This window comes from Rhodospirillales bacterium, assembly GCA_023898765.1.
In the GTDB taxonomy this organism is placed as follows: domain Bacteria; phylum Pseudomonadota; class Alphaproteobacteria; order Micavibrionales; family Micavibrionaceae.
The window spans coordinates 229,084-286,754 of sequence record CP060238.1 but is presented as its reverse complement, the minus strand read 5'-3'; the positions used below and the strand labels follow the sequence as shown (position 1 = coordinate 286,754).

The 57,671-nt window shown below is 51.9% G+C and carries 57 protein-coding genes, 2 tRNA genes and 1 pseudogene (2 of these 60 only partly in view); 35 read left to right on the top strand and 25 right to left on the bottom strand.

The genetic code is table 11. The annotated features are described in order from the left end of the window. From H6853_01435 to H6853_01425, 3 genes are all read right to left on the bottom strand, one after another. A protein-coding gene (locus H6853_01435) for a hypothetical protein (protein USO03971.1) crosses the window boundary here: on the bottom strand, positions 1-357 show its 5' portion. The gene continues 639 nt to the left of window position 1, outside the view; only the first 357 of its 996 coding nucleotides appear in the window; its start codon is at positions 355-357; its stop codon lies beyond the left edge, outside the window. Continuing rightward, a complete protein-coding gene (locus H6853_01430; protein ID USO03970.1) occupies positions 358-690 on the bottom strand; it encodes a hypothetical protein in 333 nt (110 codons plus the stop codon). Between the two features lie 231 nt (positions 691-921). Next, positions 922-1,755 (bottom strand): diguanylate cyclase, encoded by an 834-nt coding sequence (locus H6853_01425; protein USO03969.1) that lies wholly within the window; start codon positions 1,753-1,755, stop codon positions 922-924. Positions 1,756-1,929: 174 nt separating this feature from the next. Here H6853_01425 and H6853_01420 point away from each other — a divergent pair. The 8 genes from H6853_01420 (at position 1,930) to rpoN (ending at position 8,140) form a co-directional block, all read left to right on the top strand. Then, positions 1,930-2,016: transfer RNA gene (locus H6853_01420), tRNA-Leu, on the top strand. A 20-nt stretch (positions 2,017-2,036) separates the two neighbouring features. After that, positions 2,037-2,648, top strand: coding sequence for a ribonuclease D (locus tag H6853_01415; GenBank protein USO03968.1), 612 nt, complete (start codon positions 2,037-2,039; stop codon positions 2,646-2,648). A 10-nt stretch (positions 2,649-2,658) separates the two neighbouring features. Beyond that, complete coding sequence (locus H6853_01410; protein USO03967.1) at positions 2,659-3,669, top strand: KpsF/GutQ family sugar-phosphate isomerase; 1,011 nt, start codon at positions 2,659-2,661, stop codon at positions 3,667-3,669. A gap of 11 nt (positions 3,670-3,680) precedes the next feature. After that, positions 3,681-4,376 carry an LPS export ABC transporter periplasmic protein LptC gene (gene lptC, locus H6853_01405; protein USO03966.1) on the top strand — a complete coding sequence of 232 codons (696 nt, stop codon included), beginning with the start codon at positions 3,681-3,683 and terminating at the stop codon, positions 4,374-4,376. After that, positions 4,373-5,251 (top strand): ostA-like family protein, encoded by an 879-nt coding sequence (locus H6853_01400; protein ID USO03965.1) that lies wholly within the window; start codon positions 4,373-4,375, stop codon positions 5,249-5,251. Before lptC ends, H6853_01400 begins: the two co-directional genes overlap by 4 nt. Beyond that, a complete protein-coding gene (locus H6853_01395; protein USO03964.1) occupies positions 5,248-5,892 on the top strand; it encodes a LysE family transporter in 645 nt (214 codons plus the stop codon). The genes H6853_01400 and H6853_01395 overlap by 4 nt, the downstream gene beginning before the upstream one ends. After that, positions 5,889-6,638, top strand: a complete 750-nt coding sequence (gene lptB / locus H6853_01390; GenBank protein ID USO03963.1) for an LPS export ABC transporter ATP-binding protein — start codon at positions 5,889-5,891, stop codon at positions 6,636-6,638. The genes H6853_01395 and lptB overlap by 4 nt, the downstream gene beginning before the upstream one ends. Positions 6,639-6,667: 29 nt before the next feature. After that, on the top strand, positions 6,668-8,140 hold the full coding sequence (rpoN, locus tag H6853_01385) for an RNA polymerase factor sigma-54 (protein ID USO03962.1): 1,473 nt from the start codon (positions 6,668-6,670) through the stop codon (positions 8,138-8,140). Here rpoN and murI read toward each other — a convergent pair. After that, positions 8,125-8,955 (bottom strand): glutamate racemase, encoded by an 831-nt coding sequence (gene murI / locus H6853_01380; protein USO03961.1) that lies wholly within the window; start codon positions 8,953-8,955, stop codon positions 8,125-8,127. The two genes, rpoN and murI, sit on opposite strands and share 16 nt — an antisense overlap. Before the next feature lie 75 nt (positions 8,956-9,030). On the opposite strand from murI, the gene raiA reads away from it, so the two are divergent. Continuing rightward, a complete protein-coding gene (gene raiA, locus H6853_01375) occupies positions 9,031-9,648 on the top strand; it encodes a ribosome-associated translation inhibitor RaiA (GenBank protein USO03960.1) in 618 nt (205 codons plus the stop codon). A 158-nt stretch (positions 9,649-9,806) separates the two neighbouring features. Next, positions 9,807-10,274 carry a PTS sugar transporter subunit IIA gene (locus H6853_01370; protein ID USO03959.1) on the top strand — a complete coding sequence of 156 codons (468 nt, stop codon included), beginning with the start codon at positions 9,807-9,809 and terminating at the stop codon, positions 10,272-10,274. Position 10,275: 1 nt separating this feature from the next. Here H6853_01370 and H6853_01365 read toward each other — a convergent pair whose 3' ends face one another. From H6853_01365 to H6853_01355, 3 genes are all read right to left on the bottom strand, one after another. Then, entirely contained in the window at positions 10,276-10,503 is a 228-nt protein-coding gene (locus H6853_01365) for a DUF1150 family protein (GenBank protein ID USO03958.1), read from the bottom strand. 53 nt (positions 10,504-10,556) lie between these two features. Continuing rightward, on the bottom strand, positions 10,557-11,048 hold the full coding sequence (locus H6853_01360) for an Hsp20 family protein (protein USO03957.1): 492 nt from the start codon (positions 11,046-11,048) through the stop codon (positions 10,557-10,559). 123 nt (positions 11,049-11,171) lie between these two features. Further along, entirely contained in the window at positions 11,172-11,354 is a 183-nt protein-coding gene (locus tag H6853_01355; GenBank protein ID USO03956.1) for a zinc-finger domain-containing protein, read from the bottom strand. A gap of 81 nt (positions 11,355-11,435) precedes the next feature. On the opposite strand from H6853_01355, the gene H6853_01350 reads away from it, so the two are divergent. Next, positions 11,436-11,825, top strand: a complete 390-nt coding sequence (locus H6853_01350; GenBank protein ID USO03955.1) for a hypothetical protein — start codon at positions 11,436-11,438, stop codon at positions 11,823-11,825. A gap of 38 nt (positions 11,826-11,863) precedes the next feature. Continuing rightward, positions 11,864-12,601 carry a hypothetical protein gene (locus H6853_01345; GenBank protein USO03954.1) on the top strand — a complete coding sequence of 246 codons (738 nt, stop codon included), beginning with the start codon at positions 11,864-11,866 and terminating at the stop codon, positions 12,599-12,601. Positions 12,602-12,622: 21 nt separating this feature from the next. Here the strand turns inward: H6853_01345 and H6853_01340 are convergent, their stop codons facing one another. Then, positions 12,623-13,816, bottom strand: a complete 1,194-nt coding sequence (locus tag H6853_01340) for an NAD(P)/FAD-dependent oxidoreductase (protein ID USO03953.1) — start codon at positions 13,814-13,816, stop codon at positions 12,623-12,625. Positions 13,817-14,068: 252 nt separating this feature from the next. Here H6853_01340 and H6853_01335 point away from each other — a divergent pair, with 252 nt between their 5' ends. From H6853_01335 to H6853_01315, 5 genes are all read left to right on the top strand, one after another. Next, positions 14,069-14,557, top strand: a complete 489-nt coding sequence (locus tag H6853_01335) for a histone H1-like repetitive region-containing protein (GenBank protein ID USO03952.1) — start codon at positions 14,069-14,071, stop codon at positions 14,555-14,557. A gap of 134 nt (positions 14,558-14,691) precedes the next feature. Continuing rightward, the gene (locus H6853_01330; GenBank protein USO03951.1) at positions 14,692-16,395 is read left to right on the top strand and encodes a carboxypeptidase M32; all 1,704 of its coding nucleotides are present in this window, start codon (positions 14,692-14,694) and stop codon (positions 16,393-16,395) included. A 39-nt stretch (positions 16,396-16,434) separates the two neighbouring features. Then, a complete protein-coding gene (locus H6853_01325; GenBank protein ID USO04558.1) occupies positions 16,435-17,838 on the top strand; it encodes a threonine synthase in 1,404 nt (467 codons plus the stop codon). 6 nt (positions 17,839-17,844) lie between these two features. Beyond that, the gene (locus H6853_01320; protein ID USO03950.1) at positions 17,845-19,107 is read left to right on the top strand and encodes an insulinase family protein; all 1,263 of its coding nucleotides are present in this window, start codon (positions 17,845-17,847) and stop codon (positions 19,105-19,107) included. 221 nt (positions 19,108-19,328) lie between these two features. Further along, positions 19,329-19,571, top strand: a complete 243-nt coding sequence (locus H6853_01315) for a hypothetical protein (protein ID USO03949.1) — start codon at positions 19,329-19,331, stop codon at positions 19,569-19,571. 12 nt (positions 19,572-19,583) lie between these two features. Here the strand turns inward: H6853_01315 and H6853_01310 are convergent, their stop codons facing one another. The 3 genes from H6853_01310 to guaA form a co-directional block, all read right to left on the bottom strand. Beyond that, complete coding sequence (locus H6853_01310) at positions 19,584-19,790, bottom strand: hypothetical protein (protein USO03948.1); 207 nt, start codon at positions 19,788-19,790, stop codon at positions 19,584-19,586. Positions 19,791-19,873: 83 nt separating this feature from the next. Further along, positions 19,874-20,725, bottom strand: coding sequence for a restriction endonuclease (locus H6853_01305; protein ID USO03947.1), 852 nt, complete (start codon positions 20,723-20,725; stop codon positions 19,874-19,876). A gap of 915 nt (positions 20,726-21,640) precedes the next feature. Beyond that, a complete protein-coding gene (gene guaA, locus H6853_01300) occupies positions 21,641-23,230 on the bottom strand; it encodes a glutamine-hydrolyzing GMP synthase (protein ID USO03946.1) in 1,590 nt (529 codons plus the stop codon). Between the two features lie 105 nt (positions 23,231-23,335). Between guaA and metF the strand changes: the two genes are divergently transcribed. Beyond that, on the top strand, positions 23,336-24,193 hold the full coding sequence (gene metF / locus H6853_01295; protein USO03945.1) for a methylenetetrahydrofolate reductase [NAD(P)H]: 858 nt from the start codon (positions 23,336-23,338) through the stop codon (positions 24,191-24,193). Positions 24,194-24,246: 53 nt separating this feature from the next. Here metF and H6853_01290 read toward each other — a convergent pair. The 6 genes from H6853_01290 to H6853_01265 form a co-directional block, all read right to left on the bottom strand. After that, positions 24,247-24,322 (bottom strand) — tRNA-Ala (locus H6853_01290). A gap of 103 nt (positions 24,323-24,425) precedes the next feature. Continuing rightward, positions 24,426-24,839 (bottom strand): large conductance mechanosensitive channel protein MscL, encoded by a 414-nt coding sequence (mscL, locus tag H6853_01285; protein USO03944.1) that lies wholly within the window; start codon positions 24,837-24,839, stop codon positions 24,426-24,428. Between the two features lie 95 nt (positions 24,840-24,934). Then, complete coding sequence (locus H6853_01280; protein ID USO03943.1) at positions 24,935-26,458, bottom strand: sigma-54-dependent Fis family transcriptional regulator; 1,524 nt, start codon at positions 26,456-26,458, stop codon at positions 24,935-24,937. 184 nt (positions 26,459-26,642) lie between these two features. Next, positions 26,643-27,362: a Bax inhibitor-1/YccA family protein gene (locus H6853_01275; protein USO03942.1), complete on the bottom strand. Its 720-nt coding sequence runs from the start codon at positions 27,360-27,362 to the stop codon at positions 26,643-26,645. Between the two features lie 79 nt (positions 27,363-27,441). Next, on the bottom strand, positions 27,442-28,527 hold the full coding sequence (locus H6853_01270; protein USO03941.1) for a M48 family metallopeptidase: 1,086 nt from the start codon (positions 28,525-28,527) through the stop codon (positions 27,442-27,444). Positions 28,528-28,533: 6 nt separating this feature from the next. Continuing rightward, positions 28,534-29,100: a LemA family protein gene (locus H6853_01265; GenBank protein ID USO03940.1), complete on the bottom strand. Its 567-nt coding sequence runs from the start codon at positions 29,098-29,100 to the stop codon at positions 28,534-28,536. A 72-nt stretch (positions 29,101-29,172) separates the two neighbouring features. Here H6853_01265 and H6853_01260 point away from each other — a divergent pair, with 72 nt between their 5' ends. From H6853_01260 to H6853_01215, 10 genes are all read left to right on the top strand, one after another. Further along, complete coding sequence (locus H6853_01260; GenBank protein ID USO03939.1) at positions 29,173-30,408, top strand: FIST C-terminal domain-containing protein; 1,236 nt, start codon at positions 29,173-29,175, stop codon at positions 30,406-30,408. 96 nt (positions 30,409-30,504) lie between these two features. After that, complete coding sequence (locus tag H6853_01255) at positions 30,505-31,353, top strand: thioredoxin fold domain-containing protein (protein ID USO03938.1); 849 nt, start codon at positions 30,505-30,507, stop codon at positions 31,351-31,353. Positions 31,354-31,379: 26 nt separating this feature from the next. Beyond that, positions 31,380-32,468: a hypothetical protein gene (locus H6853_01250; protein USO03937.1), complete on the top strand. Its 1,089-nt coding sequence runs from the start codon at positions 31,380-31,382 to the stop codon at positions 32,466-32,468. A 44-nt stretch (positions 32,469-32,512) separates the two neighbouring features. Next, entirely contained in the window at positions 32,513-32,932 is a 420-nt protein-coding gene (locus tag H6853_01245) for a lytic transglycosylase domain-containing protein (GenBank protein USO03936.1), read from the top strand. 111 nt (positions 32,933-33,043) lie between these two features. Continuing rightward, positions 33,044-33,571 carry a DotD/TraH family lipoprotein gene (locus H6853_01240; GenBank protein ID USO04557.1) on the top strand — a complete coding sequence of 176 codons (528 nt, stop codon included), beginning with the start codon at positions 33,044-33,046 and terminating at the stop codon, positions 33,569-33,571. A gap of 8 nt (positions 33,572-33,579) precedes the next feature. Continuing rightward, positions 33,580-34,407, top strand: a complete 828-nt coding sequence (locus H6853_01235; GenBank protein ID USO03935.1) for a type IV secretion system DotC family protein — start codon at positions 33,580-33,582, stop codon at positions 34,405-34,407. Beyond that, positions 34,386-35,555, top strand: a complete 1,170-nt coding sequence (tadA, locus tag H6853_01230) for a Flp pilus assembly complex ATPase component TadA (GenBank protein USO03934.1) — start codon at positions 34,386-34,388, stop codon at positions 35,553-35,555. The genes H6853_01235 and tadA overlap by 22 nt, the downstream gene beginning before the upstream one ends. 18 nt (positions 35,556-35,573) lie before the next feature. Beyond that, entirely contained in the window at positions 35,574-35,873 is a 300-nt protein-coding gene (locus tag H6853_01225) for a type IV secretion protein IcmT (protein ID USO03933.1), read from the top strand. A 92-nt stretch (positions 35,874-35,965) separates the two neighbouring features. Next, entirely contained in the window at positions 35,966-37,003 is a 1,038-nt protein-coding gene (locus H6853_01220; GenBank protein USO03932.1) for a hypothetical protein, read from the top strand. Next, a complete protein-coding gene (locus tag H6853_01215; protein USO03931.1) occupies positions 36,996-37,487 on the top strand; it encodes a hypothetical protein in 492 nt (163 codons plus the stop codon). Before H6853_01220 ends, H6853_01215 begins: the two co-directional genes overlap by 8 nt. On the opposite strand, the gene H6853_01210 is transcribed toward H6853_01215, so the two are convergent. From H6853_01210 to H6853_01175, 8 genes are all read right to left on the bottom strand, one after another. Then, positions 37,467-38,591, bottom strand: coding sequence for a hypothetical protein (locus tag H6853_01210; protein USO03930.1), 1,125 nt, complete (start codon positions 38,589-38,591; stop codon positions 37,467-37,469). The genes H6853_01215 and H6853_01210 overlap by 21 nt on opposite strands. Positions 38,592-38,612: 21 nt before the next feature. Beyond that, a complete protein-coding gene (gene flgK / locus H6853_01205; protein ID USO03929.1) occupies positions 38,613-41,066 on the bottom strand; it encodes a flagellar hook-associated protein FlgK in 2,454 nt (817 codons plus the stop codon). A gap of 98 nt (positions 41,067-41,164) precedes the next feature. Next, positions 41,165-42,370, bottom strand: a complete 1,206-nt coding sequence (locus H6853_01200) for a hypothetical protein (GenBank protein ID USO03928.1) — start codon at positions 42,368-42,370, stop codon at positions 41,165-41,167. Beyond that, complete coding sequence (locus H6853_01195) at positions 42,367-42,930, bottom strand: hypothetical protein (protein USO03927.1); 564 nt, start codon at positions 42,928-42,930, stop codon at positions 42,367-42,369. The genes H6853_01200 and H6853_01195 overlap by 4 nt, the downstream gene beginning before the upstream one ends. Positions 42,931-42,956: 26 nt before the next feature. Next, positions 42,957-44,387, bottom strand: a complete 1,431-nt coding sequence (locus tag H6853_01190) for a hypothetical protein (GenBank protein USO03926.1) — start codon at positions 44,385-44,387, stop codon at positions 42,957-42,959. Then, entirely contained in the window at positions 44,384-45,799 is a 1,416-nt protein-coding gene (locus H6853_01185; GenBank protein ID USO03925.1) for a hypothetical protein, read from the bottom strand. Before H6853_01185 ends, H6853_01190 begins: the two co-directional genes overlap by 4 nt. Beyond that, the gene (locus H6853_01180; GenBank protein ID USO03924.1) at positions 45,796-47,133 is read right to left on the bottom strand and encodes a hypothetical protein; all 1,338 of its coding nucleotides are present in this window, start codon (positions 47,131-47,133) and stop codon (positions 45,796-45,798) included. The genes H6853_01185 and H6853_01180 overlap by 4 nt, the downstream gene beginning before the upstream one ends. Next, on the bottom strand, positions 47,108-48,388 hold the full coding sequence (locus H6853_01175) for a hypothetical protein (GenBank protein USO03923.1): 1,281 nt from the start codon (positions 48,386-48,388) through the stop codon (positions 47,108-47,110). The genes H6853_01180 and H6853_01175 overlap by 26 nt, the downstream gene beginning before the upstream one ends. Positions 48,389-48,841: 453 nt before the next feature. Between H6853_01175 and H6853_01170 the strand changes: the two genes are divergently transcribed. The 7 genes and pseudogenes from H6853_01170 to H6853_01140 all read left to right on the top strand — a co-directional run. Continuing rightward, the gene (locus H6853_01170) at positions 48,842-49,597 is read left to right on the top strand and encodes a type IVB secretion system apparatus protein IcmL/DotI (GenBank protein USO03922.1); all 756 of its coding nucleotides are present in this window, start codon (positions 48,842-48,844) and stop codon (positions 49,595-49,597) included. Between the two features lie 263 nt (positions 49,598-49,860). Next, on the top strand, positions 49,861-50,973 hold the full coding sequence (locus tag H6853_01165) for a type IV secretion protein DotH (GenBank protein USO04556.1): 1,113 nt from the start codon (positions 49,861-49,863) through the stop codon (positions 50,971-50,973). After that, complete coding sequence (locus H6853_01160; GenBank protein ID USO03921.1) at positions 50,966-52,429, top strand: DotG/IcmE/VirB10 family protein; 1,464 nt, start codon at positions 50,966-50,968, stop codon at positions 52,427-52,429. The genes H6853_01165 and H6853_01160 overlap by 8 nt, the downstream gene beginning before the upstream one ends. Positions 52,430-52,550: 121 nt before the next feature. Continuing rightward, positions 52,551-54,029, top strand: coding sequence for a hypothetical protein (locus H6853_01155; protein ID USO03920.1), 1,479 nt, complete (start codon positions 52,551-52,553; stop codon positions 54,027-54,029). Between the two features lie 261 nt (positions 54,030-54,290). Next, a complete protein-coding gene (locus H6853_01150) occupies positions 54,291-54,686 on the top strand; it encodes a hypothetical protein (protein ID USO03919.1) in 396 nt (131 codons plus the stop codon). A gap of 16 nt (positions 54,687-54,702) precedes the next feature. Beyond that, positions 54,703-55,389 (top strand): HNH endonuclease, encoded by a 687-nt coding sequence (locus tag H6853_01145; protein USO03918.1) that lies wholly within the window; start codon positions 54,703-54,705, stop codon positions 55,387-55,389. Between the two features lie 227 nt (positions 55,390-55,616). Beyond that, positions 55,617-57,671: pseudogene (locus H6853_01140) on the top strand (type IV secretion protein IcmB) (it continues 894 nt past the right edge of the window).

The window sequence follows — 57,671 nt, the reverse complement described above, 5'->3', positions numbered from 1 at the left end:
CGGATAGGAAGGAAAGAAGCTGTTGATCATGGTCCAGCCGAATAAGAGGACCGCCAGAAAAAAACAGACCAGAATATCCATATGATTCAACCGCCGGGCCCCGGTATTTGCAGCCATTCTTTCCACTTTTTTCAAGGCGGCCAGAAGTCTGGCGGGCAGGGATGTTCTGCGTGGCGGATATTTGTCCGGCTCATCCAGAGTTGAAAAGCGCCAAAATCCAAGCACTCCCATGGCGCCCATCGCCATGCCGGACGACCACAGGCTATCGGGGGAAACCGAAAAAAGAATCCCTGTCAAAAGGACGAAAAGAAGGAAAAAGAAAAAGCTGCCTTGCTCTGTTTCAAGCGTGCGAAACATTTAAAAAGAAAATACGCGCGCCCGCGCCAGCCGGATATCCGAATGCGGTTTATCTTCCGGGCCCTGCCCGCTTAAATGCGCGGCGATCTCTTCGGCCTGGCGGGCGGCATCAAAACGCCCTTCCCGTTCGAAAATTTCCGCCAGGGCGCGCCAGCTCCGGACATCGGAAGCGTTCAGGCGCACAGATCGGAGAAGTGTATTGCGCGCCAGCGAGAGAAGATAGCCTTCCGAAGCGCTTTGCAAATCTTCTGCCTGTGTCTGCTGAAAGTAAGAATGTCCTGCCTGCGCCAGTTTCTCCGCCCGGTTTTGCGGGCTTTGGAAAAGGCACAGCATGAAGCCCGCCCCCGCGCCAAAAAGGCACAGGGCAGATAAAATTTTTGGAAGGGGACAAAGACCTTCCTGACCAAAAATTTTGCCGAAACAATGCCGGGACATAAAAAGAGCTCCGAAAAACCGGTTAAACAAAAAAGAATGACGCTCTTCTTTTGTACGCCAGAAAAGCGCGAAGCTCATAGAAGGAATCAAAAAAGGAGGCTTATCCCTGTGGATATAAATCCGGGAAATTTATTCGCCGGATTCATATTCTTTTTTTACAAGAAGATGCTCGGCTTCAAGCTGCCCTGAAGGCAGGTTGACAAGGCGCACCGATATCTGGACGGATTTGCATTTTGGCGGGGCGATTTCGTCCAGTTCCTCCAGTCCGGCTGCAAAACGCGATGCGGCTTCGATCTGTTCGGTATCGGTGAGCGGGCGCTGGAGCAAAAGAGTGTACTGGTTCTTTCCGGTCTGTCCGATGATATCGCTTTGCCGCCGCATCTGGGCCAGATGAAACGCCATTTTTGAAACCGCATAATCCGCAGCGTATGCCCCAAAATCAATTTTAAGGTCGTCATAGTTTTCGACCGTGATAATCACCACATAAGCCCGTTCTCCGTACCGGCCGGAACGGTCGATGGCAGAGCGGAAAATCTGGTTGAAAGCGGATTTTGAGATGACACCGCCTGCGCTTGGAAAATCTTCGCTGTCGTCTCCCATCCACCGGATTAAAGAACTCATGCGCTCTGCATTATGGGCTTTTTCTTTAGCGTCCGCGTCCCCTATCGGTTTTTGCAGGACGTCATTGCACCCTATTTTAACCGCGTCTTCCCGCGCTGTGTTCTGGGACAGGAGAACAAGATATGTATAGGCGGACAAAATCCGCCGGATTTCCAGCATAAGCGGTCTTGCATCGGTCAGCGGGGCCGGATCAAAGAAAACGGCCTCAAAAGTTTCTTTTTTCATGCGGGCCACCGCTTCGTTTTTCACAGATTCCCGAACGACTTCATAGCCTTCATCCTCCAGCCTGGAACCAAGCATCTGTGCAGAAACTTCATCACGGTCAATGACAAGAATTTTCATAGGTTATGTCTCTTTTCTATTTGCCCTTTTTGTTTGCTCTGGGGGAGCCTAGCTTTTTTCCATTCTGAACGGAAGAGCCTTAAAAATAAACAAAAAGAATTGTGCGCACTAGATTATTTGACATTCCCATGGCCCTACGTTAGATAGTGGAGCTTGTTTTGAGGCCATTGATAAGCCCAGATGGCGGAATTGGTAGACGCGCTAGCTTCAGGTGCTAGTGACCGTATGGTCGTGGAGGTTCGAGTCCTCTTCTGGGCACCATTTTTGAGCGATGTGATAAAATGACCGTTACCCTTCATAAAAATGACCTTCCCGCAGATCTTTCCTTTAAAGAATCCGTTGCCATTGATACCGAGGCGATGGGGCTGAAAACAGAGCGGGACCGTTTATGCCTTGTACAGCTTTCCTCAGGGGACGGGACTGCTCACCTTATCCAGTTTGACAAGGGATGTTACGATGCTCCCAATCTTAAAAAACTGTTGCTGGACGAGAATGTCACGAAACTGTTTCATTTTGCCCGCTTTGATGTGGCCATTTTAAAGGCTTATCTTGGCGTCGAATGTACGCCCATATATTGTACGAAAATTGCTTCAAGGCTTTGCCGTACGTACACGGACCGGCATGGCCTGAAAGACCTTACGCGCCATCTTCTGGACGTGAATTTGGACAAGCAGCAGCAGACATCTGACTGGGGGGCGGAAATCCTGACGGAAGAACAAATTACGTATGCCGCAAGCGATGTCCTTTACCTGCACGCGCTCAGGGAAAAACTGGACGAGATCCTGGAGCGCGAAGGGCGTACGCTCCTGTTTGAGCGTGTATGCGAGGCTCTGAAAGTTCGTGCGGCTCTTGACCTTGAAGGCTGGGGCGACACGGATATTTTTGCACATTAAGGGGTTCAAAATGCGTATGGCTGCTATAAAAAAAGATAATCACACGAATGCCGATCTCAAAATGGCGCAGCGGGTCCTTCAGACGGAAGTTGAGGGGCTGGAAGCCTTGGCGGCGACGCTGGATGAGAATTTTCCGGCAGCCGTTGACGCCATTCATTCTATGAAAAATGAGCGCAGGGGCCGGTTGATCGTTGCCGGAATCGGAAAAAGCGGCCATGTCGCACGCAAAATTGTCGCCACGCTGGCGTCCACCGGAACCCCTTCGCATTTTGTGCATCCCGGTGAAGCCAGCCACGGCGATCTGGGCATGGTCACGGAAGCCGATGTCGTTCTCATGATTTCGAATTCCGGGGAAAATCCGGAACTTTCGGATATGATCGCGTATACGCGCCGTTTTGGCATAACGCTCATCGGCATGACCAGCCGCCCTGAAAGCGCGCTGGCCAGACATTCCGACATATTGCTGTTGCTGCCCCGGTCGCCGGAGGCTTGCCCCAACGGCCTTGCGCCGACCACCTCCACCACCATGATGATGGCGCTGGGGGACGCTTTGGCTGTTGTTTTGCTGGAGCGGATGGGCCTCACGCCGGAGCAGTTTGGCGTTTTTCATCCCGGCGGCAAAATCGGCCAGCGGCTGGTGAGAGTGGCAGAGATTATGCACGGTTTGAAAGACCTGCCGATTGTGCCGGAGAGCGCGACAATGGAAACGGCTCTTCTCGAACTTACCGGCAAAAATCTGGGCTGTACGCTTGTCGTAGATGGACAGGGCGCTCTGAAGGGCATTATCACAGACGGTGACTTAAAACGGCACATGGCGCCGGACCTTCTTCAAAAATCCGTAACAGATGTGATGAGCGCCAATCCCAAAACCATTCGCCATGACGCGCTTGCTGCCGAGGCCCTTAAAATTATGACAGGTGTTTCGGGCCAATACATAACGTCCCTGATTGTTCTGGATGAAAACGGGGCCTTGACGGGTCTTATTCGTTTGCAGGACTGTTTGCAAAAAGGCATTGCATAAAAAGGGACAGTATGGACAGCGCTCAAAATCCAACAGGTTTGAATAAATCCGAACGACTTGAACAGATAGCTGTCCCTTTTAAAAAAACAGAAGTTAACCGGGCTTATACCTCTTTTGTCCGGTGGATGCGGATTCTTTTGCCTCTTTCGGCGCTGGCCCTGATTGCGATTGTGTTTGCCTGGCCCGATATGGAGAAAAAAATCGAGCCTGTCCGGAAAGAAGAAATCCTTCCCAAAGCCATTAAAGCGCAGAATGAACTAATCAAACCGCGTTTCGAAAGTACGGATCGTAAAAAACAACCCTTTACCGTTACGGCTGTCACGGCGCGGCAAAACGAAGAAAATCCCGAACTGGTCTATCTTGAAAAGCCCGTAGCGGATATGCTGTTGAATAATGGTGCACGGGTGTCGGGAAAAGCGGATAAGGGGATTTACGAACAGCAGACGGAAAAGCTTTTTCTGGAAGGGCATGTCAGGCTTCTTCATGACAGCGGCTATGAGCTTGAAGCTGAAGAAATGCGCATCGATATGAAAACGCGGGAGGCTTTTTCAGATAAGGCGGTCTATGTCCACGGGCCTGCCGGAACCGTAAAGGCCGTTGGTTTGAAAGCGCTCGCACAGGAAGAGCTTCTCGTTTTTAACGGGCCGGCGACCCTGACTCTGAAAGCCGGGCAAGACGGGTTCGAACTTGGAAAGGCGCTTCCATGAAAACCAAAAAAATAAGGGACACTATACTGGTTTTTTGTCTGCTTGCCCTGCCCGCCGAAGGGCGTGCACAGCAAAATCCGGCCGGGCCAAACCCCGGAAGCGATGACCCTGTAGAAATTACGGCGGGACAGACGCTCGAATGGCACCGCGGGGCCAAACAGTTCATTGCAAGGGGACAGGTTGTCGCGGCGCAGGGGGATGTTTCCCTTCACTGTGAAACTCTCAGCGCCGATTACCGTGAAAACACGCAATCCTCAATGGAAATCTGGCAATTGACCGCGCAGGAGAATGTACGTATTCAGGATAAAACCACGACGGCTTTCGGGGACCGGGCGGTTTATGACATAGATAAAGGCTATGCGGTGCTGACAGGGAAAAATCTGAAGCTGCAATCGCCGGATCAAACCGTCACGGCGCAGGACCGCCTTGAATACTGGAGCGCCAAAGGCGAAGCGCAGGCCGTCGGGCATGCCAAAGTGGTCCGGGGGAAAGACACGATTTATGCGGACAGGCTTCGGGCTGTTTTTAAAGAAAATGCGCAGGGAAAACAGGAGGTTGAGATTCTGGAAGCTCTTGGAAACGTCGTCATTGTCACGCCGAGTGAAAAACTTTTCGGCGATAAGGGGATCTACCGGGCGGCAAGCAACAAGGCGGAACTTATTGGAAATGTACGTATTGAACGCGGCCCCAACAAACTGGAGGGAAGCCGCGCAGAAGTTGATCTGACAACGGAAGTCAGTAAAATTTTCGGCGCGCCGGAGAGCGGAGGACGCGTACGGGGCGTTTTTTATCCCGGCAGCGAAAAGAAATCCGGACCTTCACCGCTGTTGCAGGTGCCGCAAAACAATTCAGGGACAGGATATAAAGCGCAATGACGGAATTCTGGCTGAACTGGATATTGCTTGCATCTGTCTTCGGCGTTGCCCTGATCTCGCCGGGGCCGGATTTTGTGATGGCGGTGCGTAATTCCATCCTTTACACCCGTAAAACGGGCATTTTCACGGCCGCAGGTTTTGGTTTGGGGGTGGGCGTTCATATTTTTTATACGCTGGTCGGCATTGCGGCCGTCATATCCCAATCCATTTTTTTGTTCAGCCTGATTAAATATGCGGGGGCGGCCTATCTTTTTTATATCGGCTTTAAGGCTCTCAGATCGAAAGGATTTCACGCAAGCGCTGCGGGCGCGTCTTCGAAAAGCCAAAGTCTTTCTCCTGTACAGGCTTTGTGGAGCGGTTTTTTGACCAACCTCCTGAATCCGAAAGCGACCCTGTTTTTTCTGGCTGTTTTTACCCAGTTCATCGGGCCGCACACCCCCCTGGCGGCGCAGATATTTTATGGCTTAACCTGTATGATGATGACGTTTTCCTGGTTCGGCCTTGTGGCGCTTGTTTTGACAAACCCTGCCCTTAAATCTATCTTTCTGGGGGCCTCACGCTGGATTGACCGGATTTGCGGCACATTGATGATCGGGCTGGGGCTTCGGCTGGCCTTTACAAAAGGGAACGCACATTTATGACTTTGGGCCATCTTAGAGCCGTTTCAAAAGGCCTTACCGCCAGGCATCTGTCCAAAAGCTACAGCAAGCGGCCTGTTTTGCATGACGTAAACCTGCATATTGAGCGGGGAGAAGCTGTGGCCCTTTTGGGGCCGAACGGCGCCGGCAAAACGACCAGCTTCTATATTATGACGGGCCTGATTGACGCCGATAGCGGCTCTATCCAGCTGAACGGGCAGGATATTACGGGCCTGCCCATGTATCGCCGGGCAAGGCTGGGGATTGGATACCTGCCGCAGGAAGCCTCCATTTTCCGGGGGCTAAACGTGGAAGACAATCTTCGGGCCGTTATTCAGGCCCAAAATCTCGAACGCGACGAGCAGGAAAAGCTTTTGGAAGAGCTGCTGGCGGAATTTTCAATCGGGCATTTACGCCGCGCACCTTCTATGGCGCTGTCGGGCGGCGAGCGGCGGCGCGTTGAAATCGCCCGGGCTCTGGCCAGCCGTCCCCAGTTTATGTTGCTGGATGAGCCTTTGGCCGGGATTGATCCCATTGCCGTGGGCGATATACGGAATCTGATCGGTTATCTCAAGACCAAGGGAATCGGCGTTCTTATTACCGACCACAATGTGCGCGACTGTCTCGAAATCGTGGATCGGGCGTATATCCTGCATGACGGGCGTGTTTTAATGGAAGGGGTCCCGGAAGATATCGTGGCCCATGAAGACGTCCGAAAAGTCTATCTGGGCGAAGGGTTTTCGCTGTAATCCGCCCGTACTCATGGTAGAATGGTCTTATGAGTAATATTTCCCAGCGCCTCGATCTGCGCCAGTCTCAAAATCTTGTTATGACCCCGCAATTGCAGCAGGCCATCAAGCTGTTGCAATTGAGCAATGTCGAGCTTTCGGAATTTGTGGAAGAAGAGCTGGCCGAAAACCCGCTTTTAGAGAAAAAAGAGTCCGAAGAAACGTCTGAATTGCCGGAAAAAGAATCGGAAGACCTCTCCGATACGCTTCAGGATAAATTTGACGAAAGCTGGACAGGCAATGAGACGGAAGCGGCATCCGAACAGGATTTTAGCAGCGCCGGTTCGTCCATGATGGACACGGGTGCCGGCGGGAGTCAGACCTTCGATACGCTGGACAATGCTTTTGAGAATTCGATTTCCAAACCTGACAGTTTGCGGGAGCATCTTCTGAAACAGCTTCACGTCAGTTTTGAAGATCCGCGTGACCAGATGATTGGCGCTCTTTTGATCGACCTTGTGGACGAAGCCGGGTATTTGCGCGCGGATACGCAGGAACTTTCCGGACGGCTGGATTGTTCCGAAGAGCGTATTACCCATCTGATGGACGAAATGAGAGGCTTTGATCCAACGGGTGTGTTTGCCCGCGACCTGCAGGATTGTCTGGCCCTACAACTTGAAGAACAGGGTAAGCTGGATGGCCCGATGAAAATCCTGCTGGAAAACCTGACCCTGCTGGCCGATCACGACCATACGGCCCTGGCCAAAAAATGCGACGTGAACGAAACGTATTTGCAGGATATGATTGGCGACATTCGCGCCCTGAATCCCAAGCCGGCGGAGAATTTCAGCCACGAGATCGTCCAGACCGTTATCCCGGACGTTTTGATGAAACGTCTGCCCAAACATCTGGGCGGCGGCTGGCGGGTGGAGCTTAACGGCGAAACACTGCCAAAAGTTCTGATTAACAATGAATATTACACGCAGGTTGCCGGTGCGGCTAAAAGCAAGAAGGACAAGGAATATTTGTCGAATCAACTGGCTTCGGCCAGCTGGCTCGTTAAAGCGCTGGATCAACGCGCACAGACAATTGTCAAAGTTGCCGGCGAAATCGTCGAACGGCAGGATGCTTTTTTTAATTACGGAATTGAATTTTTGGTGCCGCTGACCCTGAAGGATATCGCTGAGGTGATAGACATGCATGAAAGTACGGTCAGCCGTGTCACCAGCAACAAATTTATCGGGACGCCGCGCGGCATTTTCGAACTGAAATATTTCTTTACGACGGCTCTGGCCGGCGCAGACGGGGTTTCCCATTCTTCCGAAAGCGTCAGGGCCCGCATTCAAACCCTGATTGCGGAAGAAGATCCGCACAAAGTTCTTTCGGATGACAAGATCGTGGACAGGCTCCGGAAAGACGGCATCGATATTGCCAGACGTACGGTCGCCAAATACCGCGAATCCCTGAACATTCCTTCTTCCGTGCAGCGCCGCCGCCGAAAAAAGAATCAGGAAAAAGGATAAACGGCTTTTTGGGCGGGGGTGTGCTCCTGTCCCATAAATTTATTGATATTTTTCATGAAACCGGAATTCAGGTCTGTCGCCATGATTGAAAAACGGCCGTTTTTGGACAGCTTGTTTTCTATCTCGGGATGACGCGCCAGATAATCTTTCAGTTTCGGAGGGATAATGTCGTCCTGGGAGAGCAAATCGACCTTGTTGTCGGTCAGGCGTCTGATGCGGTCCTTCAGGGCAACGTAATGCGTACATCCCAGAATGAGACAATCGATTTTTTCGGCCAGAAGGTGGACCAGATAATCCTGCAACACCATATCCAGGTATTTCTCTCCGCTATGTTCGATGAGAGGCACGAGAAGAGGCGTCGGCAGTCCAAAAATTCTCGCTTTCGGTGTGATTTTGGAGATTTCCTCTTCGTAAACATTTGAACGGATTGTATATTCCGTCGCAATCAGTCCTATTTTTTTGGAACCGTGTTCTATGGCCACTTCCAGCGTCGGAACGACAACGCTTAAAATCCTCTTCTCCGGATGTTCTTTTGGCAAAAACTCCCGTTGCAATGTCCGGACGGCGGCCACACTTGCCGTGTTACAGGCCACAATAACGATCTCGCAATTACATTTTTCGATAAGATAGCGCATCCCTGCCCGGCTTAAGGCAAGAATGGATTCAGATGAGCGACCGCCATAGGGAACGTTCAGCGTATCGCCTAAATAGACGTAATCATACTCCGGCAGGGCATTCCTGATGGCGCCGGCAATGTAAAGCCCTCCCAGCCCCGAATCAAATATCCCAATTGTCTTCTTGCCGCCGTTTTCCATCTTTGCTATTGCTTTTCTTAAAAGAAAAGCCGAATTCCCGTATTTAAGTATTTTTAAACATAGAAGGTGAATATAATGCAACTGAGCGTACACGGAAAGCAAATGGATGTCGGTGATGCACTGCGCGAGCACGTTACCGGAAAACTGGAAGATATCAGCCAGAAATACTTTAACCACGCGACAGACGCCAATGTGACCTTCTCTCCCGAAGGGCATGGTCACGGGGTTATTAAAACGCATATTTCCATCCGTATTGGCAAAGATATCATGGTTATTGCCAGCGCAGAAGATGCGGATCCTTATGCTTCTTTCGACAAAGCTTCCGATAAAGTTGCCAAGCAGCTTCGTCGGTATAAAAAACGTCTGCGGGACCACCATGAGCGTTTGGAAACTTCTGCGATCCTCGAGGCACGGGAACATGTCATCTCTGCCGAATCGGAAGATGAGGACGAAGATGAAAAAGCGCATGATGCTGCGCCGCTTGTTGTTGCCGAAATGGCAACCAACATCCAGACCATGGCTGTTTCCGAAGCTGTCATGCGGCTGAATCTTTCCGGTCAGCCTGCCTTTTTGTTTCGCAATGCAAATCACAATGGCCTGAACATGGTTTACCGCCGTGAAGACGGTAATGTCGGGTGGGTTGATCCGCAAGGAAACGACGCGTCTGCAAAAACTAATAAAAAATCGGCTTGAGCGTTTTTAAGCTTTTCCAAAGATAAAGTTAGGAACTTAAAAAGCTCTGGAAAAACGGCCATTTTTTCGTGCGCTGCATGACAGATAGGGGGTTGTGCGAGCTGCTGAAATGGGTATAAGGGGCAACGTATCTTACACGCACAAAGGTAGGAAAAACGATGCCGTATAACCGTTCCGGTTTTTCATTTGACTTGGTTTTGCCGTCTTTAAAACTGACGGATAAGAAGCAGGTTCTTCAGACTATTGCGGAAGAGACGTCAAAAATTATCGGCATACGCGAGAAACTTTTATACAGCCGTTTGGCAAAAATAGACTCGGCACAAAACGCAAATGCCGAAGAGGGCGTTTTGCTTCTGGATTTGAAAGTTTCGGCTTTGACGCAATCCTTTATGGTGCTTGCCCCTCTTGAAAAGCCTGTGAATTTTGGTGCCGGAAATTATGCCATAGATCTGGTTTGCGTCCTGCTTTCACCGGAACATGAAGATATCCAGCATTTGCAAAAACTCGCAAGCTGGTCGCGGTTGCTGCATAATTCCAGTTTTTGCGAAGGACTCCGCAGTGCGAATGACGAGGACGATGTCCGCATGACACTGCGGTCGGTCAACAGCCGGATGCGTGCAGCTTGATTTAATGCAAGGTTACGGCGTGCAGGTTATGGTGCCAGACGGACACAAGGGCCGTGTCGAGAGAATCCATCACTGAAATCTGCGTTCCGTCTGCGGCGTGAACCGAATAAGGCGCCGCGCTGCCTTCCCGCCGCTTTATATAGGCGATCTCGTTGAGCCCAACATCCAGAAGTTCCTGCTGGGATAACTTTCTCAGGAAATCACGGGTTGATTCAGGCTTATGATTCATTTTATTTGACCACCCTTTCACAGGGAATATTACACGAAAATATTACCAAAAGGTTACTTATCTTTGTTTATGTTCCGGCCGGCACTGTTTTCGATATCAATCGCCTGCATGGACCGTCCGTCATTTTGAGAAGAAATCTCGATTTTCCGGGCGTTGGATTCCGGCGGAACTTGTTCCATATCAATATGCAAAAGACCGTTATCCAGGGAAGCTCCCAGGACCTCTATGCCGTCTGCCAAAACAAAACTGCGCTGGAACTGGCGGGCGGCAATGCCGCGGTGCAAATAGATGCGCGCGGCGTCCTTATCCTCCTCGCTTTGTTTCCCGCAGATTGTGAGCTGGTTATGTTCGAGTTCAATATCCAGATCTTCCATGGTGAATCCGGCCACGGCCAGTGTGATACGCAGGCCGTTTTCACCAATTTGTTCAATATTGTAAGGGGGATAGCCTTCACCTGTGCTCTTGCGCACACGATTGAGCCTTTTTTCAAAATCATCAAAGCCCAGAAACATCGGGCTATCGAACAAGGACAGTCTTGTATCCATCTACTCCTCCATTTGAGCAAGCAATCTTCGCAGAAGGCCCGATATCGGCGCCTCCTGTAACGTCTAGGGATAATATAAGGAAAAAGGGGCCCCAAAATCAAGTTTTGGGACAAAAAGCTGTTTTCAGTCTGTTTTTTTAACAAATTTCTGCCCGCAATAACCGCACTGAACCTCGGATTGACCGTTAAAGCCATACCAGACTTGCGGGTGACCGAAGGGTCCGTTTCCGCCGTCACACATGATTTCATCGGTATCTTTTTCGACAAGAACGGGGGCCGGCTGTTTTTCTTTCGTCTGTTTGGACATGGGATATCTTTACGTTTTGTTATCTATTCCGGGGTTAAATTGACACGACAAACGCCGTTAAACAAGTCTTTAACAAAAGTCATGAATACAAAAAACATCCATTTTACAGACAGCCCGGCCATCAAGGGACGGGAGGCCAAATACGAGGTGGTTGAAATAGATACCCGTTTGGCGCTGAAAAGCTGGAAAAACTCTTTGTTCAGCTTTGAATGGCTTACCAGAGAGGGCGCTATTCGGGACGCGGAAGATCTTCCTCTGCGGGAGTATGAAAAACGCAAAATCGTTGAAAAACAGCTCTCCGAAGGCCAGTCGCTGGAGCGTCCGGTTTTGGGCATCGGGCTGATGGATAATATCGAAATCGGGGCCGGGCGGGCCGTTTTCCTTACGTTGGCCGCGCAGGGCCATGCCCGGATCCCTGTGCATATTTCAAAAGCCAACATAAAAGAATTCAAAGCTTTCAGGGCAGGATAACTGTTTTTTTGTGCCGTTTTTCATGTACACTGAAAGGCATGATAGAAAACAGGAAAAAAGAAAACTCCAAAGAAAAAGGCTCTGCTATTATTTACATTCTGGTTGCTGTGGCGCTTCTGGGGGCGCTTTCCTTTGCTGTTTCCAAAGGCAGCCGTACGAACACGAGCACGTTGAGCGACCAGCAGGCCAAAATCGCGGCGAACGAAATTATTTCTTACGGCAATACGGTTGCCAAGGCGGTTGGGACCCTCCGCCTGCGCGGCTGTACAGATATTCAAATCAGTTTTGAAAACCCCCTTTATACCGTTTATACGAATCCCAGCGCCCCGGCGGACAAATCCTGTCATGTTTTCGATCTGGCGGGCGGAAAGGTAAGTTATCAAGCGCCGGACGAGGACTGGCTGGATTCAAGCAAATCTGCCGTTGCCGAGTATGGAAACCTTATTGTGAACGGGGACAACAAAGTGTCCGGAATTGCGGATGCCGCTGAGGAGGAGCTTGTAGCCATTATATCTGCGCTTTCACAAAAAATTTGTCTGGAGATTAACAATAAACTTGGCGTCTCCAATCCGGGAGATGTTCCACCGACAGATACAAACGGCATTACGGAAGGAACCAAATTCGTGGGGACTTATGGTGCTTCCAGTTCCACGATAGGAGATGCCGGAACGTCTTCCACGGCTCTTTTGGGGAAAACGAGCGGCTGCGTTCACGAAACGGCAGGTTGTAGCGGAACGGATTGTTACCACTTTTATCAGGTCCTTATCGCCCGTTAAACGGATCGGACCTGTAAAATGTCAAAGGGCGGTTCCGCAGGCATGGCCGGATGCCCAGGCCCATTGAAAATTATGACCGCCCAGGTGCCCCGTTACGTCTACGACTTCCCCGATAAAATAAAGACCGGGCACTTTTTTGCTTTCAAATGTTTTGGAGGAAAGCTCATCCGTATCCACGCCGCCGCCTGTAACTTCGGCCGTGCGAAAGCCTTCCGTGCCGTTCGGCTGGAGAGTCCAATTATTGACGATATTTGCCACCGCCTTTAACTTTTTGTCCGATAAATCGGCGATACGCCCGTCATGGCCGGATCGAACCGCGATACTTTGAGCCAGACGTGCCGGTAAATATTTTTCAAGAAGGGTATGAAGCATTTGTTTTGGCTGCATGCTGCGGTCTTTTTTCAGTTGTTCGAACATATCCATATCCGGAAGCATATTCAGGGTAATGCTTTGCCCCGGTGACCAGTAGGAAGAGATTTGCAAAATGGCAGGGCCGCTTAACCCGCGATGTGTGAACAAGACCGCTTCCCGAAAACTTGTATGGCCGCAGGTAACGACGGCTTCTTCGATTGAAAGACCGGAAAGGGATTTTGTCATCTGCAGGATATCGTCCGTAAATGTCAAAGGGACGAGGGCCGGAGAAGGGGGAATGACGTTTAGTCCAAACTGTCGCGCGATTTTATATCCGAATCCGCTTGCGCCCATTTTGGGGATAGAACGTCCTCCGCAGGCGATGACGAGAGACGAACAGATATATGTGCCGGAGTTCGTTGTGACTTCAAACCCGCTTTTTGCTTTTTCAACGGCCTTTATTTCTGTCTCCATATGAATTTTTACAGCGGCTTTCTGACAGTCCAAAAGAAGCATATCGACGATTTGGGCAGACGAATCATTACAGAATAATTGGCCCGATTTTTTGCCCTGATTTTTTTCGTGCCATGAAATTTTATGCTCATCGACCATTTTAATGAAGTCTTGCGGGCAAAAACGGCTTAAGGCCGATTTGCAAAAATGGGGGTTGGAGGAGATAAAATTTTCAGGGGTGCAGTGCAGGTTTGTGAAGTTGCATTTCCCGCCGCCGGAGATGCGTATTTTCTCCGCCGGTTTTTTGGCATGATCTAGAACAATTACCGCTTTTCTGCGCCTTCCGGCGTGTATCGCGCACATCAATCCGGCGGCGCCTGCCCCGATAACAAGAACGTCTGTTTGATTCATTTTGCCTCGCATCTTCTCAAAATATTTACATTTTAAGTATGGTTTAAGAAGCGGTTTTTGTTTGGTGTCCTATAGGATAGAAAGACACGAAAGGGGATATTGTAAAAAAAATGCAAAAGGGATTTTGTTTTTATGAAATTTATTTTATACTTACCACCGTGTATACGATTTTTGTTCTAAACACTTTCTTAACTATATCTGACTAACATTCAAAAAAAGTTCTAAACCAATCCGAGGAGATGGAGAATTACTATGGCTACAGCTAAGAAAAAAAAGCCGGCCGCTAAAAAGGTCGCAACGAAGAAAAAAACAATCGCGAAAATGGCAACCGCGGTTGTAAAGAAAGCAGCTGCGAAGAAAAAACCTGCTGCTAAAAAGAAAACAGCTGCTCAATCGGCAACGAAAAAAGTAGCTGCTGCAAGAAAATCTGCTGCTAAAAAACCTGCTGCTAAAAAAGCAGCTCCTAAAAAGACAGCCGCTAAAAAACCGGCCGCCAAAAAAGCAGCTCCTAAGAAAAAAGTAGCCGCTAAAAAACCGGCCGCCAAAAAAGCAGCTCCCAAGAAAAAAGTAGCGGCTAAAAAACCGGCCGCCAAAAAAGCAGCTCCCAAGAAAAAAGTAGCCGCTAAAAAACCGGCCGCTAAAAAAGCAGCTCCTAAAAAGACAGCCGCTAAAAAACCGGCCGCTAAAAAAGCAGCTCCTAAAAAGACAGCCGCTAAAAAGAAAGCAGCTCCTAAGAAATAATTTTTCTTTATGAAGAATTTAAATTACCCGCTTTTGGATATTTCCTGAAGCGGGTAATTTTTTGGACATAAGCGCGTCAATATGTTCTTATGGTCCCTGAAGGGTTACCGATTTCACGGTTTTATGTTTCTTGCATGAAATTTAAATTTAAATGGTTCAACAGGTTGATTGGAAGGCTTTCCAAAGGCTCTTTCTTTCATTTTATGGGCTCTTTGTGGAAAAAAGAGCGGCATGCTCCCTTGAAATTGCCGGCGCCGAACAAGCCGGAGGATGCGTCTAAAACAAAGCAATACGAAGCCCACCCATCGAAAGCCTATATGGACCTGAAAATGAGGTTTCGGGATACCGGACGTTTCAGCGCCGTTATTGAAATGCTGGGGCGGGATTTTTTAACGGCGATGCCGGAAGGGGCTTATAAAAGCCGTTTGGGACAAATGGCCTTTTTGTACCGCCGGATGCATGAAGAACTGGCGAATGAAGAAGTCGCCGCATTGATTGAAGAGGCGCATGCCCACGAAAAGAAAGCGCCTCGCGATTGGGACGACTGGGACAGGGCCAATCTGCGTGAGATGGAAAATATGTACCGGCATCACTGCCAGGTCGATCCAGACCTTATGGAAAGACGTGCTTATCTTTCCTACGAGGGCCGGAAAACGCATTCCGAGGTTTTAAAAAACAATGATTGGGAATCCGCCCGCCCGTTTCTGGAAGACATGATTGATCTTCAACGCAAGATCGGCGAATCCAAATGTTTGCGGGACAACGATCATAAGGAAGATAGCGCCTATCAGGCGTTGATGCGGGAATATATTCCGGGTGCGAGATTGTCTGATGTGGATTATTTGTTCGGACGTCTGGAAGATAAACTGGGAGAGCTTTTACCTCAAATTTTGGAAAAACAGGCGCAAATGTCGCCTCCTGTTCCTCTGAAAGGGCCGTTTTCGACGGACCAGCAGATGTGGCTGAACCGTTCGCTTTTGAAAGTGATGGGGTTTGATTTTGACCGGGGCGGTTTGTATGAAACTGGCCACAATCCTGTCGAGGGGGGCACGCCGGACGATACGCGCCTTGTGATAAAATGCGCGAACGAGAATAATTTTTTAGGGACCATGAAAAGCGCCCTGCATGAAGGGGGGCACGGCATTTATATTCAGGGGCTCCCAAGGGATATCTGGCGGTACCAGCCTGTAGGGCAGGATATGGGGGCGGCCGTGCATGAGTCGCAAGCGCTCCTGATCGATATGATTTTGGGCCGGACAAAAGAATTTTTCGAATATTTGTCTCCCCGGGCGGAAGGTCTGTTTCAAAGATTTGGTGATCCGGCCATGACACCGGAAAACCTCTACAAGACGCGGACCTGGGTCCAAAAAACCGTCAACAGGCGCGAAGCGGACGAAGTGACTTATTTCCTGCATGTCCTGTTTCGCACGCAACTGGAGCGGGATTTGATCGCCGGACGGCTTGAAGTCAAAGACCTTCCCGACGCCTGGAATGCGTCCATGAAAAAATATCTGGGCATTGAACCGAAAACAAACGCTGAAGGCTGTTTGCAGGATGTGCACTGGTTTGTCGGAAAATTCGGCTATTTTCCTTCTTATACGCTGGGACATATGATAGCCGCGCAAATACACAACCGGATGAAGCGCGATCTTCAGAATATTCCGGACCTTATGCGTCAGGGCAATTTTTTGCCTGTTCAGGGATGGCTGCATGATAATATCCATATGCAAGGCCGTCTCAAGACGACAGACGAACTGATGGAAAGCGTCACAGGGGCCTCTCTTGGTATAGGCCCTCTGACCGGTCATCTGAAAGAGCGGTATCTGGGCGTCGCTTAAGGCGTGACAAAGCGTATAGCCGGCATTAATATCCTTGGCATGACCGCTTATATCTCTACACGGGGCGCGACGGCCCCCAAAAGTTTCACGGATGTTCTTTTATCCGGCCTTGCGCCGGATGGCGGGCTTTTTCTGCCGGAACGCTGGCCCGTGCTGGAGCCGAAAACGTTAAAGTCTTTGGTCGGCGCGCCTTATGCGGATGTGGCCTGTCAGGTGATGGCGCCTTTTGTCGGGAAGGACATCCCGGCGGAAGATCTGCACCGGATCATCTCGGATGTGTACCGGGAGAATTTTAATCACTCTGCTGTGGCGCCTCTGGTCCAGATCGGTCCGAATGCGTGGATTTTGGAACTTTTTCACGGCCCGACTTTGGCCTTTAAGGATTACGCGCTCCAGTTTCTGGGTCGGATGTTTGATTATGTGCTGGAACGGCGCGGGCAGCGCGTCACGATTGTCGGCGCGACCTCCGGCGATACCGGGTCGGCCGCCATCGAAGCATTCCGGTCCTGCCGGAACATTGATATTTTTATCCTGCACCCCGAAGGCCGCACCTCGGACGTGCAACGCCGGCAGATGACCACCATTGAAGCTCCGAACGTGTTCAACATCGCGCTGAAAGGCACGTTTGACGATTGTCAGGGCTTTGTGAAGGATATGTTTGCCGACCGGCCTTTTCGTGAGGAGATGAACCTGTCGGCGGTCAATTCGATCAACTGGGCCCGGATTATGGCGCAAATCGTCTATTATGTCAGCGCGTCCCTGTCCCTCGGCGGTCCGGAGCGCAAAGTTTCCTTTGCCGTGCCTACAGGCAATTTTGGAAATATTCTGGCGGCGTGGAGCGCGAAAAAAATGGGGGCGTCCATCGAAAGCCTGATTATAGGCTCCAACCGGAACGACATCCTGACCCGCTTTTTCGAGACCGGCACGATGCAGGCAGGCACGGTAGAGCCTTCCTTGTCGCCCAGTATGGACATCCAGATTTCCAGCAATTTTGAGCGCTATCTGTGCGAGTGTCTCGGGCGGGACCATGAGCGCCTGAAAGCTTTGATGGAATCTTTTAAGCAAAGCGGTCGTTTTTCGGTTTCGGCGGACCTTCTGGCCCGCGCCAAAAGGGATTTTGCCGCCCACCGCTGCAGCGACGAACAAACCCGCGAAATGATCGGCGCCTGCTATAAGGAAACGGGCTATCTTATCGACCCCCATACGGCCGTAGGGCTTTTTGCAGGCTGGCAGGAGGAAAAACGTGATCCTGCCGTGCCGCTTGTGGCTTTGGCCTGCGCGCATCCTGCAAAGTTTCCCGATGCGGTCAAGGATGCCACGGGCGTATATCCTGAATTGCCCGAACACCTGTCGGATCTTTATGAGCGCAAGGAGCATTTCACCGTGCTGGAAAAAGATTTCGCCAAAGTTCAGGATTTCGTTAAAACCAATGCAAACAGGTAGGAAACCATGACTCTTCAGCTTACAACGCTTTCAAACGGTTTGCGGGTCATTACGGATACGGTTACGGATGTGGAATCCGCCGCGATAGGGGTTTGGGTGGATGTGGGCACGCGCAATGAAAACCTCCTGCATAACGGCGTGGCGCACATGGTTGAACATATGATGTTCAACGGAACGGCGGACCGGACGTCCAAGGAAATTGCGGAGAGCATCGAGAGCCTTGGCGGGCAGATAAACGCCTATACCTCCCGTGAAATGACGGCCTACTATATCCATCTTTTGAAGGATGATGTGCCGATGGCGCTGGATGTTTTGTCGGACATTATCCAGCACTCCACTTTTCCCGATAAAGAGTTGGAAAAGGAGCGCGGCGTTATATTGCAGGAAATCGGGATGAGCAATGATACGCCGGATGACCTGATCTATGATATTTATCAGGAAACAGCCTATCCGGAGCAGGCGCTGGGCGCGCCAATTCTGGGGACGGCGGATATTGTGTCGAACATGCAAAAGGAAACGCTTTTCGACTATGTGCAGCGTTTTTACACCCCCTCAAGGCTCGTGATTTCCGCCGCCGGAAACATATCGCATGAAGAAATACTCTCCCGTGTGGAGGACCTGTTTGGGGATTTGCCGGAAGATACGTACCAGACTTACCGCGCGGCGGAGTATGACGGCGGGGAATGCCGCATGCAAAAAGATCTGGAACAAAGCCATATTGTCCTGGGGTTCCAGAGCATATCGCGCAACGATCCGGAATATTATACGGCGGTCCTGCTTTCGACCATTCTGGGCGGCGGGATGTCTTCGCGCCTGTTTCAGGAAGTGCGGGAAAAGCGCGGCCTTGTTTATTCCGTTTATGCCAGCCACAGCGCTTTTTCCGATGACGGGCAGTTTGAAATCTATGCCGGGACGGGGCCGGATAAACTGCCGGAGCTTATGCCGGTTTTGTGTGACGAAGTGCAAAAAACCGTTCAGGAAAATGTGACAGGCGAAGAACTTTCCCGTGCCAAGTCGCAGCTTCGGGCTTCTATCCTGATGAGCCGGGAATCCATGCTCTCCCGCGCCAACCGTCAGGCCAAGCATTTGCTGAATTTTGACAGGAAGATGGATATTCAGGACATTATCGCCCGGATCGAAGCGGTGAGTGAAAAGGACATTCGGGATATGGCCGGGCGTATTTTCGCCTCCAGACCGACGCTGGCGGCGCTGGGTCCTTTGGAGCATCTTGAGCCTTTCGAAAAAATCGAACAAAAACTCGCGGCCTGAACCTGTCGCCCTTCCGAAAAAGCCGGGTTATTCACAAAAATTGTCATCTTGAGCGAAGCGCCGGATAAAAATCCGGCGCGCAGTCGAAAGATCTTTTAAATTCAAGGTTATGAAGATCCTTCGACTGTCCGCGCCAAAGCGCGCTCCGCTCAGGATGACATCCGTGTAAAGATCAAAGAATTATGGTATAGTCTCTTCCACATAAGTCGGAGGATTACGTCATGAGCATAGAAGATTTTACAACTTTCCTGGGGTGGGTCTGCGTTATCAATATCGCCATTCTCACTTTGAGCAGCCTGCTTGTCATCGTACTGAGAGACTCTGTTTCCGGCCTTCATGCCAGACTGTTTTCTTTAAAGAAAGACGATGTTTTGAGGGCCTATTTTGAATATCTCGGGCAGCTCAAAATATTGGTGATCGTCTTTAACCTCGCGCCCTACATCGCGCTGAAGATCATGTATTAAGCCTGTGTTTGCCTATTTTTTATCTTCACCATGGTGATGATGATCGTGTCCGCAGCAACTTCCATCATGTTTATGCGCGTGGCCGTGGTCGTGACCATGAGGATGGTTCTCGCTTGCCGTCATGCCCATTGGAAAGTCCGACGGGCTGCCACCGGCTCCCATTGGCATCGTGGTGGAACCGCTTAACATTTTTTTAATCCGGTTAAATTTTTTTGTCATTTTTCACTCCCACTCAATCGTCTCAATACTATAAGATATTGATATATATAGCATAAAAATCTACTTTGTAACTAGTTTGTAACTTAATCGGTGAAAAGTTCATCTGATGGCTTCCAATCTTTGGCGTATTCATCCGCTTGCAGCAACCATTCAGAAATTCTATTCTCTGGCGAAATTTTCCTTCCCCAATATTCTTCGAAAAGAGCGTCTTCCAGATAACAAGCAGCCTCTTTCATTTCATCTTGAATATCCTGCAACGCTCTTAAAATGTAGTTACCGCCCCTCTTTGAGTCACCGCGTAAAGCAACGCTTCCAGCAGAGAATAAATCGCGAGCTTGAGGGCACATCACGCCATGATACGTTAGAATATACATCACAACATCTGTGTACTTATTTTTTGTACGTGACGGCTTAACAATTTGCGGGCAAAGCAAAGCAGCTTCTGCCCTAAGCTTACGCTTCTCTTCTTGTGATAAATTCATATATAAACGCACCTCAAAGGGAAGTGTATGATCTTGCTCTTCTTTATCTTCGAGCCACCAAAGACGTTCACCGGGCTTCAATCTTGAACGTGCGTATTTACGAACATATTTTATTTTTTCTTCAGGCGGCGATTTATAAAAATCTTCGTACGCTACGTCCATTTTCTCAAACAAAGACTGTGTGGGATACATCTCGACTTCAAATCGCGGTACGTGAGATGTTCGAACATGCATCACACATTCCTCATATTTTCCCCAGCGCACTTCAGGTTCGCCGCCCATTTTTCCAAACAAGAGATAAACATGTTTGACATCTTCGCCACGAGTTCCTTCAAAAACACTATTTGCAATACTCCGCCAAGTGTTGTTTGTCGTGAATTTAACCTCTATGCCGAATTCACCTAGCACGATGTCGGGAAAAACATGGGGATGTGGCGTCAGATCAACATTCATATCCGTGCCTAATTTTATAATAATTTCGCGCACCCTATCTTCAAAGCTCTTTGATGATGTAAACGCCTTACATACGCTATTTCTGACAGCGTACAGTGGAACACAGGAATAAATGGAATTTTCACTCCCACTGTTAAAGACCCAAAGACAAATATGGGGTCATTATATTAATGCTTCTAATGAATAATTGTTGTCACGACGAGGGATTCGTTACCCTCAATTTCAAGAGGTCGTTGAACGTATTGCGCTCTTGAAATACCGTAGGAGCAACCGCTCGATAATGCTGAGATAGACTTACCGCCAGCAACCTTTCTAAGGTCAGAGTTATACGTTGTCTGACGAAAGCGTTATACGCAGATCAAAGACACAGTTCATCTTTTAAACAAGGTGAACTGTGTCTTCAAAAAACGTAACCGCAGCATGTATAAAAATTAATCAATAATAAGATGTGCGAAGCACATCAAGAGCTTCGCTCTTGATCTATTGCAATCCAATAAATGATAAAATCATTGCCACTACAACACCTGTTATAATAGCCACAACATACGGATCATAAATCCAATCACGCATTTTTCTTCTTGATTGCGCCTGTTGCTTATCCTGCTTCTGTTTGACTGCGAGTTCGTAGTGTCTTTCGGAAATATTTTTTCTCTTTAGAAATCCAGCATCGAAATTGATAAATGCCGTTAGAAGCAAGCGTAGTATAGATTACAGCTTTACCACCATAAATCGGAACCTGATTTAAGTACGCTTTAGAATCTTTAATTTTATAATTGTTTTCTATCGTTTCGACACTTTGTAAGTTTTTATGAAGTCAGTGAATCTAACTGCTTGAAAAACATACTAGTTTGCAACAGCTTTGTAGTAAAGAATTTTTAATAAAATATTGATTTTATTATATAATATTTTTTGCCGTTACTCCCACTCAATGGTTCCGGGGGGTTTGGAGGTGATATCATAGGTCACGCGGTTGATACCCTGAACTTCGTTGATGATACGGGTGGACACGCGGCCCAGAAATTCATGATCGAAGGGGTAGTAATCCGCCGTCATGCCGTCTGTTGAGGTCACGGCGCGCAGGGCGCAGACATAATCATAAGTGCGCCCGTCGCCCATCACGCCGACGCTGCGCACGGGCAAAAGCACCACAAAAGCCTGCCAGATGGCGTCATACAGGCCGGCATTCCTGATTTCCTCGATGTAGATTGAGTCGGCCTTGCGCAGGATTTCGAGTTTTTCCTTTGTGACATCCCCCGGCATGCGGATCGCCAGCCCCGGCCCGGGAAAGGGGTGGCGGCGGATAAAGTCTTCGGGCATGCCAAGCTCCCGGCCCAGGGCGCGGACCTCGTCTTTGAAAAGCTCGCGCATTGGCTCCACCAGCTGCATATTCATGCGCTCGGGCAAGCCGCCGACATTGTGATGGGATTTAATGGTCACGCTCGGCCCGCCCACGAAAGAAACGCTTTCGATGACATCGGGATAGAGCGTTCCCTGTGCAAGAAATCCGGCGTCGCCGATTTCCCGCGCGCGTTTTTCAAACACATCAATAAAAAGCTTCCCGATAATCTTGCGCTTGGCTTCGGGTTCGCTGACACCTGCCAGCTCTCCCAGAAACAAATCCGACGCGTCTTCATGGATCAGCGGAATATTGTAATGCTCCCGGAAAAGAGACACGACCTGGTCGCTTTCGCCTGCGCGCATCATGCCCGTATCCACATAGATACAGGTCAACTGGTCGCCGATCGCTTCGTGGAGGAGAACCGCCGTAACGGAAGAATCCACGCCGCCGGAAAGCCCGCAAATGACTTTGCCGTCGCCGACCTGCCTGCGGATTTTCTCTATGGCTTCTTCGCGGAAGGCCGCCATGGTCCAGTCGCCGCTGCAGCCGCATATGTTATGCGTGAAATTCCGGTACAGGGCTGCGCCGTGCGGCGTGTGAACGACTTCGGGATGGAACTGCACGCCGTAGAATTTTCGTGTGTCGTCTGCAATAATGGCGAAAGGCGCGCCGCTTGATTTTCCCACGGGCCGGAAACCGCCAGGCAGATGCGCCACATGGTCGCCATGGCTCATCCAGACCTGTTCATGCGCCCCTTTTTTCCAGACGCCGCTAAACAAGGGAGAGTCTTCAATCACATCCACATAGGCCCGGCCAAATTCACGGGATTGCTCCCCTTCGACCACGCCGCCAAGCTGCTGCACCATGACTTGCTGGCCGTAGCAGATGCCCAGAACGGGCACGCCGAACTGAAAAACAATATCCGGCGCCCGCGGCGAATCTTTATCCAGAACGCTGCATGGCCCGCCGGAGAGAATGATCCCCTTGGGATTGTAAGCTTTGATCCTGTCTTCATCGGCGTGGTTAAACGGCCAGATTTCACAGTAAACGCCGCTTTCACGCAAGCGCCGCGCAATCAGCTGCGTGACCTGAGAGCCGAAGTCGAGAATCAGGATATGGTCGTGTCGCGGTTTAAAAGGCACGTTTTTCTTTTGAGCTTGTCCCATGGGTTTTTTTAGCGATAAAACCCGGAAAACGCAAGCCGGTCTGCACAGCGGGCACTTCCAAAAGAAATATTGCTTTTTTTGCGTGGGGCCGGATACTTGAATCCCATGTATAAGTACAAACCCGCTCTCAGCTTTGAATTTTTTCCGGCCAGAACAGACCAGGGGGCGCAGGGCCTGATGAAGACGGTTCGGGATCTGGCGGCGCTGGATCCTGTCTATATGACGGTCACTTTCGGGGCCGGCGGCGGGGGCCGCGAAGGCACGCTGGAAACATTAAAGGCCCTTCAGTCTGTTACGGATGTTCCGCTGGGCTCCCATCTGACCTATATCTGCCTGACGAAGGCCGAGCTGTCGGCGTATCTGGAAACGCTCTGGGCCGGCGGCGTGAAGCATATTGTGGCGCTGCGCGGGGATATGCCCAAAGATCAGGCCGATGTAAAATGGCCGCTCGATCCGGACCTGAATTATTACCAATATACCAGTGATTTTGTGGAAGGGATCAGGGCGCAGCACCCGTTTGAGATTTCGGTCGGGGCCTATCCTGAAAAACACCCCGATGCGCCGTCTCTGGAATCCGATATAGAGGCGCTTAAAAAGAAATGTGATGCGGGGGCGACCCGTGCCATCACCCAGTTCTTTTTTAACAATGACAGCTATTACCGCTTTCTGGATAAGGTGCGCGCCGCCGGCATTTCAACGCCCGTTGTTCCGGGGATTTTGCCCGTCTATGATTTTAAGGGGATGCTGAAATTTGCCAAAAACTGCCATGCCCATGTTCCTCCGTGGGTCCATGAAAAATTCGACGGGCTGGACGGCCGCCCCGAAGAGGCGCTTAAGATCGCAGAAGGGCTATTGACCGCGCAATGCCGCGATCTGATGGATCACGACGTCCCGCATTTTCATTTTTACACGATGAATAAACCGGAGCTTCCCCTTAAGGTTTGCAAAACTCTCGGTTTTTAGGCCTTTTATATGAACGTGATTCCGGGCGAATGCCTTGAAAATTTCCTGAAAAATGGTGGAGCCGAGGAGGATCGAACTCCCGACCTCTACACTGCCAGTGTAGCGCTCTCCCGGCTGAGCTACGGCCCCATAGTGATAAGCAAGTGATGGATTATCAGTGATTATCGCCTAATTCAAGAAAAAAGCGGCTCATCTGCATTTGCCGCTTTTTTACAATCCTGTTTGCCTGAGCTTATTTTTTCAGCAGGTCGCGGATTTCCGTCAGGAGCTGGATATCCGCAGGAGGCGCTGCCGGTGCTTTTGGAGCTTCTTCCGCGGCCTTTTTCAGTCTGTTGACCTGTTTCACAAGCAGGAAGACAACGAAGGCCACAATCAGGAAATTGATAACAGCATTCATGAAAACGCCGTATTTTACAATGCTGGCCCCGGCTTCTTCTGCGGCGGCGAGGGTTCCGAAATCGCTGCCGTCAAGCGCTATGAACAAATTGGAAAAATCGACGCCGCTGGTGAAGACGCCGATAACCGGCATAAGCACGTCGCCAACCATAGACGTGACGATTGCGGTGAAGGCGGCGCCCATGATAATCCCGACGGCCATATCCATGACATTTCCACGGGCAATAAAATCTTTGAATTCGTTAAACATCCGTTTGAACTCCCCTTTAAATTAAATTTCTTTATGCCAAAAATCAGCCCGAAAACTAGGCGGGGGACGTGTATCTGTCAAGTCCGGGAGGATGTTTACGGGGTTTTATGGTCTGCCGTTGTGAGGTTGCCTTCCTCCCATCCCAGTTTTTTCCGGTAAATTGTCGAGGGAGAGATTTCAAGCATGGCCGCGGCTTTGGGAATATTGCCACCGCATAAATCAATGGCTTTTTCGATGACATCTTTTTCAATTTGCCATAACGGAGGAATGGATAAGGGATTATCGGAAGGCGTTGTGTGGGGCGCAAGATTCAGGATGTTTTCCGCCCGGGCAATATCTATCCGGGGTTCAGATTGGGGATTGCGATTTCCGTTTATTTCATTGGGCAGCATGCTTTTTTCAATGCGCTGGCCCTGTTGGAGGACGACAATATTGTGGATGATGTTTTGAAGCTCGCGCACATTGCCGGGCCAGTCATAAGCTTGAAGCGCTTTTTCGGCCTCTTCCGAAAACCCGTCAAAATTCTTTTTTTCTTCCCGTGCGTAGTGCTGCAGGAAGAAATCCGCCAGATCGAGAATGTCGCTTTCCCGTTCCTGCAGAGACGGCATGTGGATCGGGACGACATGCAGGCGGTAGTAAAGATCTCCACGGAAGCGCCCTGCCCGGACTTCTTTCAGCGGGTTTTTATTGGTGGCGCACACAATGCGCACGTCCGCAATTTCCATTTTATTGCTTCCGACTTTTTGAAAGGACAGGTTTTGCAGGAAGCGCAGGAGTTTGGATTGCATATCCATGTTCATTTCGCAGATTTCGTCCAGAAAGAGCGTGCCGCCATGGGCGCGGGTGACGGCACCCACGCGGTCCGATATGGCCCCCGTAAAGGCCCCTTTGACGTGACCGAAAAGTTCCGATTCGATCAGGTCCCTCGGAATGGCGGCGCAATTGACGGCGACAAAGGGATGCTGCGCTCTGGGGGAATATTTATGGATGCTTTCCGCGCAAATTTCCTTGCCTGTTCCTGATGCGCCCGTGATGAAAATAGTGGCTTTGCTGGGCGCCGCATTTTCAATGATGTCGTAGACAAGCCGCATGGGGCGGGAAAAACCTATAAAACCGGCAAAACCTTTCTTTTCCTTCCGGTCTTCTTCCGCCGGTATTTTTTCCGTGGGGGACGGGGCTGCCGCGGTATCGACAGGCTGGCGTTCCGTATCCTCGACCAGGATGGCTTTGGTGGAAAGCCCGTAGGCTTTCGAAGCTTTTTCAACCGCAGCGCCAAGTTTATCAATGTTAAAAGGCTTGATCAGGAAGTCGGCGGCGCCTGCCCGCATAGATTGCACGGCAACGTTAACTGACCCGTATCCCGTAATGACTATGACAGGGGAATCAAAGCCGGCTTCCCGCATTTGTGTGAGCAAGTCCAGACCGTCTATATCCGGAAGATGAACATCCAGAATCAGAAGGTCAAAGTTTTCTTTGTGAATTTGGTCTAACGCCTCATAACCGGACAAGACGGCGTTTACGACAAATCCCTGTCGTTCGAAATATCTTTTATAGAGGCTGTTTAAAGATTCCGTATCCTCTACCAAAAGAATATGTTTTTCCTCCGGCCCCGTGCCCATACATGCCCCAAACTTACACCCCGGCCTTGTTTTTAAATTCGCGAAGCGATTCGCAACTTATAATTGATTATATTCCTTCCGCCCCTTTATACAAATCTAATACAAATGTATGACAAAACCGTTAAAAAAAGCCCGAAAACGCTCCGGGCTTTTCATTTTGCATTGCAATATGAGGTTGCAGGGTTTAGTCCCGCTGTCCTACAAAATGCAGAATATACTGGAAAATGGCGATAAAGCTTATATACAGGGTCAACGCGGCAGACCAGGCCATGCGGCTGTTGACCTCTCCCCCCTGGGAAGGGTGGTACATCTCTTTCATCGTCTGCGTCTGCCAGGCGGTTACGCCTGAAAAGGCGATCAGGCCCGCGCCGGCGATGACGTTTTGCATGGTGCTTGTTTCAACGCCGAACGCGCCCGCGATTATGGTGCCGATGGATAGGATGAAGACTCCCATAACGCCCATGACGGCAAATGTGCCCAGCGCATCGAGATTTTTCTTTGTGACATAGCCAAAGACGCTAAGGCCGGCAAACAGGGCGGAGGCCATAAAGAAAGCCCGCGCGATGCTCTCGCCCGTATAGGCTTTCAGAATCACGGCAAAGCTGATTCCGTAGAGGATGCAAATTCCGGCAAAGGCCAGCCGCAGTTTGTTGGAACTCATCCGCTCTGGACGGAATCCAAACCAGAGAACGGCCAAAGGCGCAAACATAACCACATAGGCCTGCGGGCCGCCCAGAAAAAGCATCATCAAAGTATCGGAGCTTGAAACGAGCCAAGCCGTCAGGGCGGTGATTAAAACCCCTGCGGTCATGCGGTTATAGACGCTTTGCATGTGGGCCTGCAGGCCCGCATCGTAAGTGCTCGCCGATGTTTTTACGTGTGATCCGAAGTTATTCTGTTCCATTACTTCCTCTTATTTTTCCTCTTAAACTAAAGAATTATAGGCCCGAATATACGGCTATTTTATGGCTTTTCCAAGAAATTTAACCCCAGGGGTTTTTCCGGCGGGCTTTGAATCGCTCGCGGGTCGTCCAGTTCTCGCGGGCGGTCCGGGGGCGGTTAAAGCGCTCCGGTCCTGCCGCGCGGATTTTCGGCCTGATATCGGGGATCGGCGTATGGGTGGTTTCAGAGAGGATCCGGATGCGTTTTTCAATCGGCGGATGCGTGGCGAAGAGTCCCATAAAAGGAACGCGGTTTTCAATGCACATCATCTGGATATCGCCGGGCATTTTTGGAATGGCGTCCATTCCGGCAATGCGCGCCAGCGCCCGCATCATGGCCGCCGGATTCTTTGTGATTCGGACAGAGCCGGCATCGGCCATATATTCGCGGCCGCGCGAAATGGCAAAGCGCATGAAAAGCGTCGCGAAATAGCCCACCCATAAAATGAGTGCGATCGCGAGAAGCAATAAAAACCCGCCGCTTTTTTTATCTCCCGATCCGCTACGCGGTACCCAAAGGCTGTAGCGGACATTGCTCCAGAGCATCTGTGCGGCGAAACCGATCATGCCGGTAAAAATGACGCAGACCATCAGAAGCCGCACATCGCGGTTTAAAATATGGGTCAGTTCGTGGGCCAGGACGGCTTCCACCTCGTCCTTGGAGAGGGATTGCAGCAGGCCGCGCGTGACGGTAACGCAGTAGCTTTTATTGTTGATTCCGCTGGCAAAGGCGTTTCGGGCGTGGCTTTCAATGATTTCCAGTTTTGGCATGGGCAGGCCGACGGATATGCAGAGATTTTCAAACAGGTTGTAGAGCTCCGGCTCCTCTTTGCGTGTGACGGGGTGGGAATGCGACATGGACCGGATCATACGGCCGTGAAAAAACCACGAAACCATAAACCAGATAAGAACGATGCTTAAAATAACGGGCCAATAGGCGGCAATGATTCCGCCGGCAAAAAGCCGGGCGTTTTCCATGTCGTTTGACGGGCTGTTCAGGAGGCCCGCGGCAAAGGCGCAGGCCCATATAATTCCGCCAAGAATTACAGGATACAGCGCCAACAGGCCAAGCGACCGCAGGTTATTGTTCCAGATATGGGTTTGGAGGCCATGGGGAGCGGAAGCCATGGGGCGTTACGTTCCGAAATGAACATTCGGCGCTTTTTCCAGCACGTCCCGCTCTGCGTCGTCGACCTCGAAAAATTCTTCGCTGTGAAACCCGAAACGCCCGGCAATCAGGTTGGCCGGGAATTGCTGGACGGACGTATTATATTCGTTCGTGGCGTTATTGAAGAAGCGCCGTGCCGCCGCAATCTTGTTTTCGATATCGGACAGCTCCGCCATCAGTTTCTGGAAATTCTGGTCGGCTTTTAAATCGGGATAATCTTCGGCAACGGCGTGCAGGTTGACAAGCGCGCCGCCCAGAACCCGTTCGGCCTGAAGCCTTTCGCCTTCGCTTTTGGCGTTTTGAATGCCGGCGCGGGCTTTTGTGATATTTTCGAAAACGTCTTTTTCGTGACCGGCATAGCCTTTAACGGTTTCAACCAGCGAGGGCACGAGATCGAAACGCAGCTTGAGCTGCACGTCAATATCCGAAAAGGCATTTTTCCGGTTCTGGCGCAGGGCGACCAGGCGGTTGTAAATGCTGACGAGTATGACCGCGATAACGGCAAGAATACCAAGGGGAACAAGCCATTCCATGTTTTATGCTCCTTTTTATCTTGAATGATGGACGCCATCCTAGCAGACTGATGCTTTAAAGGCTTATAAAAAATGACTTTATTCAGATCGACGCAATTTGCCAGTGCTGCCGCCTCCGGCCATGACTGGCGCGAATGTTCCAAAAAAGTGCTCGAAGCCCTTGAATCTGCGCGGACGAAAGAAGACGGGTTTAATATGGGGCTTCTTTATATCACGGATGCGCTGGCGGAGGATGCTGCCAGCATCATAACCTTGTTTCGTTCGGTCACTGGGATTGAAGTCTGGACGGGCTGTGTCGGCCTCGGCGTTGTGGGCGTGGGAGAAGAGTTTGTCGACGGGCCCGCGATCAGCGCCATGATCGGGCGGCAGGAAGAGGGGCAGGTCAAACCTTTTTTCTTTAAGGGCAAGGAAGCAAAGGAGCTTCAAGCGCATATGTCCGCGTGGCTGGAAGAGCATGATCCCATGCTTGTTCTGGCGCATGGGGATCCTTTCTCGGATCCTGATCCGGCGGATATGTTGGGCACGCTGGAAAAGCATATTGGCGGGTTTGTGGCCGGGGGCATTTTATCTTCGCGGAAACAACCTGTCCTTTTCGGGCAGGGCGCTTGTGAAGGCGGGATAAGCGGTCTGGCCTTCGATACCGGCATTCCTGTGGCCACCGGTTTAAGTCAGGGCTGTGCACCGATCGGGGGGGAACATGAAATTACGAAGGCGGATGAACATGTTATTCTGGAACTGGACGGCCGCCGTGCTTTTGACGTTTTTACAGAAAGCCTGAGAGCCCTGACGATTGAACAGACGGGCATAGACCCGGACCAGATCGTTGTTGAAAGCGGGCAAATTGAGGACTGTTCCGATATTCCCAAAGAACTCAGGGCGCTTTTCGAGGGCGGTGTCCATGTGGCTTTTCCCGTGTCCGGGAGCGACATGAAGGATTATATGGTGCGCAATCTTGTCGGTGTGGATCCGGAGGACGGGGCTATTGCCGTCTCTCATCCCGTGACAACGGGGCAGCGGATATTCTTTGTCCACCGGAGCGAAAAGATTGTCCGGGAAGATCTGTCCCATAGTCTGGTCTCTTTGAGGGGAAGGGTTCAGCAGGAATACGGCGCTTTTGAACCCAAAGGCGCGGTTTATATTTCCTGCGCCGGCCGTGCTTTTTCGGGGTTTAGCGGCCGGGAAGGCGGGGAAATGGCTTTGGTGCGCGAAGTGATCGGGGATGTGCCTTTGTGCGGGTTTTATGCCGGGGGCGAGATTTCCGGCGGGCATCTTTACAGCTATGTGGGGGTTCTGATTCTCTTTCTTTGACTTGGCTGTGGTTTGCACCCAGTTTAGCTTTGATCTGTAAATGCGAATATCTTACAATCACTCGGAATTTAACATTAGGCAGCAAGGTTTTTGGCCATGATTTTTTTGATACGCATATTTGTTTTTGTTGTTGTTTTAGGCTCTTTTATCGGCCCTGTTTGCGCGCAGGAGCCTGATTTGCCCAAAATCCCCGCGGCGTTGCAGGGTCTGGTGGACCGGGGCGCGCAGGCGCGCTTTTTGGGTCGAAAATTCGGGCTGGATGGCTGGATCACAATCTATCAGGGGCAGGAGCAGTATTATTATATTACGCCCGATCAAAAAGGGTTCGTGATGGGAATTCTTTTCGATGAAAACGGAAAAATGGCGACTGTGGATCAGGTGAGGGCCTTGCAAAAGCAGGGAGATTCCGAGATTCTGGATTTTCTGGCCGCAGACAGTTCAAAACCCAAGGAGATCACATCCGTAACGGACAAGTTCGAATATAAAACCCCCGCTGAAAAGATGTTCGCGGATGTGGAAAACAGCAACTGGCTGAGACTGGGCAACGAAGACGCACCGGCGGTTTATGTTTTCGTCGATCCCCAGTGCCCGCACTGCCATGCTTTTATGGATGATTTGCGTAAGGATTATATCGAGAAAGGCTTGATTCAGGTCCGGTTGATTCCTGTGGGCTTCCGCCCGGAAACATTGGCGCAGGCGGCGTTTCTTCTGGCGTCGCCAAATCCGCAGGAACGCTGGTTCAAACATCTGGAGGGCGACGAAAGCGCTTTGCCGGCGGCAATGGATATCAGTACGCAAGGGGTTCAGAAAAATCTGGCTTTGATGCAGGCGTGGAAATTTACGGTGACTCCGCTGACCACTTACCGGTCCCGAAACGGGGAAGTTAAGATTGTGCGCGGGCGGGCCAAGGATGTCAGCCAAATTCTGGCCGATCTGGCGCCTTAAGAAGAAAAGATCAGGGGAAAAATTTGATGGATCAACGCAGCGAATTTCTTCTTGAATTGCTCGACAAGCTCGGCGCCCCCTTGATGGACGCTATGCAGCGTTCCGGCCCGTCGGAACTGGAAGGAGCGGAAACGCTGGCGGCCCTTTTGGGGCAGTCTGTCCAGATGGGGCTTTCTCTTGCCCAGAAAATGGATTTGAAGGAAGAGGGCGAGGATAAAGAGAGCGATTCCGATGCGGTGCGCCTGTCTTTAAGCGCGATGGCAGGCCAGTTTGTCGCGGGAAGCTACGTGCGGCAGGGCCATGTTCCAACGGAAGAAGAGGCGCAGCGTCTGGTTAAGGCTTTGAGTACCGTTTTGACCTTTGCAAACAATTTTACGCCTTCGGCGCAGCATGTGGCGCGTTTGAAGGTGACGGGAAGCCGGAAACCCCTTTTTGATGAAACGCAGAGTCAGATTTTTTATCTAAGCGCGATGGCTCCTGTTTTGGGCGCGGTCGCAGAATTTCCGTTTGGCAAAAGCGAAACGGTTCTGATCCAGGAGGTCGCCGAGAAACTGGCGATTCGGGCAGCGGGCCTGCGCGAAGCGCTGATCGGCAGCGCCTCCGAATCTGCGGAGGCCGCTTTTTCCGAATTGATGATTTTACATACATTGGCGCGCGTTTATGCGGATTGCCACCGCGCGCAGACCAAAAAATTATTGGCACAGGGAGAGGATATCCGTGAAGAGATATCTTCCGAGAGCGTCTGGGAGGGGTTCGATTTGCGCCTTGCCATGTTTGAAACGCTTTTGAATGCGTCCGTTCCGGGGGCTGCTTCGGGAGACACCGCTTCGGAAGAGGGCTTTTCACCGGCCCCGGCGGAAGCGGCTGAGGCGCCGCAGGCGCCGGCATCTCCGGCGCAACAGGACGGCGGCAACCCGATGGGATTTTTTGCAAAAGGGGGAACTTCCTCTCCGCCTTCCGCTCCGGCGGCGGCCTCTCCTGCGGCGGAAGCTCCGCCGCCTGCGCCGGAACAGGTTTCAGCGCCGCCGCCACCGCCGCCGGTTCAGGAAGGGAATACGGGCAATCCGATGTCTTTCTTTAAGCCGGGGGCCAAACCAAAGGAAAATGAAAGTTAAAAAGTTGATAGGTAAACTGAAGCAGATTCGGGTATAATTCACATATGACTAAAATCCTTGCAGCCTGTTTAATGCTTGCCGCGCAGACTTACGCGGTGCCGCCGGCTGTGCTTGTGGGAATCTATCAGGTTGAGGGTGGCGCCGTGGGGCAGTCTGTCGGCCCCAACGACAACGGAAGCTACGATCTGGGGCCCATGCAGATCAACACGGTCTGGCTGCCCGATCTGGCCAGACGCTGGGGGGTCAGCGAAAGGACGGCCAGACGCTGGGTGAAGGATGACCCTTGCACGAATATGGGGGTGTCCGCGTGGATTTTGCGGACCCATATGGAAGAAACAGGCTCGCTTTCCAAGGCCATTGCCCATTATCATTCCCGGACGCCACGCTATGGTTACGCCTATAAATCGAAAGTTGTTACAGCGATGCGGCGTAAGGGGCTTATCAGGGATGAGGCCACCAGATAGGTCCGGACAGGTTTTGTCTGTTGGGAACTTTTATCCGGCGCTTGCTGGAATCTTGTCGAGGCGCTAGAGTGTTGGAATAATTAGACCGCAGTTACGATATATTGGCGTGTGATGCAGATATTGGAAAATCATTCAAAAAGGCTTGGAAATTTTAGCTTTTTGGTCGTGTGCCTTCTGGGCTGTCTGGCTTTAGGCGCCTGCACATCCAAACCAGTGCGGGATCCGCAGGTTGTGACCTCGCCGGACAAGGTGTCCCTGATGCTGGCGGAAGCGGCGGATAAGGCTTCTACGGCGCTGGAGACTTTGGCGGCTGTCGAACAAAGCCGGTCGCCGGGGGTCGCCGTTCAGCCTATTCACAACGTGCCGGAAGACTTGCAACGCGCGGTGACCATTAGCTGGGTGGGGCCGCCGGAACAGATCGGCAAACGGCTGGCCGAGCGCGTCGGGTACGGATTTCTGGCCATTGGAAACCGTCCGCCTGTGCCGCCCGTTATCAGCATAGATGTGCAGAACGAACCTGTGATCGACGTTTTGCGCGGGATAGGGCTGCAGCTTGGTGTGCGCGGGGATATCAAGGTGGACAGTGTCCGCAAGGTGGTTGAGCTTCATTATGCGCCCGTGACCGGGTTGGGGGGCTAGGCTCCCCTATGATTCGTTTCGCACTTTTCTTTTTCCTGGCTTTTTTTCTGACGGTTCCGGTTCCGGCGTGGGCCGGGTATGACGAAGACGAATTGCCGCCGCCTTCCTTGCAGGATCTTAAAAACCTGCCGAAGGAGAATAAGTTTGTCGATGACGAAGGGGCCATGCCGATTGATATCCGCGAAGATGCGCAAAAAGAGGCCGCCCTTTCTTATGGCGCGCGCGGCGGTCTGGCCTGGCGGACCTGGCATATCCGGGATGAGTTGGAAACGCGTGCCCGTTATATGGACAGGGTTTTCGATTTCCGGCAGCTGGTCATTCCGGCCCCTTCTGGGCTTCTGATCGAGCCGCCGATTATTTCGGAAGCTATCGACGCCATGATTATCAACGCGAACGGGCAGGAAGCGGCGGTGGCGGATCGTGTTTACAATATCGGCCGGAATGCCCGCATTATCAGCGCGCCGCGCACCTGGAGGGCCTATCTGGAGCGTCAATGGGGCGATGTGACCCCGCCGCCGGATATTTTGCGGCCTGAAACCGACGATGAGCGCCGGAAATGGGCGGATTGGGTTGAGGAAGGCTGGGAGGCCGGAGTCGATCAGGCCAACGAAATTTTTCAAACGGACCTGAACAAACTGGTCGCGGACTACCGGGGCATGATAAGATACAGAACGCTGTTGTCTCAGGGGATGGTTTCTCCTCCCTATGCCCTGCAGAAAGACCGAGGTGTTACCGGAGGGGGAAATGAAATGCGGGTCGGTGATCGAAGTGTAGAGATTACGGGCCTGCCCGAATTGAAAACGAAGTATCAGGAATGGTTACCCGCAACCCGGTAAGCCTTCTTAAAGGCAAAGATCATATTGCAGAGACCTGGATGGACGAACCGTCCAGATTTACGGACGAGCATGTCGATCCGTTTATTTTGTGGTGCGTCAAGAAGAACTCCTCCGATATTTCTCTTCAGACGGACCGTCCGGCCTATAACGAAATTTACGGTGTTCTTTATCCCGGTACATACCGTCCGATTGATGCGGCGGATATGGGCGTTTTCCTGCACAAAATCTACGGGCCGGATGCGACGGCCCGTCTGGCTTCCGGGAAGGATCTGGATTTGTCCTACGAAATTCGTCCCGACCGGTATACGCGCATTCGTTTCCGGGTGAACATCACCCCCATTCTGTCCCGCGGACGGGACTCGGCGCAAATCACCATGCGGGTATTGCCCAATGAGCCGCCGACCATGAAGGATTTGAACGTGGAGCCGGATATTATCAAATCCTGGATTCCGCGTCAGGGAATGGTGGTTATTACCGGTCCGACGGGGTCCGGTAAAACGACCTTGCTGGCGTCCGGTATTCGCATGCTCATGGAACGCAAGCACGGCGCCGGTAAAATCGTGTGCTACGAAGCGCCGATTGAATATGTGTATGATGCGATCAGGTCGCCGCGCTCCCTTATCTCCCAGACGGAAATTCCCCGCCATTTGCCGGATTTCGCGCGCGGGGTCCGGAATGCCTTGCGGCGGAAGCCCAATATTATCCTTGTGGGGGAGGCGCGGGACCGCGAGACGATTTCCGCCTCTATCGAGGCGGCCCAGACCGGGCATACCGTTTATACAACAACGCATACCATCGGTGTGGCCTCTACCATTCAGCGGATGGTGGCGACCTTTGACCCCAATGAACGTTCCGAGCGCGCCTATGCCCTTATGGAAACAATCAGGCTCGTGGTGACGCAAACGCTTGTTCCGAAAACAAGCGGGGGGCGGCTGGGCGTGCGGGAGTGGATGCGTTTTAATGACGAGGTGCGGGATAAGCTTCTTGGCATGGATTTTAAGGAATGGCCGGCCGAAATTCAGCGGATTATCCAGTTTTATGGCCAGACAATGGCGCAAAGCGCGGCGATTGCTTTTGACGCCGGAGATATTGATCGAAGGACGTATATTGTTTTATCTTCGTCTACAGGGGCAGGCGGCGGAGATTAGGCGCCCGGGAGAATATAGATGGGAAAAGTAGAAGATACCGAAGAAGAGAGAGTCCACTGGCACTGGCGCAACACGATGCGGCCCGTCCGGTTTTTTGCGCTGGATGCGCGCGCGGCGATTCCTTTTCTTGTTCTCCTTGTTTATGCGCGTCCGGTTTCTATTTTTTTGACGGTTGTCATCACAATGACCTTCGTATTTTTAGAGCGCAGGGGACTTTCCTTTCCTTCCGCGTTGCGGACATTTCGCACCTGGTTTTTAGGCCAGCGGCGGCCGGCCTGGCTTTCGATGCGCCGCCGCCGTTTAATCGACTATGGATAATACTGCCTGGCGCTCTTGTCATTTACACGGGAAGATTATATCTTCTACCTCTAATTACATAGACGAATGAAGGAAGAAAAGGACTTCGGACAATGAGCGGGTTTTCGGAGAACAATAGAGCGGCGGTATTTACGATAGGAGTCCTGATCTTGTCTTCTATGCCTCTGTGCCTGCCTGCCTGGGCCGGGTTTGAATGGGTTCCGCCTTCCGAGGTGAATGAAATGGCGCCTCTTCAGACGGAAACTCCCGCCATGCCTGTTCTAGATCCTTTGGAAGACGTTTCGCATCCGATGATGCCGCTTTTGCCTCCATCGCAAGGGGAAAACGTTTCTGTCCCTGCACCTGCGCCTGTTGTGATGTCGGAACCTCTGTCACCCCAAAGAGCTGGCGAACAGGCGGGAGATAAGAAAGAGCCGATTACATTGCATCGGAAACGTCCTCCCGTGCGCGCACGCAATGTACAGGCGGCGTTGAAAGCGTCTGTTCTGAAAGCCGCATCCGCAAAAAGTGGCGGCGGGCTTTTTATCAACCCTTACCCCGTGCAGGACGAATTTTCCAATGGCGCCGGCAATACCTTGGCAGGTCCGGGATTGGTGGAAAAAGCAATGATGGAAGAGTCCCGTATATTAAACCCTGTTCCGCTGGGAATGGGCTACAGCACAGGTTTAAAACCGTCTGCGTCGCCCTCTTCTGTCCATAAAACGGACGGGGGTTTGCAGCCCGTAAATTTGTTAAGCGGTGAGGACATGTCGATGACATCGCTTCCCGGTGACGGGATGGCGGCTGCGCCGTTCGGGATGGCTGCTCCGATGCCCGGACAAATGCCGGATCAGGCGCAGGTTGCTCCGTCCCCTGTTTCTCCTCCTCCTGTTGCTTCCGTTCCATCGGCGCCTGCGCCGGAAAGCTTTGAACAGGCTGTCGGATTCGGCCGGGACCTTCCTTTGGCGTTGGCGCTGGCGCAGGTGATACCGCCGGATTATGCGCTGGCTTTTGGCACAAGCGTGGATGCGGGCGCGAATGTTTCGTGGGAAGGCGGTAAGCCGTGGAACGAGGTATTGGACGATATGCTGCGTCCTCTAGGCTTGCGTGCCGATATTCACTCGAACAGGGTTATGGTTCACGGTGTCTAGTGTCAATACGCGGCCGGAGCCGGTAAAACCGCGTTTTTCTTTTTCTGAAACATTGCTGGTCCTTATCGCAGGGATGGTGCTGCTGGCGGGGATTTATACGCTTACCAATCTTTTGCTGCGCAAAAACAAGGCCGATCAGGCTCTTTCCCTGCTGGTGGAAATTCTGCAAAAAGCGGATAAAGGGGAGGATGTCTCCGAAGATTTTCATACGCCCTGGGGCGGGGCCGTCAGGGTCTTGCGGCAGGGGGAACAGGGCCGGCCTCTTTCCATTGAGATGGAGGCTGTTCCGTCTTTGCCCTGCAAGCATATGGCCCTTCAAACGAAGAATTTTGACAGCGGCTTGAAGAGTTTTCAGATTGAGGACATTTCGTTTGGACCGGAACAGGAGGATATAACCCCCAGAACGGCGACGTTTGCCTGCACTGTCTCACCGGAAGTCAGGATGATCTGGAACTTTGACGTTTTAAATGAATCTGGCCAGTGAGAGTTCGGAAACCAGGGCTGTTACCCTGAAAGAAGCCTCAAGCTGGACCTGCAAGCTCTGGATTTTAGCGGCCGCTTCGGTCAGATCGATATCTTCCACATCCGATACAATATTTTGAAGCGCGTTGATTTCGTACTCGTGGCTTTCTTTAACCAGTGTAATCTGGGCCTGCGTCTGGGCCAGTTTGAAGCCCTCCTGCGAGAGGCTGTTAACGGCATTGTTTATCAGGGCGGCCAGGTCATTGATGACCTGAAAGAAATTGGCCTGTTTTTCTGCCGGGGGGTTTGGCGGCGTATCCGCAGCAATCGTTGTTGCGGTCGGGTCGTTTAACGCGCCCGGCGCATATTCGACGGGGGGAATGGATTTTAAAACATTCAGCGCAATGACAATGTCTTTCATGCCCTGTGTGTCGGCCAGAACCGTATAATCGAATTCGGCCGTATCGTCCACGCGCGCGTAAACTTTTCCTGCGGCATTGTTTGTCAGGGAGTTGGAGTATCCCATGATTGTTTCATTCACGCCCCGGTAGGCCGAGATAAACTGGTCCGTTGTAATGGTTCCGTCTCCCCATTGTCCGATAACGCCGGAAGCGACCAAAGGCGGGTTTGTCAGGTCTGACGAATCGGGAACGAAGTCTCCTAAAAACCCCTGGAACAATCCGGTATCGTTAATGGGTTTGGTGGAAGAATCCGCGCCTGCAAACAAATAACGGTCTCCGTCCTGCGTGTTCATGACATCCAGAATAAAATCATAGGTGTTTTGGGCCAGATCCTTGATGGTCTGCAAATCCGGGTAGTCGCCTTCCTGCACGGCAATAGTGAGAGATGTCGAAATATTCCGGCTTTGCTTCTTTATGTTTTCAATGGAGTTTTGCATGATATTGATGCGGCGGTCGGCATTTTTGATGTTGCTGATATAATTTTCCAGAGAGCTCATATCTGCGCGCGCGCGTTTTGATTGCAGGGCATCGATTCCCAGTCCGGAGAAACTTTGGGATTTTTTCCCTGTGGTAATTTGCGTCGTGAGCAAATCCAGAGAGCTTGTCTGTGTTTTCAGACGGGAAATCTGGTCCAGTGCCTGTCCGAGCGTTGAAATATTTGCCATGTTTTTTGTCTCCTGCAGGTGTTATCGAACGGCATTCAGCAATTCGTCAAAAAGTTCGTTTGCCGCTGTCACGGCGCGTGCGGCGGCGGCGTAAGCTGTCTGGATAACGACGAGGTTTGAAAGCTCTTCGTCAATATTCACGCCCGATTCATCTAAAAATTTCCGCTGTAAAAGATCCCGGAGCGTTTCTTCGTCTTCCTGTCTTGCCTCGGTTAAGACGAGGTCCTGCGTTTGCTTGTTCACCACTTTTTGACCGAAATCTATGATGGTCGTCGGGGCCAGAATATTGGTGTCAATGTCGGCTCCGGGACCCAGATACCTGTTTCTGAAAGGGGTATATGTGCCCGAGCCGAGCGTGATTTCAGAGCGGTAGGCGACGTCTGTGATCGGGTTGTTTTCGGTGATAACGGGGCCGGCGACCGTAAAGCTGCCGAAGATGGCGCTGACGATGCCGACGGATCCCGGCAGGGCCCCTAAAACCGGGTTAATGGATCCGTTTGTATCGAAGGGGCCGGAAATAATGCGCATGTCCCCTCCGAAAAACGGCCCGCCATTGCTGTCGTCGATGCCCGGACGGATTGTGAGCAGCCCCGTTCCCGCATTGAAATCGACAAAAAGGCCCTGCACGCCTGTCTGGGTTCCAATGTCCCATTCGAGCTTATCAATGAGATCGGCGGTCAGGTCGCCCGGCTCGATGGTGATACGGACAGGATCGGCGTTCCCGACCTGGATGTCGAAATAAGGGTCTTCCGTTACAAAGCTGCCCTCTGAAAGTCCCAGTGCGCTGAAAGCGCTGGTTCCCATGGACCCTGCGAAGGAGCTGGCATCCAGAGTGACATTTCCGCGCGATTCGATGATAAGCTGCCCGTTTGTGTTTCGGCTGGCGACGGCGGCAAGGCCTGCGGGAACGCCCGCCAGCCCGATTTGTAAATTTATTTCGGCGATGATCTGGTCGAGCGCATCGTTGATGGGTCCCCCGATGGGAAAGTTTGTATCCGCATCGCTGAGGTCGATGGTAACCGTTGTCGGCCCCAATCCTGTTCTGGCTTCTTCAAAGGTAATCTGGAACTGGTCGTCCAGAGGGTAGGTGGGGAAATACGTGCCAAGGGCTTCGGCCAGATCCGTATTTGATCCGACAATGCCGTCATCGATTTCAGGGAAAGAGCCCAAATCGATTCCGCCGACAACCGTGTTTTTCGAATATAGGCCCAGCCATTCCTGAAGGTCTGTGGCGGGGAGCGCGATATTTAAATCAATGGTCCCGGCGACTTCCTGATAATCTACCTCGCCGAATGTAAATTCGAGAACGCGCCGGATGACTTCGTTCGATCCTGCCGGAATGGTGTGATCGGACACATAGGTGCCTTGTTGAAGAAGAGTGATGTCATTTATAATATTCGTGTTGACCTGAATGCTGCCCGAAAACCCGACATAGGATACGGCTGTTGGCGGCGGGCCGGCCAGGGGGTCCGGCGCGGTATCTGCCGGTATGGTATCTGTCGAGTCGGTAAAGAGGCGCAGGCCCTGCGCCTCAAAACGCAAGGCCAGTTTATGCGCCAGTTCGTCGATCTGGGCCTGATATTCAGGCAGAATCTCATCGCGGAGTTCGATCAATCCGCCCAGACGCCCCCCCAGACCGGTGGCCGTAACGTCAAAAGAGGCAGGATTCGAAAGCGGGTTTCCGCCGACAAATACGCCCGAAACGCTATTCGGGTAAAAGGTGGAGGCGCCCAAAAGGCCCGGACTGAAATATACGGTTTCAGGACGCTCGTCGGCGAGCTGGATGCCCGTGCGTGTTTGAATGACAATCACTCCGTCGCCGCGCTGGAAGGAGGAAATCTCGATTTCTTCCGAGAGCGACTTGATGGCTTCGTCGCGCTGGTCTTCCAATGCCGCCGTCGTCCGGTTCAGGTTGGCGGTTCCCTTGATCTGGCCGTTCAGTTCCGAAATCTGGACCAAAAGATCGTTAATCCGGTCCACGGACACGGTCATTTCGCTTTGGGCGTCGTTGCGCTGCTGGACGATCAGGTCGTTAAAATTGTTGAATTTCCGGGCCACGTCGCCGGCCTGGTTCAATGTGGACTGCAGCGCGAATCCGTCATCCGGCGTATCCGACAGGGCTGTAAAAGAATCCCTGAGCCGGGCAATTTCTGCCGCGATAGAAAGCTCCTTGTCCGGCGGTCCGTGGAAGGTTTGAATGTTGTTGAGGTAAGAGGCTTTCACATCCATGGAATTGACGGCGCTTACCTGTGTCCACAGGTCCCGTTCCAGGTTAAGGTCAACGTTCCGGACCACTGTTTCCGCCTGGACGCCGATAATTTGTCCTGTGGAATTAATGACTTGCGTTGTTTGTGGCAATATTTTCCGGCTATAGCCGGGCGTGCCGACATTGGCCACGTTGTTGGAAATCACATTTAATTGCTGCTGTGCGACGCGCAAACCGCTGAGCGCAGCATTCAGGGCCTGAAACGACATGTTCGCTCTTGCCTTCCTTGCTTTCGTTTATATGCCTTTTACGGCTTCTCACGGATTGGAAATGCAAGGAAGATGCCAGAAACGGGTTTTTTACGCCCCTATTGTTCCGGCGCGGTGTTGAGGAGGGTTTTCTTGATCTTGTTGACGGCGGCGCGCTGCTGTTCACGGACGCGAAGTTCCAGAATCATGGAAAGCAGCATTTCACGGCGCATCATGGCTTCGTGGATGTCCCGGTCCTGCATGGTTTTAATGGCCCGGATGGCGGCGCGGACCCGCTTCACATTGGCGGGCTTGTCGTACAGATTCATGTAAAAATTGGGGTGCTGGAAGATCTTTTGCGTCATAATTTCCATCTGGGCGTAGTAGCTCGGTTTTTCTCCGAACATTTTTTCTATTTCCTCTTTGTCCCAGCCAAACTCCGTCAGGAGGGCGTAGATATAAGGCGCAGCATTGCTTTCACCATCCTCCGGTTCCGGGCCTTCCGTTTTTTGGGCGATAAAGCTGGCAATGGAGTTCCGTGCGACTCCGCGCATGGCGATAACAGAGCGCATATCCTGATAAGGCTTCGTGAAGCTTTTCATGGTCATATAAGTCTCCCCGATATCGGGGAAGGGATTGTGCTGGAACAGGTAATTAACCAGTGCCATCACATTTCTTTCATCCTGTGTCGGGGAACCCCCCTCCAGAAAATCGATTTTGAGCGTTAAAGGCGCCTCAAGCGTGGTGGTATAATCGATATCCCGGTTTTTACGCACGGAATCCTTGTTCCCGTCTTTGCATAAATAGTCCAGTCCGTTTCCATTATCGTACTCGTTACAGTAGATTTCCTTGAAATGCTCGAACCGGCTGTTTGTATCGCTGTCTTCTCCTTCGACGGACAGGGCAAGCCCCGAAACAAGCTCGCGCTCCAGTACGCGGTTGTTGAGGGCTACTTGTGTCAAATCCGCCCGTTTTTCGGTATCTGCCAGATTCCGGATCAATGTGCCGATCTCGCACATTTGTTCGCTGGGATGATAATCCTTATGCGCTTCGGCATAAAGTTCCTGTAGGTCCCGCTGTATTTCAAGCTGTTGTTTGGCGTCGAAAATCATTCCGATTCCGTAAACCTGGTCTATCATGGTGGCGGTAAGCTGCGAGGTCATCATCATGAAGGCCTTGACCCACCACATTTTGAGCTTGTCGGCCAGTGCATCGAATTCAGCGCCGGAAGTCGTATAGGTATAGGCAAAAGCCTTATCGGCAACCGGCGTTGAAAAACACAGGAACAGGCCCGTCAGGATCAGGATAAGCGGTTTTCTTATCATGCCTCTTTCCCCCCGCTTATATCGTGGCAAAAAGAGAGCGCCGAACGCGGCAAAACCAGACACAAGGTTCCTTTTTTGATCTGGGCGTCCAGTGTCATACGTCCGGCCCAGTCGACAGGCACTTCGGTGTGAACGGGTTTGTCGTTTGCCAAAAGAGACAGCTGTGTTTCCCTGCCGAAGCCGCCGGCTTCCATGCGGGCGAAGCCGGAAGCCCGGTTGATCCGGAACCGGACGTTTTCCGGGGCCTGTCCTTCTTCAACGATTTTATAAGAGAATTCATACTGGTCTGCCGCCCGGCCTGTCTTTCCGTCTTGTTCAAAGATCAGGGGGTGTCCGGCGGAGGCTATGTCCTTTTTGTAAAAGGAGCCGTCTTTCGACAAAAACGTAAATTCGACGGATGTTCCGGATTTCAATCCCTGTATGATATTTACAGGCGGCTGTTGTACGGCGACGGCGGCAGGGGAGGCATTTTCCCCTTTCATGAAAATAAACAGGCAGGCAACCACAACGCTGAAAAGCGCTGCGCCGATGCCGATTTGTTTATTCCTTTTTCCGTTCACGTTTTTGTTATCCTTCTTTTTCTGCCTTATTCCGGTATGGGAAGAACCTTCCCTTCCTGGCTCAGGCGGTCAGTCTCGTTTTTAATTTCCTTCTGGCTGTCGTCCAACAGCGTTTCCAGCCAGACGGACATAATGGCTTCACTCCGCAGGAGGCTCCGGTAGATATCACGTTTCTGGATGTTTCCGATAGCGCGCATGGCCACATCTGTCCGCGCCACATTGGCGGGCTTGTCGTAAAGCTCCGTATAGAAAACGGGATATTGATAGAGTTTTTTCGTCAGAAGCTCCATCTGGAGGTAATAGCTGGGCTTTTCCTTTTTTCTTTCCTTGTATCCCATCATATCCTTGATGTCTTCTTCCGGGATGCCCATTTTTTTGAGTATGGCTTTTATGTAAGGTTTTACTTCTTCTTCACCTTGCGCTTTCATGCCGACAATCGCGGCGAATGAATTGGCTGCCACGGCGCGTTTGGCGGCCAGAGCGCGCAGGTCCATATAGTTCAGTGCGCCGGTGAGCTTCGGTTTCATGTCGTCGCTGGCAAGATAGCCTTCCGGAAGGTGCGGCGGCGGTTCGTGACCGTACAAATTAGCGCCCAGAGCGAACAGGTCGTTTTCATCGGGCGTTGCGCCGTCTATCCCCATCGGTCCGACGTCCGGTGTAAAATTGATTTCCAGCGTAAAGGGCCGGTCAAGCGTTCGGGTGTAGTCCACATCCTTGTTATAACGATCCGCGCCTTCTCCGCCTTCGTCGCAAAGTTTTTTCAGTCCTTCCGCATTGTCGCTCGGGTTGCAAAAGACCCTCAGAAACAGGTCCAGATCGCTGCGCGTTTTTGAACCGGGGCCGGAAGACGTGTAAATTTCACCGCTCAGCAGGTTGCGCTGGAGGTTGCGTGCCGCGATGACAATCTGGCTGAATTCGGCGTTCCGGTCCGAAGCGGCAAGACTGCGCATGTTTGTGCCGAACGTGCACACGCCCCTGCTCGGGTGGTAATCTTTATGGGCGCGGGCATGAAGTTTCTGGAAGAGGGCCTGCGTTTCCAGTTGGTGCTTGGCGTCCAGCAGCATACCGATGCCCAAAGCCTGATACATGGCCGTCGTCGTCAGTTGCTCCGTCATGAGCAGCATGGCGGGCAGGACGTGAGCGTCCCAGACAGTCAAAATAAGCCAGTCACGGTGCCTTATAAATTCGTCCGTGATATGGGCGATCGTAGAGCCCGTAACGCACTTGCCGATTTTAGGGCAGGTTTGTTTGGTGGAAGTACAGCCGCAGTTGGTATCGCATGCTTCAACGCCCTGCACGCAAAGAGGACCGCAACAGGGGGAGCACGGGAAAAGGCACAACCCGGCATAAGCCTTGCCGGAGAAAAGGGGAGAAGAAACAGCAAACAACCCTCCTCCCAGAAGAACGAAAAGGGCCAGGATTTTCAAACCTTGAAATATTTTTTGCCTGTTTATCATTTCTTCTTAACCGTTCCTTCCTGATTCAGGCGGTCGGTTTCGTCTTTAATCTCTTTTTGTTTATCTGCAAGGGCCGTTTCCAGCATGACGGAAAATATCGCTTCGCTCCGCAGGAGGGAGCGGAAAATATCGCGCTTTTGCATGAGTTCAATGGCCTGCATCGCCACCTCTTTCCGCAGGACGTTCGCGGGCTTGTCGTAAGTTTCCGTATAGAAAACGGGATATTGATAAAGCTTTTTGGTCAACATTTCCATCTGGGCGTAATAGCTTGGTTTTTTGCCCAGATATTTTTCAATTTCTTCATCCGGGAAGCCTTTTCCGCCCATTTCCTTGAGCGCGGCGTAGAGGAAAGGCCGCGATTCTTTCGTGCCTTCGGCTTTTTGGGCGGCAATGGCGGCGAAGGAGTTCTGGGCTACGGAGCGCTTGGCGGCAATGGACCGTAAATCCATGAGGTATAAAGCGGCGCCTTTAAGCTGGTCTTTATCATTCACCAGATCCGCTTTGTTAATCGTGGGCAGGGGGTTGTGCGCGTAAAGATTGGCGGAAAGGGCGAAGATGTTTTCTTCGTCGTCCGTTTTTTGGGCCCCATCCTGCGTAAAATCAATTTCCAGCGTCAGCGGGATGTCAATTGTCTGTGTAAAATCGACGTCCTTGTTGAACCGTTCTTTTTCCCTTTTGCTGTTCTTGCACAAATATTCGAGACCGTTTCCGTCATCGTTGGGGTTGCAAAACTTTTTGACGAAGAGTTGCAGGCGGCTCAGAAAGTCTGAGTTTTCACCCTCGATACTTAAAACGTCTCCCGAGAGAAGCTGCCGCGCGACCATCCGGTTGGCAAATGTCGTGTGGGCCAGGTCCGATTTGCGGATGGAAGGTGAAATACTGCGGATTTCCGTACCGACTTCGCAAAGTCCTTCGCTGGGATGATAGTCTTTATGGGCTCTTGCCGTCAGTTGCTGGAACAGGCGCTGCGTTTCGAGCTGGTGTTTGGCATCCAGGAAGCTTCCGATAATCAAAGCCTGGTCCAGTGCGGCGGCGGTGAGCTGGGAGGTCATGATCTGCATGGCGGCCAGAACGCCGGGGACCGTATCGCGAACGCACTGGCTCCCTTTCCTGTCGTCCTTGAAGAATATCTCTACCATCCATTTTTTGTGCAGTTCAAAGGCATCGCTAATATGCTTGATGGTTTTCACGGTTTCCTTGTCCGATATACAGGCACAGAATTCGCCGCAGCCTGCGATGACCGGATCGCACAATATCGTGCCGCAACACGAAACGCCGGATTGAACGGGGACCGGTCCGGTCGGGTTTGGCGCCGGCGGGTTGCAGTCCTCAGCAAAAGCGAGGGAAGACGCGCATAAAACCGCCCAGCACAGGATCGCCAAAAAGCTCTTATGTTTCCGGAACAAGATCATTCTATGCTGCTTTCTCCTTCCTCAGGAGCCGAAAGCTCGTTGGTAATGGCCGTTTGCTGTTTCATGAGCATCTCTTCCAGTATAACCGACATGACGGCTTCACTGCGAAGAAAGCTCTTGTAGATATCCCGGTCCTGCATAAGCCCGATGGCTTTCAGGGCAAGGGCTTTACGATCCACGTTTGCAGGCTTGTCGTAAAGCTCCGTATAGAAAACCGGGTTTTGATAGATTTTCTTTGCGAGCACTTCCATTTGGGCAAAATAGCTGGGATTTTTCCCTAATATATCTTCCACTTCGTCTTCGGGGACTCCAAGTTCCACGACGAGCTTTTTGAGGTAAGGGGCGATGTCTTCCTCCCCTTTCGCCCACTTGTCTCCTTTTGCGCGCATGCCGACAATCGCGGCAAAGGAATTAAGGGCCACGGAGCGTTTGGCGGCGATGGCCCGCAAATCGAAATAGAGGGGGACGGCATCGGGCCGGTATTCGTTTTTGTCGTTGGCCAGAGTGTTTCTGTCGATTTTCGGCAGAACATCATGTCCGTATAAATTAGAGGACAGCGCGAAAATATCTTCCTCGTCATCGGTCAGGGGGGCGCCGTCCGGAGTAAAATCGACATCAAGAGTGAGCGCCGTTTCTAGCATGCGGGTATAATCGACATCAAGGTCCATCGCGCTTCTTGCCGCCTTGCTGTCATAACACAGCATGTAAAGCCCTTTGCCGTTATTGTCTTTGTTGCAGTAGGTTGCGATGAAGTGGTCGAGGCGGCTTTTCTTGTCCGACGTGTCTCCTTCCACGGCGGCTGCGTCCCCGGAACCAAGCTGGCGCTGCATGGAGCGCTGGGCGAAGGTGGATTGCGCCAGGTCGGACAGCCGTTCGGACGCGGCCAGAGACCGGACATTGGTTCCGATTTCGCACATGCCTATGCTGGGCTGGTAGTCCTTGTGGGCTTCCGCTTTGAGCTGCTGGAACAGGCGCTGCGTTTCCAGCTGGTGTTTGGCGTCCAGAAGCGTTCCAATGACGTAAACCTGTTGTATTCCCACGGCGGTGAGCTGGCTTGTCATGCGCATCATGGCGTAAAGGATGTGCTTTTGAAAATATGTGTAAACCATCCAGTCGCGATGTTCTTTGAATTCGCTTTCGCCTTCCAGTTCATCCTGCCCAAACACATCGGTGTGGTCCCTGATGTTCTGATGGTTCTTTTCGATAATGATTTTACACTGGCCGCAGCCGCAAGGGGGTGCGCAGGCATAGGCGGGCCCGCTCCAGACACCCAGCGTGAAAAGAGCTGTAAGCAGGTATAAGCGCGGCTTACGGCGAAGAATCTTTGATATCATCTTTTGATTCCTCCCCTTGGTCTTTCAAGCGTGTAATTTGATCCCCTATCCGGTCCTGTTCTTTTTCAAGAAGCGTGTCCAAAAAGACGGCCAGAACGATTTCGCTGCGCAGCAGACTTTTGTAAATATCGCGGTCCTGCATCAGGCCGATGGCCTCCATTGCGGCGGCCTTTCTTTCGACATTGACGGGTTTATCGTAAAGTTCTGTATAGAAAACAGGGTCTTCATATATTTTTTTTGTCAGCACTTCCATCTGGGCGAAATAGCTTGGCTTTTTACCCAGATACTTCTCAACCTCGTCATCATCGAGACCGAGGTCTTTCACAATCCTTTTGATGTAAGGGGCCGATTCCGGCTTGCCTTTTGCCTTCATGCTCGTGATGACGGAAAAGGAGTTCTGGGCCACGGAGCGCTTGGCGGCGATACTGCGCAAGTCCATATAAAGCGGCATGGCATCCGGCCGGAATTCCCCTTTGTCATTGGCCAGAACGCTTTTGTTGATTTTGGGTAAAACGTCATGCCCGTACAAATTGGAAGAGAGCGCGAAGACATCTTCTTCGTCGGCCGTTTTTTCCATTCCTTCCGGCGTAAAATCGATATCCAGCGTCAGGGCCGTTTCCACAGTGCGCATGTAGTCGACATCTTTGTTTTTACGCGCCGCTTTTACATCGCTGTCTTTGCAAAGCTCGTCCAGCCCGTTTCCGTTGTCTGCTTTGTTGCAGTTGGTGCTGATGAAGTGCCTCAGGCGGCTTTTTTTGTCGGATATGTCGCCTTCAACGGATACGACGTCTCCGGATAAAAGCTGGCGCTGGATAGCCCTTTGGGAAAAGGCGACCTGTCCCAGATCGGACAGCCGTTCGGACGCGGCCAGAGACCGCACGCTTGTGCCGATCGCACATACGCCTTCGCTGGGGTGGTAGTCTTTATGCGCTTTGGCCGTCAGTTGCTGGAACAGGCGCTGTGTTTCCAGTTGGTGCTTGGCGTCCAAAAAGGACCCGATGATCTGGACCTGCTGAATGCCGACCGTGGTCATCTGGCTGGTCATCAGCATCATGGCCGGAAGAAGGTTGTCGAGAAACCAGTCATTTACCAGCCATGTACGGTATCTTGAGAACTCATCCGTGACGTGCCGGCGAATTCTTTTATGGTTTTGGACAATGCGGTCGTGGCAGGCGCAAACAGCGCAGGTTTTACAGTTGACATCATAGTTGTCGCTTTTATCGTCGGCAAAGCTGCTTGAGGAGGAGAAAGTCACGAAAGAAACAAACAACAATAAAAGAGCAAAAAAACGGAGAAAGCGCCGCCCGGGACGTCCCGGAAAAAAAGGGTTTTTTTCCGGGAGGGCTTTACAATGTAACTTTCTTTCCGACATTTTCCCGTGTGTTTTCCTTGCGCTCTTTAACTTGTCCCGTTCACACACCCTGCCCATTGTGGGATGGTTACCGCACAACGGGCTCAGTATAACTCAATCAATGTCTTACGACCCTTTTTCAATTCTATCATATTCGAAAAGCAAAACGCACGAAACCTATTTTCTGTTTCTTCCCGGACGTTCTTGACCAAAAATTACCTGAGAGGCTCTGAATATGATAAATACGGTCAAATATTCCCGGAAGGTGGTTTTTTACCCTTTATGTATCGGGTTATCTAATACATAATGGACGGCGAGTGAGATAGTGTAGTTGCAAATTGGGCTTTCTGAAATTTTATGACCGACGAACTGACCGAACCAACCGAACCGACGGAAAAGACAAGCAATCCCCGGAATATACGTCCTGCGCCGCGCGGGCCTGCTGCGGGAAAGCCTAAAAGCGCGCCTAAAACGAAGGCGGATGCGCAGGATACGAGTGCGCTGGCCAAGGTTGTCGTCCGGAACGAGTTTTACCGTGACGGATATCGTCTGGCGCTGCGGGTGGCGGTCATTCAATGCTTCATTATTGTAGGACTGATCGGGGCGATGTTTTACGTTGTTCATGTCCACCAGCCGGAAAACCGCTATTTTGCAACCACGGAAGACGGCCGTTTGATTCCGATGGTTTCCCTGACCCAGCCGAACCTGAGTACGCCCGCTTTAATGTCTTGGGTTGCGCAGGCTTCCACGGAAGTCATGACGTTCGGGTTTAATGATTACCGGCGCCGTTTGCAGGAGGCCTCCCGTCACTTTACGCGCCGCGGGTGGGAAAGCTTTACTTCTGCCTTGCAAAACGCCAGGATTCTGGAATCGGTTCAGGCGAATTCACAGGTCGTAACGGCTGCGCCGCGCGGCGCTCCCATTCTGGAGTCCGAGGGGATTGTCGCGGGCCAGTATCAATGGGTTGTTCAAATTCCGATGGTTTTGACCTATCAGTCCGGATCCAAGACAAGGAACGATAACTGGATGATAACGTTGGTCGTCGTTCGCGTTCCCCGGCTGGAGAGCCCGAACGGTGTCGGTATTGCCCAGTGGGTTGCTCTTTCGGGCTAGAGGGTCCGCCAATATTTTTGCCGGAATTTTCTGAGGGAAATCCGGTATAGAAGGATGTACAGTGCCCTGTACACAGGATATTCTATGGCAATAAAAGGATTCGCATTTAACAGCCTTGTTTAAGGCACGGTGTTTTAAAGGCCATGGTTCCAAAAGACGTTCATATCAGACTGTTTCCCGTTTTGCTCGTGATGTTGTTTGTTTTTAGCACGGGTCAGCCCTTGGCGCAGGAGCTTCCGGATCAGGAAGAGCCTTCGGAGGAGATGCTGAAGGCGCCCGAAGACAAGATGGAGATCCTGTCGGGACAAGAGACACAAGAGGATGCCGCGCAGGAAGAGGCCCCTGTACGGGAGCGGGAAATGGCGGTGGAAGAACCGGACGCCGGCGCCGAAGGTGGCGTTGAAGATGATGCTGCAGGGGAGGATGAAGATTACGACAGCTCCGAGGCCTTGCCTGATATTTCGGCAGATATTTCCCGCATTCGTATTGAAAGTGAAGGCTTTGGTCTGGCGGCGGGGCGGAATGTCACCATTCATCCGGGAGAAAATTCCGGAGATCCCTTGCAGGGAGAAAGTGCGGAAGAAATACGTCAGGAGGCCTTTGACGCCGCGTTGACAGGGCTTTTCCCTTTGAGGCCCGAAGATATAGAGATTCTTCTGAAACATTATGACCGAACGGAACAGGCGGCGCAGTCTCCTCCCTATGCTCTTCCCCGTCCCGAGGTAAGCGTTCAGACGATTTCCATGGACCCGGGGGTTACGCCTCCCTTTATCAAGACGGCTGTCGGGCACGTTACAACGGTCAATATGCTTGATATTACAGGAGCGCCGTGGCCGGTGGAGGATATTACGTGGGCGGGGGATTTCGAAATTATCGAGCCGGAAGAAGGCGGCCATATTATCCGGATTACACCGATGGCAAAATTTGGATACGGGAACATGTCCGTCCGGCTCCTGACGTTGAAAACGCCTATCACATTTGCTTTGCGCGTTGGGCGCGATGCGGTCCATTACCGTGTGGATGCGCGGATTCCTGAATTTGGGCCCTTTGCACAGGCCCAGTTGATGGAAGGCGGGACGCAGCTTGTTGCCGGGAATTCCACGTTAACGACGGTTTTGGACGGGGTGCCGCCGCCGGGTGCCGTGCGCCTGAGCGTCTCAGGGGTGGATGGGCGGACAAGCGCCTATAAGGTCGGCGGGCTGACCTATGTGCGCACGCCGATGACCCTGCTCTCTCCGGGGTGGGAAAGTTCCGTTTCGTCTGCGGACGGGATGAGCGTTTATGCGCTGAGCGATACGCCGGTTCTGCTGCTTTCGGATCAGGGGCGGTTTGTTCGCGCTAAACTTAAAGAACAAGAGGATCTTTTCGATGAGTGATGAGCAACAGGATTTCGATATCGACAACGAACTGGACGTAGACCCGTTCGACGACGATGACTCCACGAGCGGCTTTGATGATTTCAAAGATAAGGGGACGCTGGCGGATCTCTGGAAAAACAACCCGATGGTTAAAGTCGGGGTTATTCTGGCGGCCTTTGTAATTATTGTGGCGGGGGTTATTCTTTTTGGCGGCAGTGAAGAAAGGACGCCGCCCTCCAAAACCGCCCGGAAAAGCGATTTGACGGAAACGCCGGGAACGGCCGAGGTATCGAAGTCCTACCAGCAGGCAATTGAAGAGGAAAACACCCGCCGGATTGAAGAAGCGCTGCGGGAAAGTGAAAGCGCCGTTCCCATGCCGGTTGAGCCGCCCAAGGGGACCCTGCCTTTGCAGGTGGACGATACGGAAGAGGAAGATCCCTTGGACCGCTGGCGCCGGATGCAGGAAGAGCGGATTCAGCAGCAGAAAATAGTGGCGCAGGATTTTACGGAGGAAGAGGCTGAGCCTCCCCCCGATACGCGGACTCCGGCCGTAAACGCCCTGGCGCAGGCGCAGTCGATCCAGATGGAATCTGTTTTGGCCAATCAGCAGATCAAAGGGGCGCAGTTCAAAAAGGTTGCATCTCTGGCGTATCTCGACGCTTTGGCAGATAAGGAACGTAAGGCGCGGGAAGATGCTCTGGCGCGGCTGAAAGAGCAGCAGCCTGATGTGCCTGAAACGGAAAATATCCTGATTCCGGCCGGGACGATCGAATATGCACAGCTTGTCACAGAGGCCAATACGGATGCGCCGGGGCCTGTTCTGGCCCAGATTGCATCGGGGCCATTGCGCGGCGTTAAAATTATCGGAAGCTTTACGGCGACGGATAATTATTTGACGCTGCATTTTTATCAGGTCGTTATCGACGGTGTCAGCGAAGCGGTTAACGCTGTCGCACTTGATCCGAATACAACCCTTCCCGGTGTGGTCACGGATATCGACAGGCGTTATTTCAGCCGGATTGTCTTGCCCATGGCCGCAAAGTTTGTGGAAGGTTTGACGGAAGCGATTTCTGAATCGGGGACGACAACCGTGACAATTCAAGGGCAAAGCGGCACGACGACGACAAGTCAGGCCGGAAGTACGGGGTCGCGTCAGGAAGTGGCCTCCGGTATTGAGGAAGCCGGCAGCGCCTTGTCCGACATTTTATCGGAAGAAGTCAGCAAGATTCAGCCTATGCTTAAGATTCGTGCCGGGACGCCCATCGGGATTTTCTTTGTCGATCCGGTGATAGAAGGAAAAGAAATTCAGCCGCCGCTGCCTCCGGAAACCACTGCAGCACAACCGGCCTTTGGCGGTTTTCCGAATTTTGGCACGGTTGTGCCGATGTCGTCGGGCGGTTTTCCGAATTTCGGCACGCTCGTGCCGATGCCGTCGCAGGGCGGGTTTTCGAATCCGGGGACGGGGACGCCGTAACCATCGTCTTGATAGAGTGGGATAATTCTTATAAAAGTTAAGGGCGGCGGGCCTGTTATGATATGGATTTGCCCGCCTGCATGTAACCGATAAAGCAATAAATGATAAAGGCTGTTAAATAATGCAAAACCCAGACCGCCCAGAAGACGCACCGGAAGATACATATGACGATCTTGTGGATGAGGACCTTCTCAATGAGTATGACGAGGAAGAGGAGGAGGAAGACTACATTGATGAAGAGCTTGATGAAGGTTTCGTCGATGAAGAAGGCTGGGAAGAGGATATTCTTGATTTCGATGAGGATGTCGTAGAAGGCGCAGGCGCGGGCGCACAGAAAAAGAAAAGAAAGGGGCCCAGCTTCAATACAAGTGTCATTTTGATAGCGCTTGTCGTGGGGTTTGCCGTGCTTGTTTATCAGGTTGTTTCCAAAAGGCCGGAAGTTATACAGAAATTTACAACGGCCTTGCATATGACCGGGTCGACGGACGGGCCTATTTTTGGCGCGCAGAAGGACGAAGAGGCTTCTCCGACCCTCAAACCCGAATCTGCGACGGGTTTTTTACACAATCCGCAAGGATTGTCGCCGGATTCTCCTGTCACGGAGGCACCGCCCATGCCTTCTCCTATCGCTTCTGAGGAGGGGGGCGATTCGGTTTTAACGCCCATGCCTTCGTCCATGTCTGCGGCGGAAGGGTATGTGGACGCAACGGAAGAAGATGTAAACGTTCCAAGGCCGCCGCAGGACGTACCGCCTTCTGATTCACCGTCCGGTTTGTCTGAAAACGTTGAGGAAAGTGGGCAGGAGAGTGCCGGTCTTGTTTCTCAGGAGCTTCCCTCGCCGGTTTCCAAGGAGGCTCCGGTTCCAAATGCGGCCGAAGAGATTCTTAAAAATGCGGTGGCGGAGCGGGAACAGAAAAAAATGGAAAGAGAGGATAGTTTAGCGGAGGACTTGAAAAATACGGAAATCCCTGAAATCTCGGAACCTCCCGCCGAAACAGACCTTCTTGAAACGCCCGTCGATTTGGCTGAAGAGACGGAAAGCCAAAAAACGGAAACAGTGAAGACGGAAGCGGCTGAAGAGGCACCCGCAGCCGATCCGGTCACGCAGGTCGTATCGGCGGGTCTGGAGAAAAAGATCAATCTGTTGCTTGAGCGACTCGATAGTATGGAAGGTCAGATCAAAGAAATTCAGAGTGGCGAAGCGGAGGCTATTAAAAACATCCAGACGGAGCTTTCTTCCTTAAAGCAGGAGGCGCGTTTGAAGGAAGAGGCTCAGGATGTTCCGGCGGTGCCCGCTGCTGTGCCGTCCTCATCTGAGGCCGAGAAAAAGTCCGGCGGCGTTCTGGAAGCTCCGGCGCCTGCGAAACAGACGGCTGCGCCTAAAAAGCAACCTGTCAAAAAGGTGGCGTCGCAACAGGCTCCCGTATGGAAGTTGCGCGCCGCACAACCCGGACGGGCCTGGGTTTCGCGTCAGAATGAGCGTGAGATGAAAGCGGTTCGGGTGGGGGATGTGCTGGCCGGTATTGGCCAGATTGAGGATATTTCCTATGTGAACGGGCGCTGGGTTGTACGGGGAAGCAAGGGGAGCATCCGCCAGTAATCTTTTAAAACGGGGTGCCTTATTTTGGCCTTATTTGGAAAAAGGGTGTTTTTTCGTAAAAAAATAAAATTTTTATTCTGTTTTAAATCAATAACTTAAGTGAATTTTGTTCATTTTCCTTGCGCACAAATTTGCCTTATTTGGTCAAGATGTGGTCTAATTTAAGTATAGCAGGAAACAATGTTAGATAGGTTTTAAAAACATTTTCTTTATTAAAAGTTTCCAGCTTTTAATAACATGATATTCAAAAGGAGAAAAAACATGGTGAAATTTTTAAGAAAGAAAAGTTTGATGATGAGCGCAGCTCTTTTTACCGGAATGGTAAGCGGTGTTGAAAGTGCTCATGCTGCAAAAAACTTCAGCACGATCTCGGATAACATTTCCGAATCCATTCAGGATCTTCCCGGTCTGCTGACGGGTGTGTCCTACATGGTCGGAATTCTTCTGGGGGTTCTGGGGATTTTGAAAATCAAGGATCACGTTGAAAATCCGAGCAACACGCCTCTTCAACATGGTGCTATTCGTCTGGCAGCCGGTGGTGGTCTGTTTGCCCTGCCGATCGTCTACGAAGCCATGCAGGCAACGATCGGGGAAGACGGCGCCAACGCAACATCTGTTGATGCATGGGGCGTTCAGGAGTTCTCTGACGTTAAATAAGTCTTTAAAGGACGAGATGGATTATTTAAATATTACATTGGGTATTGCCCTTCATTCGGGCAATACCCATTCTTCTGCAGGTCAGGGTCCGCTGACGGCGGATCTGCGCCAAAAAATTCTGAAACGGGATTCCTACACTTGCCGGTTCTGTGGATTTACGTCCCAGAAATATCAGGATATCCATTTTCTTGACGGGAATCCTTCGAACATACGTTTGGAAAATCTGGCGACGGCGTGCATTTTTTGCCATCAGTGTTTTGATCTGGAAAGGACGGCGGAGATGCGCTCCGGTGCGTTGATCTGGCTTCCCGAGATCGAACAGGCGCAGCTTCACCACATTGCGCGGGCCATTTATGTGGCGCGTATTTCACAAGGCTCCATGGCGGAAAGCGCCAAAAATGCGTATAAAATACTGATGGAGCGGCGGGAAGAAGCCAAAAACCGGCTTGGAACGGACGATCCCTTTATTTTAGGGACGGTGATGCGGGATTTCACGGGTCCCCGCCAATATTCGATGCGGGCCAAAAAGCTGGAGGGAGTACGTCTTTTTCCACTGGATCGCCGGATTATCAAGGAAGGGGATCTGGAATTTAACCAGTTTCCGCAAATCCTGGCCTATTGGCGGTCTAAAGACGGTCCTTTTGGCGGCAAAGCGCCCTATCAGTGGAAGAAATTCTACGCGAAGTTCAAACAGGCTGCCTAGCGGGCCGGATTTTCGCCTTCCCGTCTTTTTTCTTTTTTTTTGCACAACCTCGTCAGATATTTCCATCTGCCGGACGTGACAGGCCCCGCTGAAAGGCGATCTTGTTCCAAACCCCTTTATTTCCGTGAATGAGGCGCAATTTTTTCTATATTCAGCGGGCATAGTATAATACCCTCTTAAAACGAGGATATTGGTTCGTGTGTTTTCGATAGTAATGTTCGTTTTGAATGAGACTTCTTGATAAAATTCTGGCGCCTTTCCAGATTGCAATGAAGCAGTCTGTGGAGACTTTTATCCGTCTGGAGACGGCGGACGACGAGATGACGATGGTGGCTTCGGACGGCTCCCTTGTCAGTTATCTGAAGATAGACGGCAGCCGCCAGATTGTCGGGGAAGAGGAATATAACTATCTGATCGAGGGCGCGACATTGAAAATCGGCGCGCGTTTCGACCGGCAGGGTCATGCGCTGCAGGTTTATTTTACGCGCGATCCGGACAGGATATCCTCTTATCTGGAAAAACTGATCCGCCCCTCCCGTTTGACGGCCGAAACGGTTGAACTGGAAGTGAAGGATATCTTTGACGAGCGGGTCCGCCATTTGTCCCGCTTTTTGTCTTTTGAAGAATGCTATTTTGTCCTTTGGACGCGCCCTTCCATTATGACCCAGAATGAAATGAAACGGGCGGCGGCAGAAGCGCAGAAAAAGAAATGGGTGAATGCGGGCTATGCGCAGGATCCTCTGGCGGCTTTGGCCGGTCTGCGGAATCGTCACAAAAGTTACACCGCGGCGGTGCTGTCGTCTCTGGATGAGCTGGGCATGAGCGCGGAGGCGTTGACGGCGCGGGAGGCGATGCTGGCCGTTAAAAACAATCTCTATCCCAACAAGGCCCATGAGGACTGGGCCATATGCTTGCCGGGGGATTTTATTCCCTCGCGCGCGCCGCTCAGCAAGACGGACATGTCTGAAATTCTCTGGCCTTCCATGCGCCAGCAACTGGCGCTGGGCGATGCGTATGTTATGAACGAATATACGGTCCGGATAGGGGACCTTCTCTGGGCCGGGGCGGATATCACTCTGGCGCCGATGGATCCCAGTCCGTTTCCGATGCTTCTGAATCGCCTGCATGAAGTGGATATCCCTTACCGGATTTCTTTCATGCTTGAGGGCGGCGGCGCTTATGCGACGGCTTTCCGGGCTTTTGTGGCCACGATTCTGGGGGTCACGAACGCGCTGAACAAGCAGATAAAATATTCTCTGGAGGGCCTGCAGCGCATGGCCCGGAAAGAGCCTGTCGTTCGCCTGCGGGTGTCTTTTGCCACATGGGCGCCGCGGGACAACCCCAAATTGCTGCAGGACCGGCTGGCCAACCTTGTCCAGTCCGTCGAGAGCTGGGGCTATTGTCAGGTAAGTGAGTTTTCCGGCGATCCTCTGGATTGCGTGATGTCTTCGGCAATGGGTATTCATTGCGCGGGGACGGCGCCTGCCGCTGTCGCGCCGATGTTTGAGGTCATGAAGCTGATGCCGTGGCAACGGCCCTCTTCGCCTTTTGAGAGGGGCGCCATGCTTTTCCGGACCCCTGACGGGAAGGTCTGGCCTTACCAGACGGGAACGAATGTCACGACCACCTGGTTCGATTTGATGTTTGCGCAGCCCGGGGCCGGGAAATCGGTTCTGTTAAATTCCATGAACATGTGTTGTTGCCTGACGCCGGGGCTTAGCCAGCTTCCTTATGTCGCAATTATTGACGTCGGCCCGTCTTCCTCCGGCATGGTTTCCCTGATTAAAGAGGCCCTGCCGGAAGAAAGGCAGCATGAAGCGGCGCATTATCGCATGCGGATGACAAACGCGTTTGCGGTCAATCCTTTCGATACCCAGCTCGGGTGCCGGTATCCGCTGATTGACGAACGGAGTTATCTTGTCGAGCTCTTGACGCTCCTTTGCACCGCGCCCGGGCATGAGCGCCCCTATGACGGGATACAGCAGCTTGCGGGCCTGGTCGTGGACGAGATGTTTCGCTGGCGGGACGATGCGGCTGCAAATGCGGAGCCGCGTCCTTATCTGCCGCGTCTGGATGTTCACGTGGATGAAGCCATCCAGAAACATAACCTGCATCTGCCTTCGGACCCCTATTGGTGGGATGTGGTTGACCGGATGTTCGACCTGGGGGAAACGCACGTTGCCATTCTGGCCCAGCGCTACGCTTCCCCGTCTCTGGCGGATGCCATTACGGCTTCCCGCCGTCCGCAGACGCGTTCTCTTTTCGAACAGACGGCGGCCGGT

Coding starts and splice junctions, on each gene's coding strand:
- H6853_01430 (USO03970.1), bottom strand. CDS start 690: ATGCTGTGCCTTTTCCAAAGCCCGCAAAACCGGGCGGAGAAACTGGCG.
- H6853_01425 (USO03969.1), bottom strand. CDS start 1,755: ATGAAAATTCTTGTCATTGACCGTGATGAAGTTTCTGCACAGATGCTT.
- H6853_01415 (USO03968.1), top strand. CDS start 2,037: ATGACCGTTACCCTTCATAAAAATGACCTTCCCGCAGATCTTTCCTTT.
- H6853_01410 (USO03967.1), top strand. CDS start 2,659: ATGCGTATGGCTGCTATAAAAAAAGATAATCACACGAATGCCGATCTC.
- lptC (USO03966.1), top strand. CDS start 3,681: ATGGACAGCGCTCAAAATCCAACAGGTTTGAATAAATCCGAACGACTT.
- H6853_01400 (USO03965.1), top strand. CDS start 4,373: ATGAAAACCAAAAAAATAAGGGACACTATACTGGTTTTTTGTCTGCTT.
- H6853_01395 (USO03964.1), top strand. CDS start 5,248: ATGACGGAATTCTGGCTGAACTGGATATTGCTTGCATCTGTCTTCGGC.
- lptB (USO03963.1), top strand. CDS start 5,889: ATGACTTTGGGCCATCTTAGAGCCGTTTCAAAAGGCCTTACCGCCAGG.
- rpoN (USO03962.1), top strand. CDS start 6,668: ATGAGTAATATTTCCCAGCGCCTCGATCTGCGCCAGTCTCAAAATCTT.
- murI (USO03961.1), bottom strand. CDS start 8,955: ATGGAAAACGGCGGCAAGAAGACAATTGGGATATTTGATTCGGGGCTG.
- raiA (USO03960.1), top strand. CDS start 9,031: ATGCAACTGAGCGTACACGGAAAGCAAATGGATGTCGGTGATGCACTG.
- H6853_01370 (USO03959.1), top strand. CDS start 9,807: ATGCCGTATAACCGTTCCGGTTTTTCATTTGACTTGGTTTTGCCGTCT.
- H6853_01365 (USO03958.1), bottom strand. CDS start 10,503: ATGAATCATAAGCCTGAATCAACCCGTGATTTCCTGAGAAAGTTATCC.
- H6853_01360 (USO03957.1), bottom strand. CDS start 11,048: ATGGATACAAGACTGTCCTTGTTCGATAGCCCGATGTTTCTGGGCTTT.
- H6853_01355 (USO03956.1), bottom strand. CDS start 11,354: ATGTCCAAACAGACGAAAGAAAAACAGCCGGCCCCCGTTCTTGTCGAA.
- H6853_01350 (USO03955.1), top strand. CDS start 11,436: ATGAATACAAAAAACATCCATTTTACAGACAGCCCGGCCATCAAGGGA.
- H6853_01345 (USO03954.1), top strand. CDS start 11,864: ATGATAGAAAACAGGAAAAAAGAAAACTCCAAAGAAAAAGGCTCTGCT.
- H6853_01340 (USO03953.1), bottom strand. CDS start 13,816: ATGAATCAAACAGACGTTCTTGTTATCGGGGCAGGCGCCGCCGGATTG.
- H6853_01335 (USO03952.1), top strand. CDS start 14,069: ATGGCTACAGCTAAGAAAAAAAAGCCGGCCGCTAAAAAGGTCGCAACG.
- H6853_01330 (USO03951.1), top strand. CDS start 14,692: ATGAAATTTAAATTTAAATGGTTCAACAGGTTGATTGGAAGGCTTTCC.
- H6853_01325 (USO04558.1), top strand. CDS start 16,435: ATGACCGCTTATATCTCTACACGGGGCGCGACGGCCCCCAAAAGTTTC.
- H6853_01320 (USO03950.1), top strand. CDS start 17,845: ATGACTCTTCAGCTTACAACGCTTTCAAACGGTTTGCGGGTCATTACG.
- H6853_01315 (USO03949.1), top strand. CDS start 19,329: ATGAGCATAGAAGATTTTACAACTTTCCTGGGGTGGGTCTGCGTTATC.
- H6853_01310 (USO03948.1), bottom strand. CDS start 19,790: ATGACAAAAAAATTTAACCGGATTAAAAAAATGTTAAGCGGTTCCACC.
- H6853_01305 (USO03947.1), bottom strand. CDS start 20,725: ATGAATGTTGATCTGACGCCACATCCCCATGTTTTTCCCGACATCGTG.
- guaA (USO03946.1), bottom strand. CDS start 23,230: ATGGGACAAGCTCAAAAGAAAAACGTGCCTTTTAAACCGCGACACGAC.
- metF (USO03945.1), top strand. CDS start 23,336: ATGTATAAGTACAAACCCGCTCTCAGCTTTGAATTTTTTCCGGCCAGA.
- mscL (USO03944.1), bottom strand. CDS start 24,839: ATGTTTAACGAATTCAAAGATTTTATTGCCCGTGGAAATGTCATGGAT.
- H6853_01280 (USO03943.1), bottom strand. CDS start 26,458: ATGGGCACGGGGCCGGAGGAAAAACATATTCTTTTGGTAGAGGATACG.
- H6853_01275 (USO03942.1), bottom strand. CDS start 27,362: ATGGAACAGAATAACTTCGGATCACACGTAAAAACATCGGCGAGCACT.
- H6853_01270 (USO03941.1), bottom strand. CDS start 28,527: ATGGCTTCCGCTCCCCATGGCCTCCAAACCCATATCTGGAACAATAAC.
- H6853_01265 (USO03940.1), bottom strand. CDS start 29,100: ATGGAATGGCTTGTTCCCCTTGGTATTCTTGCCGTTATCGCGGTCATA.
- H6853_01260 (USO03939.1), top strand. CDS start 29,173: ATGACTTTATTCAGATCGACGCAATTTGCCAGTGCTGCCGCCTCCGGC.
- H6853_01255 (USO03938.1), top strand. CDS start 30,505: ATGATTTTTTTGATACGCATATTTGTTTTTGTTGTTGTTTTAGGCTCT.
- H6853_01250 (USO03937.1), top strand. CDS start 31,380: ATGGATCAACGCAGCGAATTTCTTCTTGAATTGCTCGACAAGCTCGGC.
- H6853_01245 (USO03936.1), top strand. CDS start 32,513: ATGACTAAAATCCTTGCAGCCTGTTTAATGCTTGCCGCGCAGACTTAC.
- H6853_01240 (USO04557.1), top strand. CDS start 33,044: ATGCAGATATTGGAAAATCATTCAAAAAGGCTTGGAAATTTTAGCTTT.
- H6853_01235 (USO03935.1), top strand. CDS start 33,580: ATGATTCGTTTCGCACTTTTCTTTTTCCTGGCTTTTTTTCTGACGGTT.
- tadA (USO03934.1), top strand. CDS start 34,386: ATGGTTACCCGCAACCCGGTAAGCCTTCTTAAAGGCAAAGATCATATT.
- H6853_01225 (USO03933.1), top strand. CDS start 35,574: ATGGGAAAAGTAGAAGATACCGAAGAAGAGAGAGTCCACTGGCACTGG.
- H6853_01220 (USO03932.1), top strand. CDS start 35,966: ATGAGCGGGTTTTCGGAGAACAATAGAGCGGCGGTATTTACGATAGGA.
- H6853_01210 (USO03930.1), bottom strand. CDS start 38,591: ATGGCAAATATTTCAACGCTCGGACAGGCACTGGACCAGATTTCCCGT.
- flgK (USO03929.1), bottom strand. CDS start 41,066: ATGTCGTTTCAGGCCCTGAATGCTGCGCTCAGCGGTTTGCGCGTCGCA.
- H6853_01200 (USO03928.1), bottom strand. CDS start 42,370: ATGATAAGAAAACCGCTTATCCTGATCCTGACGGGCCTGTTCCTGTGT.
- H6853_01190 (USO03926.1), bottom strand. CDS start 44,387: ATGATAAACAGGCAAAAAATATTTCAAGGTTTGAAAATCCTGGCCCTT.
- H6853_01185 (USO03925.1), bottom strand. CDS start 45,799: ATGATCTTGTTCCGGAAACATAAGAGCTTTTTGGCGATCCTGTGCTGG.
- H6853_01180 (USO03924.1), bottom strand. CDS start 47,133: ATGATATCAAAGATTCTTCGCCGTAAGCCGCGCTTATACCTGCTTACA.
- H6853_01170 (USO03922.1), top strand. CDS start 48,842: ATGACCGACGAACTGACCGAACCAACCGAACCGACGGAAAAGACAAGC.
- H6853_01165 (USO04556.1), top strand. CDS start 49,861: ATGCTGAAGGCGCCCGAAGACAAGATGGAGATCCTGTCGGGACAAGAG.
- H6853_01160 (USO03921.1), top strand. CDS start 50,966: ATGAGTGATGAGCAACAGGATTTCGATATCGACAACGAACTGGACGTA.
- H6853_01155 (USO03920.1), top strand. CDS start 52,551: ATGCAAAACCCAGACCGCCCAGAAGACGCACCGGAAGATACATATGAC.
- H6853_01150 (USO03919.1), top strand. CDS start 54,291: ATGGTGAAATTTTTAAGAAAGAAAAGTTTGATGATGAGCGCAGCTCTT.
- H6853_01145 (USO03918.1), top strand. CDS start 54,703: ATGGATTATTTAAATATTACATTGGGTATTGCCCTTCATTCGGGCAAT.